Source organism: Bacillus sp. JJ1566 (genome assembly GCF_036962685.1).
Lineage (GTDB): Bacteria > Bacillota > Bacilli > Bacillales > Bacillaceae_L > Ferdinandcohnia.
This window is the reverse complement of record NZ_JBALOP010000001.1, coordinates 38,442-96,112: the sequence shown is the minus strand read 5'-3', so window position 1 is coordinate 96,112 and position 57,671 is coordinate 38,442. Positions and strand designations below refer to the sequence as shown.

52 protein-coding genes and 1 riboswitch (1 of these 53 only partly in view) are annotated in these 57,671 nt (G+C 40.5%); of the genes, 38 read left to right on the top strand and 14 right to left on the bottom strand.

Annotated elements, in window-relative coordinates; genetic code table 11:
* A protein-coding gene (locus V7112_RS00455; RefSeq protein WP_335413765.1) for a DUF423 domain-containing protein crosses the window boundary here: on the top strand, positions 1–2 show a 2-nt sliver of it. 370 nt of this gene lie to the left of the window's left edge; just 2 of its 372 coding nucleotides fall inside the window; its start codon lies off the left edge, out of view; its stop codon straddles the left edge of the window (only 2 of its three bases are visible, at positions 1–2).
* A 244-nt stretch (positions 3–246) separates the two neighbouring features.
* Here the strand turns inward: V7112_RS00455 and V7112_RS00450 are convergent, their stop codons facing one another.
* The 4 genes from V7112_RS00450 to hemQ all read right to left on the bottom strand — a co-directional run bounded on the left by V7112_RS00450 (position 247) and on the right by hemQ (position 3,561).
* Positions 247–1,206: an NAD(P)-dependent alcohol dehydrogenase gene (locus V7112_RS00450; protein WP_335413762.1), complete on the bottom strand. Its 960-nt coding sequence runs from the start codon at positions 1,204–1,206 to the stop codon at positions 247–249.
* Between the two features lie 222 nt (positions 1,207–1,428).
* The gene (gerQ, locus tag V7112_RS00445; RefSeq protein WP_438823845.1) at positions 1,429–1,911 is read right to left on the bottom strand and encodes a spore coat protein GerQ; all 483 of its coding nucleotides are present in this window, start codon (positions 1,909–1,911) and stop codon (positions 1,429–1,431) included.
* 73 nt (positions 1,912–1,984) lie between these two features.
* Positions 1,985–2,407 carry a cell wall hydrolase gene (locus tag V7112_RS00440; protein ID WP_335413755.1) on the bottom strand — a complete coding sequence of 141 codons (423 nt, stop codon included), beginning with the start codon at positions 2,405–2,407 and terminating at the stop codon, positions 1,985–1,987.
* A 401-nt stretch (positions 2,408–2,808) separates the two neighbouring features.
* Positions 2,809–3,561, bottom strand: coding sequence for a hydrogen peroxide-dependent heme synthase (hemQ, locus tag V7112_RS00435; protein WP_335413752.1), 753 nt, complete (start codon positions 3,559–3,561; stop codon positions 2,809–2,811).
* Positions 3,562–3,854: 293 nt separating this feature from the next.
* Between hemQ and pta the strand changes: the two genes are divergently transcribed.
* On the top strand, positions 3,855–4,826 hold the full coding sequence (gene pta, locus V7112_RS00430; RefSeq protein ID WP_335413749.1) for a phosphate acetyltransferase: 972 nt from the start codon (positions 3,855–3,857) through the stop codon (positions 4,824–4,826).
* A 537-nt stretch (positions 4,827–5,363) separates the two neighbouring features.
* Here pta and V7112_RS00425 read toward each other — a convergent pair.
* Positions 5,364–5,792 (bottom strand): MarR family winged helix-turn-helix transcriptional regulator, encoded by a 429-nt coding sequence (locus V7112_RS00425; RefSeq protein ID WP_335413746.1) that lies wholly within the window; start codon positions 5,790–5,792, stop codon positions 5,364–5,366.
* A gap of 213 nt (positions 5,793–6,005) precedes the next feature.
* On the opposite strand from V7112_RS00425, the gene V7112_RS00420 reads away from it, so the two are divergent.
* The 12 genes from V7112_RS00420 (at position 6,006) to V7112_RS00365 (ending at position 20,311) form a co-directional block, all read left to right on the top strand.
* Positions 6,006–6,545 carry a CarD family transcriptional regulator gene (locus V7112_RS00420; RefSeq protein WP_335413743.1) on the top strand — a complete coding sequence of 180 codons (540 nt, stop codon included), beginning with the start codon at positions 6,006–6,008 and terminating at the stop codon, positions 6,543–6,545.
* An 86-nt stretch (positions 6,546–6,631) separates the two neighbouring features.
* Positions 6,632–7,459: a lipoate--protein ligase family protein gene (locus V7112_RS00415; protein WP_335413740.1), complete on the top strand. Its 828-nt coding sequence runs from the start codon at positions 6,632–6,634 to the stop codon at positions 7,457–7,459.
* A 287-nt stretch (positions 7,460–7,746) separates the two neighbouring features.
* Positions 7,747–7,901, top strand: a riboswitch (SAM riboswitch).
* Positions 7,902–8,059: 158 nt separating this feature from the next.
* Positions 8,060–9,133, top strand: a complete 1,074-nt coding sequence (locus V7112_RS00410) for a sugar ABC transporter substrate-binding protein (protein WP_335413737.1) — start codon at positions 8,060–8,062, stop codon at positions 9,131–9,133.
* A gap of 46 nt (positions 9,134–9,179) precedes the next feature.
* Positions 9,180–10,712 carry a sugar ABC transporter ATP-binding protein gene (locus V7112_RS00405; protein ID WP_335413735.1) on the top strand — a complete coding sequence of 511 codons (1,533 nt, stop codon included), beginning with the start codon at positions 9,180–9,182 and terminating at the stop codon, positions 10,710–10,712.
* Positions 10,681–11,703: an ABC transporter permease gene (locus V7112_RS00400; protein WP_335413732.1), complete on the top strand. Its 1,023-nt coding sequence runs from the start codon at positions 10,681–10,683 to the stop codon at positions 11,701–11,703. Before V7112_RS00405 ends, V7112_RS00400 begins: the two co-directional genes overlap by 32 nt.
* Entirely contained in the window at positions 11,693–12,076 is a 384-nt protein-coding gene (locus V7112_RS00395; protein ID WP_335413729.1) for a VOC family protein, read from the top strand. Before V7112_RS00400 ends, V7112_RS00395 begins: the two co-directional genes overlap by 11 nt.
* A gap of 217 nt (positions 12,077–12,293) precedes the next feature.
* Complete coding sequence (locus V7112_RS00390) at positions 12,294–13,982, top strand: PrpR N-terminal domain-containing protein (RefSeq protein WP_335413726.1); 1,689 nt, start codon at positions 12,294–12,296, stop codon at positions 13,980–13,982.
* Between the two features lie 152 nt (positions 13,983–14,134).
* Positions 14,135–15,106: a 2-keto-3-deoxygluconate permease gene (locus V7112_RS00385; protein WP_335413723.1), complete on the top strand. Its 972-nt coding sequence runs from the start codon at positions 14,135–14,137 to the stop codon at positions 15,104–15,106.
* A gap of 104 nt (positions 15,107–15,210) precedes the next feature.
* Positions 15,211–16,503 carry a four-carbon acid sugar kinase family protein gene (locus tag V7112_RS00380; protein ID WP_335413721.1) on the top strand — a complete coding sequence of 431 codons (1,293 nt, stop codon included), beginning with the start codon at positions 15,211–15,213 and terminating at the stop codon, positions 16,501–16,503.
* On the top strand, positions 16,503–17,498 hold the full coding sequence (gene pdxA, locus V7112_RS00375) for a 4-hydroxythreonine-4-phosphate dehydrogenase PdxA (protein WP_335413995.1): 996 nt from the start codon (positions 16,503–16,505) through the stop codon (positions 17,496–17,498). Before V7112_RS00380 ends, pdxA begins: the two co-directional genes overlap by 1 nt.
* Before the next feature lie 200 nt (positions 17,499–17,698).
* Positions 17,699–18,718 (top strand): ABC transporter permease subunit, encoded by a 1,020-nt coding sequence (locus V7112_RS00370; RefSeq protein WP_335413718.1) that lies wholly within the window; start codon positions 17,699–17,701, stop codon positions 18,716–18,718.
* Between the two features lie 15 nt (positions 18,719–18,733).
* Positions 18,734–20,311 carry an ABC transporter permease subunit gene (locus V7112_RS00365; RefSeq protein ID WP_335413714.1) on the top strand — a complete coding sequence of 526 codons (1,578 nt, stop codon included), beginning with the start codon at positions 18,734–18,736 and terminating at the stop codon, positions 20,309–20,311.
* A 99-nt stretch (positions 20,312–20,410) separates the two neighbouring features.
* On the opposite strand, the gene V7112_RS00360 is transcribed toward V7112_RS00365, so the two are convergent.
* Positions 20,411–21,103 carry an RsfA family transcriptional regulator gene (locus tag V7112_RS00360; RefSeq protein ID WP_335413712.1) on the bottom strand — a complete coding sequence of 231 codons (693 nt, stop codon included), beginning with the start codon at positions 21,101–21,103 and terminating at the stop codon, positions 20,411–20,413.
* Positions 21,104–21,513: 410 nt separating this feature from the next.
* Between V7112_RS00360 and V7112_RS00355 the strand changes: the two genes are divergently transcribed.
* The 3 genes from V7112_RS00355 to V7112_RS00345 all read left to right on the top strand — a co-directional run bounded on the left by V7112_RS00355 (position 21,514) and on the right by V7112_RS00345 (position 23,901).
* Positions 21,514–21,741, top strand: coding sequence for a DUF1450 domain-containing protein (locus V7112_RS00355; protein ID WP_335413710.1), 228 nt, complete (start codon positions 21,514–21,516; stop codon positions 21,739–21,741).
* A gap of 311 nt (positions 21,742–22,052) precedes the next feature.
* Entirely contained in the window at positions 22,053–23,351 is a 1,299-nt protein-coding gene (locus tag V7112_RS00350; RefSeq protein ID WP_335413707.1) for an HD domain-containing protein, read from the top strand.
* A gap of 43 nt (positions 23,352–23,394) precedes the next feature.
* Entirely contained in the window at positions 23,395–23,901 is a 507-nt protein-coding gene (locus tag V7112_RS00345) for a YwgA family protein (protein WP_335413705.1), read from the top strand.
* A gap of 183 nt (positions 23,902–24,084) precedes the next feature.
* Here V7112_RS00345 and V7112_RS00340 read toward each other — a convergent pair whose 3' ends face one another.
* The 3 genes from V7112_RS00340 to V7112_RS00330 all read right to left on the bottom strand — a co-directional run bounded on the left by V7112_RS00340 (position 24,085) and on the right by V7112_RS00330 (position 26,737).
* Positions 24,085–24,702 carry an Ltp family lipoprotein gene (locus V7112_RS00340; protein ID WP_335413992.1) on the bottom strand — a complete coding sequence of 206 codons (618 nt, stop codon included), beginning with the start codon at positions 24,700–24,702 and terminating at the stop codon, positions 24,085–24,087.
* 238 nt (positions 24,703–24,940) lie between these two features.
* A complete protein-coding gene (locus tag V7112_RS00335) occupies positions 24,941–26,242 on the bottom strand; it encodes an NCS2 family permease (RefSeq protein ID WP_335413701.1) in 1,302 nt (433 codons plus the stop codon).
* Positions 26,243–26,323: 81 nt separating this feature from the next.
* Positions 26,324–26,737: a hypothetical protein gene (locus V7112_RS00330; protein WP_335413699.1), complete on the bottom strand. Its 414-nt coding sequence runs from the start codon at positions 26,735–26,737 to the stop codon at positions 26,324–26,326.
* A 111-nt stretch (positions 26,738–26,848) separates the two neighbouring features.
* Here V7112_RS00330 and V7112_RS00325 point away from each other — a divergent pair, with 111 nt between their 5' ends.
* Complete coding sequence (locus V7112_RS00325) at positions 26,849–27,241, top strand: hypothetical protein (RefSeq protein ID WP_335413696.1); 393 nt, start codon at positions 26,849–26,851, stop codon at positions 27,239–27,241.
* A gap of 171 nt (positions 27,242–27,412) precedes the next feature.
* Positions 27,413–27,970 (top strand): DUF4256 domain-containing protein, encoded by a 558-nt coding sequence (locus tag V7112_RS00320; protein ID WP_438823839.1) that lies wholly within the window; start codon positions 27,413–27,415, stop codon positions 27,968–27,970.
* Between the two features lie 34 nt (positions 27,971–28,004).
* Here the strand turns inward: V7112_RS00320 and V7112_RS00315 are convergent, their stop codons facing one another.
* Both V7112_RS00315 and V7112_RS00310 read right to left on the bottom strand, forming a co-directional pair.
* Positions 28,005–28,607 (bottom strand): LysE family translocator, encoded by a 603-nt coding sequence (locus V7112_RS00315; RefSeq protein ID WP_438823844.1) that lies wholly within the window; start codon positions 28,605–28,607, stop codon positions 28,005–28,007.
* A 156-nt stretch (positions 28,608–28,763) separates the two neighbouring features.
* Positions 28,764–28,952, bottom strand: a complete 189-nt coding sequence (locus V7112_RS00310) for a 2-hydroxymuconate tautomerase (RefSeq protein ID WP_335394167.1) — start codon at positions 28,950–28,952, stop codon at positions 28,764–28,766.
* Between the two features lie 245 nt (positions 28,953–29,197).
* Between V7112_RS00310 and V7112_RS00305 the strand changes: the two genes are divergently transcribed.
* Both V7112_RS00305 and V7112_RS00300 read left to right on the top strand, forming a co-directional pair.
* Positions 29,198–29,878, top strand: a complete 681-nt coding sequence (locus V7112_RS00305) for a site-2 protease family protein (RefSeq protein ID WP_335413688.1) — start codon at positions 29,198–29,200, stop codon at positions 29,876–29,878.
* 57 nt (positions 29,879–29,935) lie between these two features.
* The gene (locus V7112_RS00300) at positions 29,936–30,448 is read left to right on the top strand and encodes a YwhD family protein (protein WP_335413685.1); all 513 of its coding nucleotides are present in this window, start codon (positions 29,936–29,938) and stop codon (positions 30,446–30,448) included.
* A 410-nt stretch (positions 30,449–30,858) separates the two neighbouring features.
* On the opposite strand, the gene V7112_RS00295 is transcribed toward V7112_RS00300, so the two are convergent.
* Positions 30,859–32,928, bottom strand: coding sequence for a transglycosylase domain-containing protein (locus tag V7112_RS00295; RefSeq protein WP_335413682.1), 2,070 nt, complete (start codon positions 32,926–32,928; stop codon positions 30,859–30,861).
* A 489-nt stretch (positions 32,929–33,417) separates the two neighbouring features.
* Between V7112_RS00295 and speE the strand changes: the two genes are divergently transcribed.
* The 8 genes from speE to V7112_RS00255 all read left to right on the top strand — a co-directional run bounded on the left by speE (position 33,418) and on the right by V7112_RS00255 (position 40,465).
* A complete protein-coding gene (gene speE / locus V7112_RS00290) occupies positions 33,418–34,245 on the top strand; it encodes a spermidine synthase (protein WP_335413679.1) in 828 nt (275 codons plus the stop codon).
* A gap of 13 nt (positions 34,246–34,258) precedes the next feature.
* Positions 34,259–35,134: an agmatinase gene (gene speB / locus V7112_RS00285; protein WP_335413675.1), complete on the top strand. Its 876-nt coding sequence runs from the start codon at positions 34,259–34,261 to the stop codon at positions 35,132–35,134.
* Positions 35,135–35,271: 137 nt separating this feature from the next.
* Entirely contained in the window at positions 35,272–37,167 is a 1,896-nt protein-coding gene (locus V7112_RS00280; protein WP_335413671.1) for a heavy metal translocating P-type ATPase, read from the top strand.
* A gap of 76 nt (positions 37,168–37,243) precedes the next feature.
* Complete coding sequence (locus V7112_RS00275; protein WP_335413669.1) at positions 37,244–37,453, top strand: heavy-metal-associated domain-containing protein; 210 nt, start codon at positions 37,244–37,246, stop codon at positions 37,451–37,453.
* A gap of 157 nt (positions 37,454–37,610) precedes the next feature.
* Complete coding sequence (locus V7112_RS00270; protein WP_335413667.1) at positions 37,611–37,988, top strand: cytochrome-c oxidase; 378 nt, start codon at positions 37,611–37,613, stop codon at positions 37,986–37,988.
* 117 nt (positions 37,989–38,105) lie between these two features.
* Positions 38,106–38,537 carry a DUF1934 domain-containing protein gene (locus V7112_RS00265; protein ID WP_335413666.1) on the top strand — a complete coding sequence of 144 codons (432 nt, stop codon included), beginning with the start codon at positions 38,106–38,108 and terminating at the stop codon, positions 38,535–38,537.
* Positions 38,538–40,208, top strand: coding sequence for an arginine--tRNA ligase (argS, locus tag V7112_RS00260; RefSeq protein WP_335413663.1), 1,671 nt, complete (start codon positions 38,538–38,540; stop codon positions 40,206–40,208).
* A 77-nt stretch (positions 40,209–40,285) separates the two neighbouring features.
* Complete coding sequence (locus V7112_RS00255; RefSeq protein ID WP_335413660.1) at positions 40,286–40,465, top strand: XapX domain-containing protein; 180 nt, start codon at positions 40,286–40,288, stop codon at positions 40,463–40,465.
* A 157-nt stretch (positions 40,466–40,622) separates the two neighbouring features.
* On the opposite strand, the gene cls is transcribed toward V7112_RS00255, so the two are convergent.
* Positions 40,623–41,828 (bottom strand): cardiolipin synthase, encoded by a 1,206-nt coding sequence (gene cls / locus V7112_RS00250; RefSeq protein ID WP_335413657.1) that lies wholly within the window; start codon positions 41,826–41,828, stop codon positions 40,623–40,625.
* 168 nt (positions 41,829–41,996) lie between these two features.
* Between cls and V7112_RS00245 the strand changes: the two genes are divergently transcribed.
* The 9 genes from V7112_RS00245 (at position 41,997) to V7112_RS00205 (ending at position 56,542) form a co-directional block, all read left to right on the top strand.
* The gene (locus V7112_RS00245) at positions 41,997–44,117 is read left to right on the top strand and encodes a (Fe-S)-binding protein (RefSeq protein WP_335413654.1); all 2,121 of its coding nucleotides are present in this window, start codon (positions 41,997–41,999) and stop codon (positions 44,115–44,117) included.
* Positions 44,118–44,597: 480 nt separating this feature from the next.
* Positions 44,598–45,776: an acetyl-CoA C-acetyltransferase gene (locus V7112_RS00240; RefSeq protein ID WP_335413651.1), complete on the top strand. Its 1,179-nt coding sequence runs from the start codon at positions 44,598–44,600 to the stop codon at positions 45,774–45,776.
* A 28-nt stretch (positions 45,777–45,804) separates the two neighbouring features.
* Positions 45,805–46,659, top strand: coding sequence for a 3-hydroxybutyryl-CoA dehydrogenase (locus V7112_RS00235; protein ID WP_335413648.1), 855 nt, complete (start codon positions 45,805–45,807; stop codon positions 46,657–46,659).
* Between the two features lie 67 nt (positions 46,660–46,726).
* Positions 46,727–47,860 carry an acyl-CoA dehydrogenase gene (locus V7112_RS00230; protein ID WP_335413645.1) on the top strand — a complete coding sequence of 378 codons (1,134 nt, stop codon included), beginning with the start codon at positions 46,727–46,729 and terminating at the stop codon, positions 47,858–47,860.
* 272 nt (positions 47,861–48,132) lie between these two features.
* The gene (locus tag V7112_RS00225; RefSeq protein ID WP_335413641.1) at positions 48,133–49,272 is read left to right on the top strand and encodes an acyl-CoA dehydrogenase; all 1,140 of its coding nucleotides are present in this window, start codon (positions 48,133–48,135) and stop codon (positions 49,270–49,272) included.
* Between the two features lie 64 nt (positions 49,273–49,336).
* Positions 49,337–49,957 (top strand): TetR/AcrR family transcriptional regulator, encoded by a 621-nt coding sequence (locus V7112_RS00220; RefSeq protein WP_335413639.1) that lies wholly within the window; start codon positions 49,337–49,339, stop codon positions 49,955–49,957.
* Between the two features lie 266 nt (positions 49,958–50,223).
* Positions 50,224–53,484 carry a fused isobutyryl-CoA mutase/GTPase IcmF gene (icmF, locus tag V7112_RS00215; RefSeq protein WP_335413637.1) on the top strand — a complete coding sequence of 1,087 codons (3,261 nt, stop codon included), beginning with the start codon at positions 50,224–50,226 and terminating at the stop codon, positions 53,482–53,484.
* A gap of 383 nt (positions 53,485–53,867) precedes the next feature.
* Complete coding sequence (rpoE, locus tag V7112_RS00210; RefSeq protein WP_335413635.1) at positions 53,868–54,428, top strand: DNA-directed RNA polymerase subunit delta; 561 nt, start codon at positions 53,868–53,870, stop codon at positions 54,426–54,428.
* Positions 54,429–54,934: 506 nt separating this feature from the next.
* Positions 54,935–56,542, top strand: coding sequence for a CTP synthase (locus V7112_RS00205; protein ID WP_335413632.1), 1,608 nt, complete (start codon positions 54,935–54,937; stop codon positions 56,540–56,542).
* 343 nt (positions 56,543–56,885) lie between these two features.
* Here the strand turns inward: V7112_RS00205 and V7112_RS00200 are convergent, their stop codons facing one another.
* On the bottom strand, positions 56,886–57,419 hold the full coding sequence (locus V7112_RS00200) for a DUF2529 domain-containing protein (protein WP_335413630.1): 534 nt from the start codon (positions 57,417–57,419) through the stop codon (positions 56,886–56,888).
* Between the last annotated feature and the right edge of the window lie 252 nt (positions 57,420–57,671).

The following is a 57,671-nucleotide window of genomic DNA, read 5'->3' as shown; positions in this document are numbered from 1 at the left end:
AAGGCGAGCATAAGACAAGCCCAACCTTCTGAGGATAATGGCTTATGAACTCGATCTGACGGCGCTTGGAGCTAGACACTAATGCAAACAGGAGCCTCCACCGACACTAACAGGCCCCCCTAATCTATCTTTTGCGCAAAAAGAGTGAATCTCAATTGCACCGCCAAATGCGGTGCTCTTTACATATACAAATAGCTCAGTGGCATTCATTGAGTGTAATAGTAATTGGTTATTAGAATAACTGTATTACCCCATTTTTATGGTAAGAACAATCTTCCCCTTTGTACGTCCACTTTCAATGTGCTGGTGAGCCTCTACAATCTGTTCTAAAGGATAGCATTTCTCAATAACGGGTCTTAATTTTTCTTCCTCAACAAGACTTCTTAAGAAATCTAGATCTCTATCGTTTGGTTTCGCAAGATGAGCCTTCGCTTTCTTGCGGCCTATTAATGAACTTATCATCAATTGAACAGGGTGGTATTTAGGGTAAAATAGGTGTTCTGTAATATAAATACCCTTCTCGGTTAAAGATCGTAAACAACTGTAAAAGGTCCGCTTACCAACTGCATCGAGAATAACATCATACTTATTTCCATTGTCAGCGAAATCTTCCTTGGTGTAATCAATAACGTAATCTGCTCCAAGTTCCTTAACCCAATCAAGATTGGAGGTGCTACAAACAGCAGTTACCTCGGCCCCAAAGTATTTTGCAAGTTGAACAGCAAAGTGCCCTACCCCGCCTGACGCACCATATATTAAGACTCTTTGTCCTTGTTTTACCTGTGCTACATCTCGCAATGCTTGTAGCGCAGTTTGGCCCGCACACGGTATAGCAGCTGCCTCCTCAAAAGTTACGTTTTTCGGCATATGACTTAGGGAATTCTCACGTGGAGAGACATATTCAGAATGGGATCCGAAACAACTCCCGAAAACATGATCACCCACCTTAAATCTGTGTACGTTTTTACCGACTGCTTCAATCTTACCCGCAACATCTATGCCCAGTACGGAATTTTTGGGTTTTGTTAGTCCATTATCTAACCTTGTAGGCAAATAGCCCTTTCGGTACAAATAGTCTAAAGCATTGACCGACGCGCTGTGTACTCTAATCAGCACTCTATCATCTTCCTTGATGGATGGCTGTTCGACATCCTTTATCTCCATTACTTCAGGGGGACCATAGGTCGTATAAATAGCTGCCCTCACCTGTATTACCTCCTAAAAAAAATCTTTTTATTCTTGGGTTAGAACTTGGCAACTCATGTTAATCGATGCTCTTTCATAAATAAAAGCCCTAATGGGAATAAAGCAAATATATCAACAAAAAATGCCTATCAAATTACCATGCAATTTGATAGACATTTAACTTGCATTTTTAATGTTTGCGAAAGGATACAAGAACCCGTTACGCTTACACCCCTTTGTTAATTATCTTGGTGGGTAATTTACTAGGCCTTGGCCTCCACCTCCACCAAATGGATATTGGTACTCGATTTCTTCTTCAAATGTAATATATTGTAAGTAGACCATTAACAATAGGTAGCGCATGCCTGTTTGTGGGTCGCTCAAAATAATATGGTCACGACCTGCAGCTTCAATAAGTCCTTTAAATACCTTTTGTTGGTTCGTGCTATCAAAGCCCATGTATACAGTCGCAAGCTTTCCTTTGTTCAGGCGAAGAATGTTTTCGATATAGGATTCTTCAAGCGGAAGCATACCCGGTACATTTTGCGTGATACCACCCGTTTGAGGGAAGGTTGGCGGAACGAAAGTTGGTGTTTGTGGTACCTGAAAGCCCCCTTGTTGTTGCTGATACGGATTGGTCATGCCGAATTGGCGTGGATCATAGTAGCCTCCAAACTGTTCAAAGCTTTGAGGGTTATACCCATACGCTGCATATGGATTTTGCATTTGTTGATTGTCATTACTCAATGTAAGCCCTCCTCAGAATATGTTTTAATCTCTCTCTAAAAGGTGAATTGCTTTAAAATACGTCAGGGCAATCCTCCTGTGTAGGTTGGTAGAAGCAGTGTGCTTTAAACCTTCCTACGTTCCATTGGTTATACCATTGTGCTGGACAGTTTCCTGATGGTTCAAAAAACCACAAAGAAAACCTGGCAGGGTGAAATCTTTCCCCTTTTAGTACCCTTCGTGCAAGTGCAATTTCAGTTGGTCGAGCGGCCTGATAAAAATACCCCTTTTGGGTTGCTTCAAAGCCTCCAGGGCTTTGAAAGACCATTTTTCGAATGGTGTTAATGTCTTTAAAATCCAGACAACGTGATCTTGCACGGTTTACCCCAACATTCCCTACTAATAGCATGCCTTGCTTGCCTTCGCCTTCAGCCTCAGCACGCAACAGCCTTGCTAACAGCTTTACATCTGCCTCCGTGTGCGCAACTACTGCCATCTTTTCACCTCACTAACAAAAGAAGACAATGTTAAAAAGTCTCTTTACTAACTTATTGTTGAGGTGAAAAATGGGTTCCTACTTTTTGATTCATTTTTGGGATATTTCATTAGACTTATGGTGGATGTGTTTTGTAGATTCATCATTGCATTGTATGAGCGAGGAAAAAGGATTATGAGTATCGATGAAAAAAAAGAGAGGATTACCTCTCTTTTTTGTTGTCTAGTTTCAGGCGCCATCGGCTCGAGGCATAAGCCAATCGCTTTGGAAGGTAAAAGGCACCTTCTGTCAGAGCTTGTCTTATGCTTGACTTGCACAGGAAGTGCTGACATCGACGTTTGCCACAGGACGTGGCGGTAGTTAGTCGATGTTCCTCAGTCAGGCGCCTTGCACTTTTCTTTTTAGTTAATATGTAAAAATTGTGGAACTTTTTCTTCAGTTAAAATGTTTCCTACGAAGAATGCTCCGAATTCACCGTAACGTGCACTTACTTCGTCAAAGCGCATTTCATAAACGAGCTTTTTGAATTGAAGGACGTCGTCGGAGAATAGGGTTACGCCCCATTCGTAATCATCAAAGCCCACAGAGCCACTGATGATTTGTTTTACGATTCCAGCATATTGGCGGCCAATCATACCATGGCTTCGCATAAGATCTTTGCGCTCTTCCATTGAAAGCATGTACCAGTTGTCATTGCCCTCACGGCGTTTGTCCATCGGATAGAAGCACACATATTTGTTCTTTGGTAGGATAGGATATAAGCGTCCGCGTACATAAGGATTTTGGTATGGATCCTCATTACTTTCGCCTGCCAGATAGTTACTTAATTCAACAACAGATACATAAGAATAAGTAGGAATCGTGTATTCAGCTAGCTTTGTTTTGTTGAATTCGTTTTCGATTTCATTCAATTCTTCCATCGTTGGACGAAGAGTCATCATCATGAAATCAGCTTTTTGACCAACAATTGTGTATAATGCATGACTTCCTTGATTTTCACTTTGTGTCTTATTCCATTTCTCCACTAAACCAAGAAATTCATGAATTGCTGCTTGGCGCTCGTCACTTGAAAGAGTCTTCCAAGATGTCCAATCAATAGAACGGAAATCATGTAGGCAATACCAGCCATCAAGCGTTTGTGCTGCTTCAGCCATTACTATCACTCCTTGTATATTCGCATAATATGTATTCAACCATTACTATATCATAGTTTCCCCTATCCCCATCGTAGTAAACTCAGAACAATTTTGTGAACAATAGTGGGAGTGAGTAATTTGTCAGGTTGTTGGGAAAATTGAAGATAGTGTCATAATACTGTCACAGGATTTCTGAGGCATTTTGGTTTTCAATTTGTGAAAAAAGCCGTATCCTTATGGTTGGCAGTTTTGCAGGGGTCATGATGCCCAATTTACATAAAATGCATGAGATTAGGCTAGGAGGAATCAGAGTGAGCGATTTATTTACTCAATTAAAAGAAAAAGTATCTGGGAAAAACATGAAAATTGTGTTTCCAGAAGGACTAGATGAGCGAATTTTAAAAGCAGTTAGCCGTTTGGCAAGTGAAAAGGTGCTTGTACCTGTCGTAATTGGTGAAAAAGCTGCAGTTGAAAATAAAGCAAATGAGCTTGGTGTTTCTCTTGAAGGTGTGGAAATCTATGATGCTAATACTTTCCCGGAGTTCGAACAGCTTGTAGCTTCATTTGTTGAAAGACGTAAGGGTAAAGCAACTGAAGAGGATGCACGTAAAATCCTTAAAGACGAAAATTACTTTGGGACGATGCTTGTGTACACTGGTAAGGCACACGGGCTAGTAAGTGGTGCGGCACATTCCACTGCTGACACTGTTCGCCCTGCTCTTCAAATCATAAAAACAAAGCAAGGTGTAAAAAAGACATCTGGTGTGTTTATCATGGTTCGTGAAGATGAGAAATATGTTTTTGCTGATTGTGCAATTAATATTAATCCAGACAGCCAGGACTTAGCGGAAATCGCAATTGAGAGTGCGAATACGGCGGATATGTTCGATATCGAGCCAAGAGTGGCAATGCTAAGCTTCTCAACGAAGGGATCTGCAAAGTCTCCTGAAACGGAAAAGGTAGTAGACGCAGTTAAAATTGCAAAAGAAATGAATCCTGCCTTGGTATTGGACGGAGAATTCCAATTTGATGCAGCATTTGTTCCATCTGTAGCAAAGAAAAAAGCTCCAGATTCCATAATCAAGGGTGACGCAAACGTATTTGTTTTCCCAAGCCTTGAAGCGGGTAATATCGGATACAAAATCGCACAACGCCTTGGAAACTTTGAAGCGGTTGGACCGATTTTACAGGGCTTAAATCAGCCTGTAAACGACCTTTCACGCGGATGTAATGAAGAAGATGTATATAAACTTGCTTTAATTACAGCAGCACAAGCTTTATAGGAATGAGAAATGGCCATGTCGTGGGACATGGCCATTTTTGGGGAGTATTTTGCTTGTGGCAGTATTTTTGGAGTTAGTGATAGTATTTCTAAAATAGCGGCAGTATTTTAGAATTAGTGGCAGTAAATTGTCAATGAACGGGATTTTGACATTATTTACGACTCGATTTCCCTATCATAGAGTTGATGAAGAGGACTATGCCGGAAGTCTTGGCTCAATTTCCCTTTCATAGAGCTGATGAAGAGGACTATGCCAGAAATCTTGGGTCGATATCCCTTTCATAGAGGAGATGAAGAGGACTATGCCAGAAGTCTTGGCTCGATATCCCTTTCATAGAGCTGATGAAGAGGACTATGCCAGAAGTCTTGGCTCGATATCCCTTTCATAGAGTTGATGAAGAGGACTATGCCGGAAATCTTGGCTCGATATCCTTTTCATAGAGCTGATGAAGAGGAAGTTGCCTTAAATCTTGGCTCATTTTCCTTTTCATAACTTTTTTAATGATGGTCGCCGTGCCTTGTCCCTAAAATCCAATAATCATATTCCCCAATCCATTTTTAATATGTTTTTAAGAAGCTCAACCTGTTTTTCCCCCATTTTTTCAGTGAGTTGCTTTTCAATTTTCGCTTTAAGTGCCTCATTTTTCTCATAGCATTCTTCCCCAAGTGGTGTTAGTTCTATCCATTTTACCTTTTTATTGTTTTCAACATCCATCACGTTGACTAGCCCTTTTGCTTTCAAATTTTTTATAAATTTATGGGTAGCCTGCCGTGTAATGTCTACATTCTTTGATACGTACGCGATGGTTGGTTTCTTTTTATATATTCTCGACATAATGTACCATTCTGAATTTGAAATGGCGATGTCACTGGTCTCATTCCATGATTTTTCTGCAATACCTCGAAGTTGTCCATGCCTCTCACTTATAAGGTCAATTAAATCTAAATGTTGAAGTACAGGATCCATTTTTTCCACTCCCGTTTTTATAATCGCCACTACTATACAAAAAATTATCAGCATTGTCAACCAAGTTGACAAATTTGAAAAAGCTTGATGTGTAAAATAAAGAACTGTCCAGAATGCATGTTCAAATGTCAACCAAGTTGACATTTTGTGAAAAATGGAGTATGATTAGTATAGTCAACCAAGTTGACAATCCATTGGATAGGGGCATGGTACATGTTTAACATTGGGGATCTGGTGATTTATTCAAATATGGGAATTTGTCGCATAGACGATATATGTGAGAAAACATATGCTGGGATTACTCGAAATTATTATATAATGAGCCCAATCGAGGATAGTACTTTGACAATCCAAAACCCAGTAGATAATAAAAGCAATAAAATGCAGGGCATCATTGGTAAGAGTGAGTCAGAGGAGATTTTAGACTCATTTAAGCTTCCGGGAATTCAGTGGATTGACAATGCGTCGGATCGTCATAAATCTTATTCTAATATAGCTTCAACTGGGGATAGAAAAGAAATTTCAAGTATTTTAAATACATTAATGAGTAAAAAATATGAATTTGAAATGATTGATAAGAAATTATCTGAACATGACCGTAGACTTCTTCTTCATATTCAAAAAATACTCTTTAAAGAATTAGCGATTGCGTTAGAGACATCGGTTAAGGCTATCGAAAAAAATATTAATCAAATGATCGCCTACAAAATGAGTAAAACCTCACATTACGAGGTAGCAAATTTCGTAAACTAAAGGTAAAATAGTGATGTTGGACATGATAAAACCAGGCTATGCCTGGTTTTTTTAAGGTTTATTTGCAATTAAAAGGAGTATGCCGTATGACCGAAAGTCTTTTACATCAGCCGAGCTGGCGGATTATTGATCAATCTAGTCTAGGCTATCAATTTGATGCATTACAATCGTTTGCGATAGATGATACACTTTGTGCGTTTGTAGGAAAAGGAGAGTCACCAGCTACAGCAAGGGCTTGGGTTCACCATCAGACCATTGTGCTAGGGATTCAAGATACGAAGTTGCCTTTCCTTGAGGAAGGGATCGAGCTCCTAAAATCAATGGGCTATCGTGTAATCGTACGAAATTCGGGTGGACTAGCGGTGGTGCTTGATGAAGGAGTATTAAACATTTCGCTTATTTTTCCTGAAACGGAAAAAGGGATTGATATTAACCGTGGCTACGATACGATGCTTGAGTTGATTCAAAAAATGTTTGAAGGCTATGAAGTGGATATTGTGGCCCGGGAAGTTGTCGGTTCATATTGTCCTGGAAGCTATGATTTAAGTATAGATGGGAAAAAATTTGCGGGGATATCTCAGCGCCGCCTTCGTAACGGGGTGGCTGTACAAATATATCTAGGTGTGACCGGAAGCGGGTCGGAGCGTGCAGAAATCATTCGCCAATTTTACGAGGTGGGGCTGCAGGGTGCGGAGACGAAATTTGTCTATCCGGATGTGAAGCCAGAAACGATGGCCTCTTTGGCAGAATTGATAGACCCAAACATCACGGTACAAACCGTCATGCTGCTACTGCTTCAAACACTAAAAAGTGAAAGCGAGCATATCTTTGCTTCACAGCTAACAACAGAAGAAATGCCATTATTTGAACAAAACTTTTTGCGAGTGCTTAATCGCAATGAGAAGGCATTGTAAGGGACCAGGGGGACGGTTCTCCTGGTTCTTTTTTGTGGAAAAATGAAACGGACCCACGTAATTGTGCTATAGTCGTTGGAAATGCGCTTTAATTTTGTTAATTGCGCTATAGCGGACCGGAAATGCGTTTTAATTTTAATAATTGCGCTATAATCGGCAAGGATTGGTTTAACTAATCATTGTTTCCACTATTAAAATATTTTTTATAATAAAAATATTGAATTTTATTTTTGAGCATGATATGATTCTCGTCAAGTAAGAAAAATCGAATATGATTGCTGTATTTTCTCTTATCAAGAGTAGGCGGAGGGATTTGGCCCGATGATGCCCAGCAACCGACCGTAATACCATTGTGAAATGGGGCGAATTTTTTTCGCCGGGTATGACCCGTAAGGCACGGTGCTAATTCCAACAGAAGGATTTTCCTTCTGGTAGATAAGAGGTGCGAAGACTTTTGTATGCTTCAAGCCTCTTTCTGATAAGAAAGAGGCTTTTTATATTTTAAAAAGAAAGCCTCAAACAACAGGAGTGTGATGGCTTTCAACTTGAGTAAACAGATGTGAAAAATAAGGTTACATACAAAATAGGGGGAGAAAAACAATGAAACTTATAAAACTATTATTTACGACATTATTAATTATCGCAGTATTAGTTGGCTGTCAACCGAAAGTGGCCGACGAAACAACGAAAACAGATAGCACAGAGGTAAAGAATTCTGATCATCCATTAGCAGGCAAAAAAATTGCTTTAATTATGCAACAAAACTTAGGAACATTCTCGGCACAATATATTGACGGTGTTGAGGAACAAGTGAAAAAGTTCGCGGGAGAAACAACGGTTTTTACATCTGACGGAGACCTCGCAAAAATGGCGTCAAACGTAGATGCTGCGGTAAACCAAGGCTTTGATGCAATTTTAATCGACCATGGAACAAAGGAAGCACTTCAAAGCTCTGTACAAAAAGCGGTTGATAAAGGAATCCCGGTTGTTGTCTTTGATGCAGAAGTGGAAGTTGATGGTGTAACAGTTCTTGAGCAAGGTGACCAGCATATGGCGCAAATGACACTTGAAAAATTAGCAGAAGACGCTGGTGGCGAAGCAAATATCGTAAAAATTTGGGTAGCGGGCTTCGCGCCAATGGAAAGACGTCAAATCGCCTATCAGGAGTTTCTTGACAATAACGATGGCATCAAAGAAATTGCAACATTTGGAGCAGCAACTGCAAACACAGCTTTAGATACACAAGCACAGATGGAAGCTCTTTTAAAGCAATATCCGGAAGAAGGTCAAATTACAGCAGTTTGGGCTGCATGGGATGAATTTGCAAAGGGTGCAGTTCGTGCAATTCAACAAGCGGGACGTACAGACATCAAGGTTTATGGAATTGACATGAGTGATGAGGACTTACAAATGATTCAAGCGGATAACAGCCCATGGGTTGCGTCTGCAGCGGTTGATCCAAAAGATATCGGACGCATTCAAGTTCGCTACGCTTTCCAAAAATTAAACGGTGATGAAACACCTGAACGCGTAAAGTTAGAGCCAGTTTTCGTAACAAAGGATGCACTTCCAGCAGAACAAATCACAACAGCAGAGCTTGACCAGTATATTGAAGGCTGGGGTAAAAGCGAACAAGGCTACACAGACGAATTGAAAAAGCTAGAAGCTAACTGAGTAAAAAAGAGGGCCTTCAAGGTCCTCTGTAAAGGAGGATATGTAGATGCCTTTACTCGAAATGAAGGAAATGACAAAAAGCTTTGGAAAAGTGACGGCGCTCGAGCAGGCTTCCTTTGAGTTAGAAAAGGGCGAGGTCCACGCCTTGCTTGGAGCAAATGGAGCTGGTAAAAGCACCCTGATGAAAATTTTATCGGGTGCCTACGAGCTTGATTCAGGGTTGATAACCCTCGAAGAAGAGACAATCAATATTCGAACTCCAAAGGACGCGAAAACGCAAGGCATCCATTGTGTCTACCAAGAGGTCGACACTGTGATTGTGCCACAGCTAACCGTTGCTGAGAATATTTTACTTGATACGTTTTCGACTGAAAAAGGCTTGTTCATCAACAAAAGAAAGCTTCGTGAAAAAGCAGCCTCGATCTTAAAGCTTTTGAATGTAACAGATATACCGATGACAAAGCAGGCATTGGAGCTGTCCCTAGCTGAAAAACAACTAGTGCTAATTGCAAGAGCACTTGCCCATGAGGCGAAGGTTATTATTTTTGATGAGCCTACAGCTCCTTTATCGATTGAGGAAACAAAGCATCTTTTTGACATTGTAAAAACACTGAAGGAAAAGGGAGTCGGCTGTATTTTTATCTCACATCGACTTCCTGAAGTGTTTGAAATCTGTGATCGGTTAACGATTATGCGAGATGGTAAGACGATCGCCACTTTTGCCACAAAAGAGGTTACACAGAAAACAGTTGTCGAAACGATGCTTGGAAACTCCTATACTGAACAATCCGTGAAACGGAAGGCAGTAAGGGGTGACCTACTTTTAGAAGTGAACGGTCTCGATGATGGAGAAAAGCTGAATGATGTATCGTTTACTGTTTCTGAGGGAGAAATTGTTGGGGTTGTCGGATTGGTTGGAGCGGGAAAAACGGAGCTTGCAAAGACTTTGTTTGGTCTTCGCCCATACGAACAGGGCGAGGTGAAAGTAAAGGGCAGATCGCATCACTTTACTCATTCACAACAGGCAATTGAAGCTGGGCTTGCGCTTATTTCAGAGGAGCGTCGTAAGGAAGGATTGTTTATACACGAGTCTATCTCTACGAATCTATCCTTTGCCAATTTGAAGAAATTCTCACCGTTTTTAGTAATGAATCGCAAGGCTGAAATAAGCCATGCCAGTTCCATCATAGACCTACTTGGAATCAAGGCGAATGACACGGAAACCCTGGCTGAGCATTTAAGCGGAGGAAACCAGCAAAAGGTTGCGATTGGTAAATGGGTGTCACGAAATGCGAACCTCTATTTGTTTGATGAGCCGACAAAAGGAGTGGATGTCGGTGCAAAGCAGGATATTTTCCAGCTTATCAATTCCCTCGCCGATGAGGGGAAAGGGATCCTCTATTTTTCCTCTGAGATTGATGAAATCATCCGGATTTCGGATCGAATTCTTGTCATGTATGACGGGAAAATTGTGAAAGAACTTTCGGGAGAAGAGGCTACACAGGATAAAATTCTCTTGTATGCTAGCGGCGGAAAGGAAGACGTACATGAAAGGAAATATCATCAGCCTCCTGTTTAAATACGGGGCAATTTTATTAATGGGCTTTATCTTAATCTATTTTAGTACTGTAAACAATGCATTTTTTTCATATGGAAATCTATCTGATATCTTAAGGTCGATTTCAATTGTAACGCTTCTTGCGTTAGGGGTGACGTTCACACTTGTAGTGGACGGCTTTGACCTATCAGTTGGATCGACAATGTCATTGTCGGTCGTGATCACGGCTTCATTGATGGTTTGGTATGAACTGCCGCTTTCGGTGGTACTACTTTTACCACTTTTAATTGGGGTTGCAGTAGGTCTTGTAAATACCTTTTTAATCGTAAAAATAGGGATACCGGATTTACTGGCGACACTTGGGATGATGTACATTGTTTCTGGCCTTCACCGGACCTATACGGAAGGCTACTCTATCTACAATCATATGCCATTAATAAGTGGCGGAACGGCACCTGGTGAATTTAGCTCCGCCTTTTTATGGATTGGGCAAGGGAAGATGCTAGGACTGCCTGTTCCGGTTTGGATTATGCTCGTTTTTGTGCTTCTTGCCTATGTGATTTTGAACCATACGAGATGGGGACGGATTTTATACATGACAGGCGGAAATGCAGAGGCTGCTAGATTGTCAGGGATTAACACGAATAAGGTAAAGTTGATTGCGTACACCGTATCAGGTGTATTCGCGTCGATGGCGGGGATTTTGTTTGCGGCCCGCGTTGGGTCAGGGCAAATCGATGCTGGTGCTTCGTTGCTAATGGAATCTGTTGCAGCTGTGTTTGTCGGATTTTCCGTACTTGGTGCCGGAAAGCCAAATGCACTTGGAACCTTCTTTGGCGCAGCGCTCATCGGGGTTCTTTTAAATGGACTGACCATGCTAAATCTTCCATACTATGCATTTGAAATTGTAAAAGGCTCCGTCCTTGTCTTGGCCCTTGCTGTAACCTACATCGGAGTGAAATATCGACCAAAAGTGATTCGGAAAAGGAGAGAGCAAAATCATGCCGCTTAAAAAACTAGAACATGTTGGAATCCAAGTAAAAGATTTAGATACAACGATCGAGTTTTATACAAGAGTACTAGGCTTGGAGTTACTAGAAAAGCAGGATCATGTGGACCCGAACTTAAAGTTAGCTTTCTTAGGTTTTAGCGATTCTGACGAAACGGTTATTGAGTTGATTTCAGGCTATAATCCAAACCTTCCAACTGAAGGAAAGGTTCACCATATCGCGTTCACTGTTGAAAATATTGAAGAGGAAATTGCAAGACTGAAGGAGCATGGCGTGACATTTGTCGATGAAAGCATCACGACACTTCCGAGCGGGGCAAAATACGTATTCTTTACCGGACCAGATGGGGAATGGATTGAGTTATTTCAAAAATAAATGTGAAATCACATAGGAGTACCACCCTAGTTCAAGCAAAACCAAGGGGGTGCTTCTTTTTTGTATTCATCAAAATTTTGCTAGTGAAATCAGGAGCTTTTAATTTCTATCTGGTATATGAACTCATTGTTCAAAAATGGTAATATAAATGGTGTAACAGTACTCTTTTCTAAAATAAATGATTTGCAAATTTAGAAGACAGGATTGAATTGTAAAGATGAACATGAACATTAAAATACATATTGTGGCACCCTATGAAGCGATGATTCCTGTTATTCAAGAATGCACCTCCCTTTTTCCTACATTTGAAATTCAATATTCAATAGGTGACTTAAAGGAAGGAGTTAAGCAGGCGATTCAAGCGGAGACAAATGGGGCTGAGATTATTATTAGTAGAGGTGGGACGGCGCAATTAATTAAGAAAAACGTCCGTGTCCCAGTGTTGGACATGCAGCTTTCTGGGTATGACATGATACGGTCGCTTTCTTTGGCTACGAATTTGGAGAGTAAGACAGCGATTGTCGGCTTCTCGAATATCACCTCTGGGGCTCAGTCCATTATCGATTTATTGGATCTTCCTTTAAAAGTGTTCACGATTTCCGACTCTGACGAGGTAGCACCCTTAATCTTAGAGCTTAAGAACTCCGGCTATCAGCAAATTGTAGGTGATGTGATTACAGTTAAAACCTCAAATGCCTATGGACTTAAAGGATTATTAATTCAATCTGGTAAAGAGTCTATTATCAATGCATTAGAGGATGCGAAACTTGTTTATGGTTATTTACATGACAAAAATAATCTCATGAAAGTCATGGAGCGATTTATAGTAAAAGACCTCCAAAATTTGATGATTTTGAACGATGAAAATGAGATTATCTATGAGCATTGGAATGATTTTCGCTCCAACCCATTAACTGAGGATGATTTATATATATTGAATACCGACCTTGAAATTAATCAGCAGAAGGTAACAAGGAGTTTTATGGACCAGGATAATTTGGTTGATGTAACGGGTCACTGTATTCTAGTCAACGAGCATTCGTATAAGGTTATCGTTATTGAAAAAAACACAGTTTCTCTTGAACAAAAGGGTCTTTCTATTGAAGCTGATATGACAAGTGAACCAATTGCAGCAGTGTCGGATGCAAGTAGGAATATACTTATTCATATCGAAGCTCTCTATAAAAATAACCAAATCATCCTTTTGCAGGGTAGAAAAGGAACAAGTAAGGACTTTATTACCCGATATATTCATCAAAACTGTTCGGATGAAGGTTTGCTCCTTACAATCAATTTTAAAGAGTTTGATTACCACTACCTAGAAAAATTGCCGCTAACAAATATTCGTACAATTAGACTTATGTATCCTGAATATATTGATGAATATCAAGGAATATCAGATTTTATAAAGAAATGCCTATCACATCAAATACGTATTTTTATCCTTACAGAAAGTATGCTACCAGCTGATCTCATTCAAGACGTAAAGATGAATAAGATTATTATGCCTGATTTATCTGAAAGGAAAGAGGATATTCGCATCCTCACTCAATACTTTATCGCTTATTACAATCAAAAATACGGAACGACAGCAGTTAAAATCAACAGTGAGGCGATACAGTTTTTAGAGAACTATACCTTCCCTAATAATATTGATGATTTAAAAAATCTCATTAAACAGGTTGCTTTGAATGAAAAGGACTATGTCATTCAAAAAGAAACAATTGAAAGAGTAGCTACAAATGAGCAACTCCCCGTTGATGCCATTTTTCAAAAAGGGACATTAAAGGAAATGGAAAAGGAAATCATTAAATGGGTTTTGAAAGCAGAGAATAATAATCAAACAAGAGCAGCGGAACGGCTTGGAATTAATCGGGCAACCCTATGGCGTAAGCTTAAAGAGTAATCTTTAGGTTTACGCTTTTTTCTTTTGTGGAGTGTTGCATTTTTAAACAATTATTAACTATTAAAATTTATTTTGATAAAAGTGTTGCTTTTATAAACGATTTATTTTATATTACTACTGTAAACGCTTTTAAAAACAAGGGGGAAAACAACGTGAAGATTAAAGCAACTTTAGATAAAATTCCTGGAGGAATGATGGTTGTTCCGTTATTGCTAGCAGCAACGATCAATACCTTCTTTCCTAATATGTTAAGAATTGGTGGCTTTACGGAATCATTATTCGTTACAGGAGCAAACACATTGATTGCACTTTTCCTATTTATTGCTGGTGCACAAATCAGTGTGAAAAACGTAGGGGTATCACTTGGTAAAGGTGCAACATTACTTGGATTAAAATGGGTAGTTGGAGCAGCTTTTGGTTTAGTCGGATACTTATTAGCCGATAGTAATGGATTATTCATAGGAATGGCTCCGCTTGCAATTATTGCCGCTATGACAAATAGTAATGGTGGAATGTATATGGCTCTTGTTGGCCAATACGGAAAAGAAGATGACAAGGCAGCCTACTCACTATTAGCTTTAAATGATGGACCATTCTTAACAATGGTTGCGTTGTCGATTTTTGGAACAATGGGATTCGTTGATGGAATGTTCTCAATTCAATCATTTGTTGCAGTACTACTTCCTATCGTTATTGGTATGGTTTTAGGTAATTTAGATCCTGAAATGAAGGAATTTTTAACAAAAGGCAGTGATATGTTAATCCCGTTCTTCGCTTTTGCGCTAGGTATGGGTATTAACTTCACAGCGATTATTGAAGGTGGATTAAGTGGTATTTTACTAGGGGTAATTACAGTTATTTTCACTGGTGGTGCTGGTTACCTAGTATTTAAATGGATCGGCTGGAATCCACTTGTTGGTGCTTCAGAAGGTACAACAGCAGGTAACGCAGTTGCAACTCCAGCAGCTATCGTTGCTGCTAATGCATCCTTTGCGCAATATGCAGAGCTTGCAACAGTTCAAATTGCAGCAAGTGTTGTAACAACAGCTATTTTACTACCAATTGTTATGGGATTCTTAGCAAAACGTTTAGAGAATAAAGGTCAGTTAGCTAAATATAATTAAGAGATTGTTTTAAATAGAGTAAAAAGTCTATTGTAAAGAGTTTTATAGTCAAAAAGTAAAGAAGAGAGACGAATAGGCTCTCTTCTTTTTAGGAGGAGTACACAATGAAGTTAGCAATCATAGCAGACGATTTAACGGGTGCTAATGATAGTGGGGTTCAATTGGCACAGCATGGTCTTAAAACCTCCGTATTGTTTGACATAGATAAAGAATCTATTCATGCTTATGAAGCAATTGTATTTGATACAGATAGCCGTTCTATTGAGCGTGAAGAAGCCTATCAAAAGGTAAAAGAGGCGACTCAATTTTTAAAGGATGCAGGCTTTTCTTATATATTTAAAAAGGTTGACTCAACGATGAGAGGAAATATCGGGGCTGAAATTGATGCCGTGTATGATGTCATGCAACCAGATTTCATGATGATAGCGCCAGGATATCCTAAAAACAATCGTACTATTCTACAATCCACTCACTATTTAAACGGGATTCCGCTTGGAGATACAGAAATTGCAAAGGATCCGAAGACACCTGTCACTCAATCCTTTTTACCTGATCTTTTAAAAGGGCAAACAAAGCAAAAAATTGGTACGATTACAATCGATGATTTAGAAAAAGGTTTAACATGGATCCAAGAAAAATTAGATGCCTATTTTCAACAAAAAATCGCGTATATAATAGTGGATTCAACAGATGAACGTCACCTAGAACTAATTTTAGATTTTACGAAAAATCTCCGTTATCAGTTCTCTTGGGTAGGTTCGGCTGGAATCGCGAATTATCTTCCTGCTTATTATGACATGCCCAAAAGAGATCTAGAATTGGTTATTCCCCAAAACAATGGACCGATACTTACTGTAGTTGGTAGTGTAAACAAAAATTCAAGAGCACAACTACAGGTACTGATGGAAAAGACAAATGTGTATCCAATTGCGTTTGAATCATTTAAGTCAGTTTCAAATGATGACGAGCGTGAAGGAGAAATAAGAAGAGTCTATAATCTAGCGATGGAAAAAGCACAGCTAGGATTAGATGTTGTTATTTATTCCACAGGTGAAGTAAACGATATCGAAAAAGCGTGGAATATTGGTGAAGCGAAAGGTTTAACACATACCCAGATTAGCAATGAAATTGTGAAGGCAATCGGCTCTGTATGTTCAGTCCTTTTGGAAAAAGGATATTTTAAAGGGGTCTCGATGACAGGCGGAGACACAGCTAAACAAATCTGCTACTTATGGGATGTAAAAGGCTTTGAATTATTAGATGAATTGGAAATTGGCGTTCCAATTTCGAAGTTTTTTGGACATGATAATTTATATGTTATTACAAAGGCTGGCGGGTTCGGTACGCCAGAAGTATTTATCAATGCCATCAACAAATTAAAGGGGGACCTATCATGATGAAGCCAGTGATTGGAATTACAATGGGAGACGCAGCGGGAATTGGACCGGAAATTATTGTTAAGGCCCTATCCCATGAAGAAGTTTATCAAAATTGCCGTCCAATCGTATTAGGAGATGCAAAAATCTTAGAGCGAGTAAAGCCAATCGTTCATTCAAACGCGAAGATTAATCGCATCAATGACCCTGCTGAAGCTAAATATGAGTTGGGCACGATAGACGTCATAGATTTAGACATTATACCTGAGGATTTACCATTTGGAGAGGTGTCTCCAGTTGCTGGAGATGCAGCTTTTCAATATCTTGCAAAAGCGGTTGAGCTTGCAAAAGATAAAAAAATTGATTCAATTTGTACAGCACCATTGAATAAAGAGGCATTACACAAAGGTGGCCATATGTACCCAGGACATACAGAAATATTGGCAGATTTAACAGGTACAGAGGATTTTTCAATGATGCTAACAACACCGAATCTGAAAGTCATTCATTTAACTACCCATATAGGTTTAATTGATGCAATTAAGAGCATTAATCCAGAGAGAACCTACAAAGTAGTAAAATTAGCACATGAGACTCTTTCACGAGCAGGACTCGATAACCCAAGAATCGCTGTTTGTGGAATTAATCCACATGCTGGAGAAAATGGCTTATTTGGATATGGAGAAGAAGAGGAAAAATTACAACCAGGTATTGAACGAGCGCAAGCGGAAGGAATAAATGTAACTGGACCACTACCGGCTGATACTCTTTTCTTTAGAGCGGGAAGAGGGGATTTCGACATCGTGGTTGCGTGTTATCATGACCAAGGTCATGCTCCAATTAAAGTGATGGGTATTGAAAGTGGCGTTAACATTACGGTTGGACTAAAAGGTGGAATCATCCGTACTTCAGTTGACCACGGCACCGCTTTTGATATTGCAGGAAAAAACATTGCGGATGAGCAAAGTATGATTGCTGCTATCAACTCAGCCATTGAACTAGCTCCGAAAAGATAATACTGAATCATGACTAAAGCTAGGAAGTTCATTTCCTAGCTTTTTTTATTTGTAATCCATGTGACCGCCGTTACGTGAAACTTCTTATCGTTTTCCCTCGTCTTAATTTATAGGTATTTTCTGAAAATAACATTTATGGTAGGCTTTAGGTATGTATTCCTATTTTTTACAATTGGTAATCTGGTAAAGGAGGGATTTGGTTGCTTAAGAGATTAAGAGTCTTTAGTGGGCGTGATCTGATTTCGATTCTCTATTTTGGGCTTGTAGTGCTTGGGATTGCTTATTTTTTAGGAGAAAAGGATGTTTCGAAATTTTTCTCAATGATAAAAACGATGCTACCTGTTTCCGAGAGTTGGGCAACGATCAAGCAATTGATCAGCAATGTCCAGACTGAGGGAAGTCTTGGGGTAACGAAAAATATGGAGCCGTATGAAGAAATCGTCCTTGAGTATTTTCCGAGAAGTTTATCGGTGATTGCGACAGCCTTTGTGTTAGCGATTACTTTAGGAATGGCAAAGGGGATTTTTGATTATCGGAATCGCTATACATACTTGAATTTTTTAGGAACAGGGGTAACCTCTATCTTCAATTCTTTACCAGATTTTTTCATGATTATTGTACTTCAATGGGTGATTTTGATTCACTTTAATTTTATTGATTTTTTTGGTCATGACCAGTGGTTTAACTTCATATTACCGGGAATTCTAGTATCACTTTATCCGATGATGTATTTTGCTAGAATTACGTTTACAGCTCTTGTTAAAGAAGATGGAGAGATGTATATCCAATATGCTCGTGCAAAGGGGCTTTCACACAGGTTTGTCATCCTTCAGCATATTCTGAAAAAATGCTTCCGTGCGATCCTGCAACATGTTGGCGTTGTCATGACATATGTCGTTTCAAATCTATTAATTGTTGAGTGGCTAATGGAATATAAGGGTGCGGCTTGGCGAATGATGGTGTCAATCAAACGGCTGGATTCAAGTAAACCCGAGAATCGGCCATTTATTGACTTTCCGGAAATAGGGCTAATCGTAGAGATTTCATTCTGCTTTGTCGTGCTCCTATTAATCACCCAAATCGTATCTGTTATTTGGCAAGTCAAATATGAGGTTGAGAAGCGGAATATTTGGACTCAAATCACTAAAGTTATTTTTCGATACGCAATTATTTGGTTCTTTGTGCTTTTTATACTCTCGTACTTAAAGCCAGGATATTAGGGAGGAGGGGTAATAATGAAAAATTGGTCGCTTTGGACAGGTTTAGTTCTTTTCGGTTTGATGCTATTTTTAAGCTTTGTTGGACCACATTTGCCATTTGTTGAGCATACTCCTCCCGAGCATAGAATGAGATTTTATGATGGTGGCGAATTGGGAAGAGCGCCTTTTCCACCTTCTAAAGAAGATCTGTTTGGGACAGATCGTGAAGCCAGAGATATTTTAAGCTTAATTATCCTTGGCGCAAAGGACACGCTCAAAATTATTGTGCTAATTACATTATTTCGGTACATCATAGCGATTCCGATGGCCTTTTTGGCTTCCTCGAAAAAAGGAATAGCCTATATGGTATCCAACGGTTGGTACTCATTGTTTGGAAGCATCCCAACGATTTTTGCAGCGATTTTACTCTTAGAAATTTTCCCGGTGACTGGCCTTGAAAACGGTGTGTATTGGAAGGTCCTTTTAATTGCACTTATCGAAGTCGGACGAGTTAGCTATATTTTTGCCCATGAAATTTATGAGGTATCTCAAAAAGAGTTTGTCCAAGCGAGCGTGACCGTGGGAAGTACACCATTTCAATTATCGGTGATGCACTATTTGCCATCTGTTTCCCAAAGTCTAGTTGTAAACTTTTTTAACGATTTAGCACGGGTAACTTTACTATTGGGGCAGCTTGCATTGTTCCAGTACTTTATTGAGCATACGATTAACTATATTCCTGGTGGTGGGGCATTCCATGATGAATCAGGTTATTATTCTGCGACTGGATTGTTTGATTGGCCAGGTTTATTGTCATCAGCCAGATATGAGGTTATGAAGGCTATCTGGATCCCGTTGTTCCCGGCACTCGCGTTAACATTGCTTCTGTTAACATTCCAGTTGTTAAGTGAGGGGTTCAGAAAGTTGTTTGAAAGGCAGACATCGAGTGAGAAACGTAGTGTGGTGAGTCGTTTGGCTGAAAGAGTAGGCGAGGCATTTGTTGCTAGTAAACTGGTGGGTGTTGTGACACTTTCCGTTTTTGTAACGATAGTTGCATCGTTTATAGTGCCAGATGCCATGGAAAAAACGACTGAAGCTGATGCACCAACTGAGGAAGTGGTCGAGGAAGAGGTAGAGGAGGTCAACGAAGATGACCCGTTTGGTGATGGGATGTATACCTACTACAATAAAAAACTTGAGGCAACGACTATTGCGACTACAACAAAAGGTGGGTATTACGATAAGCTAGATTTTCTCGAGTCCCAGATGGAGAAAAAAACGGATCGGGATTATGAGACGGAAACATTAACATTGAAGTGTAGGACAATAGGAACGGGAAGATGCGAGAAACCTCTCATCACATTTAAAGAACCAGCTTCAACAGTGGAGGAAGCCTTTCAGTTAATCGTTGAACATCTACCAACTGATGCGGAAGTAAAAAATACAGTGGACAAAAAAGAAAATGAATACATTTATAATGTATCAAGTTCAAACTTAAAGAATAGCTTTCATTGGCTACATAATGATCCTAGGTTGGGTGAGTTAGCAGTGATCTTACACATGACACCAGAAAAAACAATTGAAAAAGCAGAAATTGAGATTGGCTACCGATAAAAGTAGAAAACCCCTAAACTGTCATGTAAAAACAGACAGTCAGGGGTTTTTAAATGAAACGCGATAGCGCGCTGTAAGACTCGAAAATCCTGGTTTTGCTTACTCCGCTAACTTCTCCAAATTACCATTACGGTCCATTTTAAAGGAAGTGGCAGGACGTTCTTCGTCTTCAAATAAGACGAGTTTTCGTGCGCGGTTCATGATCTTCATTAATGTTTCGTAGTCCTCTTGAATGTTCACTGCGCTTTGTTCGAGTTGGGTAATTTTCTTTTCGAGTTCTTCATTTTTACGAAGTATCGCATTCTTTTCATTTTTCAATCTCTCATTCTCAGATTTCAGTCCTTCAATTCCGAGACTTGTGTTGCCCATTGATTGAAGGTAGGAAATCACGGAATCGATTGTCAATGTTGGTCTAGCAGAAGAATATTGTGGCATTTTAACTTCCTGACGAACACTGGTAGATTCAGATGGAAATAGCGGAAACTCGTCCGCAAATTCTTCGAGACTTGGAGTAGGTGGTGTATACAAAAGCTGTTTCTTCACAGGTTGGGTTTTACCAAGTGCACGCTGGCGTTGTTTACGGTGTTTTTTCGCAAGCTGCAGGTCCTTCTCAAAACTATGGCGGACAACTGCGTTCCAACGGAATCCGCATGCAGCTGAAGTGCGATTTAATTTATCACCCACCTCTTCAAATGCGTTTAATTGTGTACTTCCTTCTCTAACATGTTTCAGAACAGTTTCAGCTAATAAAAGATCATTTTCCTCTGTCCAAGCGTCTTGTCTTTCCTTCATATTTTTTCATCTCCCAAAATATATGTTTATAATTGCGTTAGGTTATTACATATATTGGTCAATAGATTCAAACTTTATACCTCATCCATAACAGGATAGTAGACTTATTAACTTTATTTGCATAATGCTAAATAAAGTTAAGACTCCGTCGGATGCCACAGATTTTCAAAGGAAACTTTTCGAGGCAAGCTCGAAAAAAATCTGGGCGCAAATACGCAAGGCGTATTTGATCCTAAAAAAATTTCAAAATCGCAATCTCTTACTTGTGGAGAATTTTTGAAACTTCGTCCGTTTCCTTGCAAATACCTAACTGGAAGAGTAAAATACCGTGTAGTGTTTATAAAAGTATGATGACCGATCAAATAAATTGAACGACCTAGAAATTACAAGATGAAGGGATTGTACGCAAGATGGCAAACGAGTTTCGCATTTGTGATGATTGCCAGGCAACCAATATTCAAACCTTAGTGCCACGTCTAAAACAAGTTGATGGAGAAGCAACAATTGACATTCGCTGCCAATCCTACTGTGGCCCGGGGAGAAAAAAATCATTCGCATTTGTTAACAATCGCCCTGTTTCAGCTCCAACTGAGGACGAATTAATCGAAAAGATTGAAAAGAAGCTGAAAAAGGACTAATATCGCCTTTCTCTCCTATGAGAATAGGTGATTTTTTATTGTTAAGGGGAATGGCATTCGGTGTCTAGCTACAGGCGCCATCGGCTCGAGGTCTTAAGCCAATCGCTTAAGAAGGTAAAAGGCACCTTCTGTCAGCGCTCATCTTAAGCTTGTCGCCGATTAGCGGGCGCCTTTCGCTTTTCTTTTATGTCGAAAAATTTTCCAACCGTTGATATAACTTGGTTTAAGACGATTTATGATGAATTTTAGGTTTTTTTGTCAAAGATAAATATATATAATAGTAGCATGCCAGTATGGAAGAGGTTGAATACATGACATATTCCAATGGGAAATTAAGTGAAGAAAAGGTTTTTAAAGACCCTGTACATAGCTATGTGCACGTTCAGGATCGAGTGATTTGGGAGCTTGTTGCAACATCGGAGTTTCAAAGACTACGACGAATTCGCCAATTAGGGACAACCTATTTTACCTTTCACGGGGCGGAGCATAGTCGTTTCAACCATTCTCTAGGTGTATATGAAATTGTCCGAAGAATTATCGATGATGTGTTTCGGGAACGACCATTGTTAAATGAAGAGGAACGTCTATTAGCCTTAAGTGCAGCACTTCTCCATGACCTTGGCCACGGACCGTTTTCACATTCATTTGAAAAAGTATTCCATTATGATCATGAGGAATTTACTCAGGCAATCATCGTGGGGGACACGGAGGTCAATCGAGTCCTTAAGCAGGTTGGGGAGGATTTTCCGAAAAAAGTGGCCGAAGTGATTGCAAAAACGTATAAAAATAAATTAGTTGTGAGTCTCATCTCCAGTCAAATCGATGCAGACCGTATGGATTATTTATTGCGTGACGCGTATTATACCGGCGTTAGCTATGGAAACTTTGACATGGAGCGGATCTTGCGTGTGATGAGGCCACAGGAAGACCAGGTAGTCTTTAAAAGCAGTGGGATGCATGCGGTTGAAGATTACATTATGAGTCGATACCAAATGTATTGGCAGATCTATTTCCATCCAGTTACACGGAGTTCAGAGGTTATATTAACGAAAATTCTCCATCGCGCAAAACAGCTATACAAGGAAAACTACGAATTTAAAACGGCCCCTGTCCATTTTGTTTCCATTTTTGAAGATACGCTAACACTAAAGGATTATGTGAGGCTTGATGAAGGGGTTTTTTCCTTCTATTTTCAAGTTTGGCAGGATGAGGATGATGCGATTTTAAGTGATCTATGCCGTCGTTTTCTTAATCGCAATCTGTTTAAATATGTGGAGTTTGATCCAAGTACTCAAATGATGAAGATGATGGAATTACGATCACTTTTTGAGGATGCAGGGATTGATCCGACTTATTATTTAGTAGTCGATTCATCATCTGATTTACCGTATGATTTTTATCGGCCGGGTGAGGAAGAGGAACGACTTCCAATTAACCTATTGATGCCAAATGGCGAGATTCGCGAATTATCGAGGCAGTCTGAAGTAGTAGATGCCATTTCCGGTAAAAGGCGAACTGACCATAAGCTCTATTTTCCACAAGATCTGATTGAAAAACTACCAGACGATAGTAAAGTGAAACAGAAAATTAAAGATGCTTTAGACATATAGAGGTATTTAAATTGGTCAATTTTGGTGAGGAGATGAAGGGGTTTTGTTAACAGAACATGCAAAAGTAATGAAGGCATTTGCTGCTGCAGGGGAAATTACAGGTCGAAAAAAACTGCAAAAAATGATTTATATAGCGAAAAAGATTGATTATCCATTCTACGAAAAGTACAATTTCCACTTTTATGGACCGTACTCTGAGGAGTTAACTTTACGCGTAGAGGAGCTTTGCAACCTAGGGTTTTTAGATGAGGTCAAAGAGAAAAAGGGTGGCTATTATCAGTATCGATACTCATTAACTGAAAAAGGTGAGCAGTTTTTAGGCCACTATCAGTTGGACATGCCACCATTAGAAGACTGCATGCACGCTTTAAATAACCAGTCCGCACGCTTTTTGGAACTTGTATCAACCGTTCTATACTTTGATGGACTTGAAAAAGACGAGGTCAAGGAAAAAGTATTTACCTTAAAAGCGAAGCAGCGCTATACAGATGAAGAGGTAGAAGAGGCTTATCAATATATTGATTCTCTTCGAAATATAGTAAAACATTAAAAGGAAACTCGGCAGCTTTGAACTAACGGTTCAAAGGGAGAAAATCACCATTAGCAGGATTTTTTGATATTAATTCAAAAGATTTGTAGTTGAAAATGTATCTTTTAATCATGTTAATATTTCCGATGTATATGAGATAAAACGAACACTAAAAAGCAGAGGAAATGTCCTCTGCTTGAATTTTTATAGCCCTATTTGGTCAGCTGCATATGTCGAATCCTCTTGGCTGTGCCCCTCATACATTAATTGTTCAATTAAACCTTGCCTCGACATTGGCATTGTGTCGTTGTAATTTTTTGCATGTCTTACCGCTTGTTCTCTCCAATCTACATCAATATGATCAACTGCAAATGTAGCATCCTCAGTGGAATATCCTTCATATTCTAATTGATCAATAAGCCCTGTCTTTGAGAATGGCATTGTTGAAATATAGTTTTCAGCATGACGAATCGCATTTTTTTGTGAAACTGTTAATTGAGGTTCTTCTTTCACTTCTTCTTTAGGTTTTTCCGGTTCCACTTTTACTGGTTCTTCTTTCTTTTCAGCTTCAGGTACTACTTCCTTTTCCTTTGGTTCTTCTTGTTCAACTTCGTCTGTTACTTCTGTTTCAGTAATTGGGGATTCTGCTTGTTCAGTTTCAGTTGGCTCATCGCTAAATGATAAGGCAGCGATTAACAATACAAAAAATACACCTGATATTATAAAGTTTTTCTTGGTTTTCCTAGACTTCCTTACTGCCCCAATAATACCTAAGATAAGAAATACAATCATTCCTACAATACTAATTAAGCCGATAAACATAGCCAATTCAATCATCTCCATTTCCTCGATATCGCCTGGAACGATTTCTTGCTTTTATTATTGTCATCTACACCTAATCCATTCGTTTATTCCTACTTTGCCTTCGGAAAACAATGAAGTGGTTATTGTTTACAAACAAAAAACGCTTAGAAAAATTCTAAACGTTTTTGATTGCTAATTGCAGTATGTTCTTTGATATGTTATTTACTAATTCTCCCTATCGACCGAACTACCTGGTTTAGTGCGGTAAATACGCAAGCTGGTAGAAAAACAGTACGGCAAATAGATAAACAAGTGGGTGAACTTCTCTCCATTTCCCTTTGACAACCTTCATAAGCGGGTACGAGATAAAGCCTAAAGCAATCCCTGTTGCGATGCTGGAAGTAAGCGGCATGCTAAGGATGATTAAAAATGCAGGGAAGGCCTCATCAATCTCATTCCATCTGATATCCTTAATACTACCCATCATGAGGGATCCCACAATTATTAAGGTAGGTGCAGTAATAGCGGCAATTCCAGAAACAGCACCCACTAATGGCCCGAAAAAGGCAGCTAGAATAAACAGAATTGCCACCGTAACCGAGGTTAAACCCGTTCTTCCACCTGCAGCAACCCCTGTGGATGATTCAATATATGCACTGGTAGGGCTTGTCCCAAACATGGCTCCAACGGTCGTACCTACTGAATCGGCAAGCAGGGCTTGTCTAGCACGAGGCATGACATTCCCCTTCATAAGCCCAGCCTGCTCAGCAACTCCAATCATCGTTCCTGTTGTATCAAAAATGGTAACGAGTAAAAAGGAGAAGACAACTGCGTATAGCCCGTACTGAATCACATCGCCTATTGCAGCAAATGGATTTGAGATTATTAATCCTTCAGGAAGAGTCGGCGCATTTACGAATCCTTCTTTAAATTCAAGTTGTCCAGTGAAGTAAGCAATAAGGGCAGTGATGATCATTCCAAAAAATAAGGCACCATTTATGTTACGTGACATAAGAACCAGGGTAATCGCTAATCCAGCTAGTGCTAAAAGGACCGGTGGTGAATGTAAATCACCTAGGGTCACTAAATTTGTTGGGTGTGCTGTAATAATTCCGGTAAGCCGCAGGCCAATAAATGCAATAAATAAGCCAATTCCTGCGGTGATTCCATGCTTAAGATTTGGTGGAATTGCTTCAATTAACTTTTCCCGAAACGGCGTTAACGATAAAATCACAAAAATGATACCAGCCACAAAGACAGCGGCAAATGCGGTTTGGTAAGTGATATTTTCATTTGCTCCAACAACCGAATATGCAAAAAAGGCATTTAAGCCCATTCCTGGTGCGATTGCAATAGGATAATTTGCAAATAGTGCCATCCAAAGTGTTCCAACAACCGTTGCGATAATCGTTGCTAAAAATACCTGCTCAAACGGAACACCAGCATCGGATAAGATTACGGGGTTTACGACAACAACATACACCATTGTTAAAAAGGTCGTAATCCCTGCAAGAACTTCCTTTCTTACACTTGTATTAAGCTCTGATAATTTAAACATAGTCTGTGTACCTCCAAAAGGCGAACAATTTAAAAATCCTTTTCTATAATATTCGTTCCTGATGTAGACTGCAAGACATATTTATTTAAAGTTCAATAACGTCAGGAGTTTTACCGTGTCACCTTCAAATGTTAAAAAATATGGTTTGTTTTCATCGTCAAACATCATAAAATATGGTTTTTCGTGATCGGTAAAAATAATTGTCACTTCATCAACAAGGTCATCAAACCATCGGTTTCTCACCATTATATTTGGTTCTAAAGGGATTCTTATCATAGAGCCTGTTTTCGGAATCGGATTGTATTTAGCATACACACCCGTTATATCTTTAAGAAAATTCTCAGCCTCATGTTGTATATCTGTGTTTAACTGTAAATGTTTTATAACAATGTCCTGATTTATATCGTATATTTGTATTTGCTGATTAGTTTCGGCCATCACATTTATTGAGATTAGTTGAAAAATAAGGATATGTAGCAAAACATTTTTTAACATTTGAACCACCTCAGGAAGTATTGTTCCCAATAAATAAGATGGTAATGTTTTTAGAAAAATGAAACTTTTCCTGATAATTATTCGTAAATAGTAATAAATAGGGGGGGGCGTGTGAGATTGCTTCAAAGAATTGATAAAGCTTATTGGGTAGTACTATTGATAATCAGCATCATCATCGGTGTTATATTTGGATTTATAGGTCCTAACTTCATTCACCACTTTTTCTTCAAACACGGTGACACCTTTTTGGTTTTAACGCCTTTCATTTCAAGTATCTTGATGTTTATTGCTGTAGGCTTTTTTATTTTGTTTTGTATTGGTATGATAGTTGAAAATAAAGGATGGAATTATATCGGGATATTATTTTTGGTATGCTCGATTGGAATGGGTTATTACGCTGGTTTTGGAAACTATACGCTTATCTCAAATAATGAGATTATATTTATCGAATCAATGTCCGAAAGTATAACAAATGGGATCAAATTAAAGAGGCAGTCTATATAAACGAAACCCAGGAACCCGTTAAAAGGATACATTTATTTTTCGAAAATGGTAATGAAGGAATACTAGAAATTAATAAACGATACGTTCAAGAACTCAATAAAATACAACAGAAGTTTATTCAGAATGATATTCAATTCTATTAATGAGTAAAATAATTAGGAGGAAATGAATGTGATTAAAGAGTTGCCGCAAGTTCAGCGTGAAGAATTATTCAAAGTATTGAAGGCCCGGTTTGAAAAAAACATGCATCGCCACAAAGGGCTAAAATGGGAAAAAGTCGAAGCAAAGCTGGAGGCGAACCCTGATAAACTATGGTCGCTCAATGAAATGGAAAGAACCTGCGGTGAACCAGATGTTGTGGGGCACGATGAAAAGAAGGAAGAATACATATTTGCTGATTGTTCAGCAGAAAGCCCTAAAGGTCGCAGAAGTGTTTGTTATGACCGTGAAGCATTAGAATCCAGGAAAAAACATAAGCCGGAAAATAGTGCGATCGATATGGCAACTGACATGGGTATTGAAATGTTAACGGAAGAGCAATATCGGACGCTGCAGGAGCTTGACCAATTTGATTTGAAAACATCAAGTTGGGTGCAAACACCGGCTACAATTAGAAAGCTTGCCGGGGCCATCTTTTGTGATCGTCGTTATGACACTGTCTTTACGTATCATAATGGGGCAGATTCTTACTATGCTGCTAGAGGGTTCCGAGGTTCAATAAGGGTTTAAAAAAGGAGGATTGTCAATCAATCCTCCTTTAGAATTAATGAGCTTTTTCTAGGGCTAGTTTTATTCCAAAGCCGATCAGAATAGTACCTGTGATTCCTTCAATCATATTTTGAGCTTTCGGTTTTTTCATAAACGTACTAATTTGATTAATTAAATAGACATAAAGGAAAAACCATATGGCTGTCAATACAGTATAGGTGAACCCCATTAAAAGAAACGGTAGAAAGGTATTGCTTCCAGAATCCACGAATTGAGGTAAAAAGGTTAAGAAGAAGACAGCAACTTTTGGATTTAGAAGATTGGTTAGGAAGCCTTGCTTAAAGCAAGTAGTGTTTTCAAACTTGCTTACTGTATTCATCTCCACGCTTGCGGCTACTTCCTTTTTCCGCAACGACCATAATGTCTTTACTCCCAGATAAATTAGATAAATAGCACCAACGTATTTAAAGATAGAAAATAATACTGCTGACTTTACAATGATGGCTGATAGTCCAAATACAGCAGCAGAAGTGTGGATAAGCAGGGCGCAACAGGTCCCAAAAGCTGTTTTAAGCCCCCCGGCTTTCCCAACAGTAAGAGTGTTTTTTGTAGCAATAGCAGTATCGGGGCCAGGCAAAATAATGAGTAAAATACACATAAACACAAACAGATAAAAGTTTTCCACTTTATGTATCCCCTCGGCTTCTTATGAATTCTTTTACTGTATTATATAAAAATGTTGTTATGAATTGAACATAAATTTTTTAGATTAAAGCAAAACCCGCAGTTCATTCACCACGGGTTACAACAATTTTTATTCTTGGTCACTCAAACGTTTACCGGCTACAGCATAATGATTTTTTGTCATTTCTTCAATGAAGACAACGATTTTCTCTTCAGAAGCTCCAGTTGTTTCAGATACAGCTGCTGTTACTTTTTCAACGAGCGCCTTTTTTTGTTCTTCAGTACGTCCTTCTAGCATTTTAACTGTTACGTATGGCACAATTAATCTCTCCAATCTGTGTTTTCTAAAGCATTAAAGGAAGTCAAAAAAGTCGGATGAATATGACACATCGAATTTCTGCGTTGGCTTGCTTCTCCGTTCCTCACGTATTAACTGCATACGCTCCGGTACTCAAAGCTGCACCGCCTTGAAATTCTTGGTCCTCTTCATCCTCCTTTTTGAACAATGGTTTAAATGTATTGTATACTGAAAATAGTAACTTTTCTAGAAAAAGGAGAAATTTGGTGGAACAATTAAGTAGGTTTTTAGCATTTGATTTATCTTTAATACCATATGTGGTGATTACATTACTAGTTGCTTTTACGGTGCATGAATTTGCGCATGCCTATGTGGCTTACAAGTTTGGCGATGACACGGCAAAACGGCAGGGGAGATTAACGTTAAACCCAATTGCACATTTAGATCCATTTGGGACGATTCTGATTTTCCTTGCGGGGTTTGGTTGGGCGCGTCCTGTGCCGGTGAATCGGTTTCATTTTAAAAAGCCAAGGCTTGCAGGAATCCTTGTTTCGGTTGCAGGCCCCTTAAGTAACCTGGTCGTTGCAGCACTAGCATTGCTTATTTATATTATTCTTATTCGGGTAGGCGTGTTTGCGGTCATTCCAGAGGCCGTAGGGGAAAGTTTTGAAACGTTCTTTAATCTATTTGTCCGGTTAAACCTTGTGTTGTTCATATTCAACCTACTGCCGTTTCCGCCGCTTGATGGCTATCGTATCATTGAGGACCTTGTGCCAGCGCGGATTCGTCCGAGATTGACACAGTATGAGGGCCTTGGAATTGTGCTCTTTTTAGTATTAGTCATTACGCCGCTTGGGGATCGGTTTTTATATCCGTTACTATATGGTGGAGTCTACGCCGTCACGGATATCTTGGTTGCGATTTTCCGGCCAATCCTTCAATTATAATATTAGGCACTCATATGATAAAATAGTTGGTAATGAGTAAAAGGGAAAGGTGGATGTATGGTGGATCAACAAAAGAAAAAGGTTGCTTTTAATATCATTAAAAATGATCCAACAGATGGTCACAAAGGATATGGGATTGGGGCACTTAGTCTCGAAAATATTTCGCCTGTATTCATTGATATAGACGATGAAGATGTTTTCGTTGATGTTGGAGCGATGCATGCGAGAAGCGTTGTTGAAAAAGGGATTAAGTTTTTGCCGAATCAAGAAGATGTTCCTAACGGAAAGCCATTTTGGCTGGTCTGGGTAACAATTGACCGCAAGGAAGTGGGACCTTATTACGCAGGTGTAACGGCTTGTTACATGACAGTTGACCGTTCGATTCGCCGCGGCTACAAATCGTTACCAGAGCATGTAAACAAAATGGATAAATCATTAAAGCGTCATATCATGGTTGATTTAATGGATGACAAATCAAAAAAGCTGTTGTCTAACTTTTTAATTAACCACAACAAAGAAATGTGGGATAACTCTGGTAATGAGTTAAAAGAGGGGCTAAAGGTAGAATAAGGCTTTTGTAATTGTGACATTTCGGTGAACAAACGCATTAAAGCTTGAGCTTTTTTAATAAAATAAAGTACACTAAATTTACAATGTACACACATTGAAACTAGGACATAGAAACCCCCAGGACCTACACAGCCTGGGGGTTTCGTTTTTTGTTTTCTAGCTATGAACCGAACCAATTGTGCTTATATCTGTATGGTAGTACAACAATATTGGACACCAATCGCTTAAAATGACTGATGAAGACCATTATGAGCGATAATCACATTCGAAAAGTCCTTCATTGGCGTTATGAAGACCATAATGAGAGAAAACCACGCTTGAAAAGTCCTTCATAAGCCACTAACATAGCTCCCCCTGGGACGAGGGACCTGTCCCTCTGTCCCAGCGGACAAAGAACCCGGTTCCGACCATTAAAACCAATCAAACATTCGCTTAAAGAAGCCTTTCTTCTCTTTTTCTTCGTCTTTCTTAGGTTTTTCCTTGTTCACATCATCTACATTCTTTGAACAATATTCCGTTGGCTCTGTACCTTTTTTATAAAAGGTCAGCCTGGAAACAGGGCAATCCTTTGTTGGAAGCAAGCCGGTATCAGGATTTACATACACCCCGACAACACCCTCTGTCGGTTTAAATGGGGTTGGCGCTATATCCTGATGGGCTTCCTCCATGAACCCGGCCCAAATATTTTTTGCAATTTGCTTTTCCGCAACGATCGTAAGTTGTTCGTTTTCATCATATCCAGTCCAAATACCAGCAACAAGCTGTGGAGAGTATCCAATCATCCAGCTATCCGTATCAGTTGAACCTGATTTCCCAGCGTAAAAGCGGGTCAATTTATCGCTAATATTTGTTCCTGTTACAGCCGTATAATCATTTAATTTATCGTCAAACATTCCTGTCATTAGCTGTGTTGTCACAAATGCGAGGTCCTCATCAAGTACCTTTTTAGGTTTGGGTGTGTTTTCATAGATAACCTCACCCTTGTAATTTTCAACTCTAGTGATAAAAATCGGCTTATGACGAGTTCCCCCGTTATCAAGGGTAGCGTAGGCATTAACCATTTCAAGTACACTTACTCCAGAAGTTCCTAACGCAAGGGAAGGCACATCCTTCAGCTTGCTTGTGACCCCAAGCCTTTTCGCAGTCTCCACCAGTTCACCGTCTCCAAGGAAGAGGTGCGTCTTCACTGCGTAGACATTATCCGATAAGGCAATTGCCTGAGCTAATGTAATTGAGTCATTGGCATAATAATTTTTATAATTTCGCGGTGTATATGTTGAGCGATTGTTGTCATACGAAAACGTAGTGAGCTCGCTACGAATTTGTGTTGACGGTGTATAGCCTTTTTCAAGTGCTGCGTAATATAAAAATGGTTTAAACGTTGATCCAGGTTGACGTTTCGCCTGTGTCGCTCGATTAAATGGACTTTCCTCGAAATCTCGCCCGCCAATTAATGCCCGCACTTCACCATTTTTCGGATCCATTGCAACAAATCCAAGCTGAATCTTGGAATCTTCTTTAATAAAATTTTCGGCTTTTTCTTCAGCCATTTTTTGCAGGTCTGAGTTTAATGTCGTGTAGACACGTAAGCCGCTTGTTTCAATCATGTTTTGGTCAAGCTTCAATTTTGAGTGAAGCTCCTTTTTTACGATATCCTGGAAATATGGCGCAATATCCTCTCGCCCAACGGCCTTATTGCCGGTAAAGGTTAGTTTCTCTTTATGTGCTTGTTCAGCTGTTTTTTTCGAAATGACACCCTTCACTACCATCGAGTTGAGGACGACGTTTTGACGCTGTTTTGCTTTTTCCTCATTTACTAATGGTGAGTAATGTGTCGGACCCTTTGGAATCCCAGCGAGCATTGAAGCTTCTGCAAGTGAAAGCTCACTCGCTCTTTTTCCGAAATAGTAATTAGCTGCAGCTTCAATTCCGTAAACGCCATGTCCATAATAGATAGTATTTAAATAACCTTCTAGAATTTCCTTTTTAGAATAATTAAGCTCCAGGCGGATTGTATAAAGGGCCTCGGTGAGTTTTCGATTCCACGTTTTTTCATGCTCTAAAAACAGGTTTCGGGCATATTGCTGGGTAATCGTGCTTGCACCTTGAACCTTTGCCATTGCTTTAATGTCGGCGATAATGGCTCCACCAATCCGTTTGTAATCAAAGCCATGATGGTCAAAAAAGTTCCTGTCCTCGATTGATACCGTCGCATCAACAACAGCCTCGGACATATCATCAAGTGATACCCAATAGCGGGTTTCACCCTGATGACGTTCTTCTCCGATTAAAGTTCCATCCTCGGCGTAGAATAAGGTCGAGAGAGGAACCGCAAGAGGAGGTGCCCCTTGTGTTTTTGCATAGGAAAGTACGCCTAAAATACCGACTGTCACAAGGGCACAGCCGATTAAGCCTATGAAAAGACATGCACGTAAAATTTTGAGCGCAGTTTTTAACCGATCATTTGTAATAAGCTCCACTAAGGTTCACCTCTCTCTTTTTCTCTTTATAAATCCGTCTATCTCAGGCATATATCAATCAGTATGAAAAGATTTCCTTTGTTTTAAACATTTATTTGCTAAAAAGTGAAAAAATTTCTTGCATTTTCGCTGGATTCATCTATACTTTTTTGAGTTGAGATAGAAAAGCGGAGGCGACTTGATTAGAAACGAGAAAACTGGCCGACTAAGACGCCACGTCCTGTGGCGAAGTCGGCACTAGCACTTCCTGTGTGTCGGAGACTTCGACTAAGAAGCGGTCTTTGCTTCTGTAGGAGGAGTTGAAGTTTCTCGAGTTTCTAGTCGCCACAGCTAGACAGCGGAAGTATGCGACTTGGTATCGACGCCAAGGCAAATCCATCAACATTGCCTGAACTCAAAACACGGCAAAAACATCAATTTTTTTGAAGGAATTGGGAACGATAAAGGGATAGAATCCCTGAATTTTTCAATCGAAAGGATGTTATGAACATGGAATTATGGTTTACGGAGAAACAAACAAAAAGCTTTGGTATCACAGCAAAAATTAAACAAACCTTACATACAGAACAAACGGAGTTTCAAAAGCTTGATATGATCGAGACTGAGGAATTCGGCAACATGCTCGTTCTTGATGGTATGGTAATGACCACTCAAGTGGACGAGTTCGTATATCATGAAATGGTTGCGCATGTGCCGTTATTTACACACCCAAATCCTGAAAACGTACTAGTTGTCGGTGGCGGAGACGGCGGAGTAATCCGTGAAGTGCTAAAGCATCCATATGTGAAAAAAGCAACTTTAGTGGATATCGATGGAAAAGTAATTGAGTACTCAAAGAAATACTTGCCTGAAATTGCAGGCAAGCTTGAAGACCCACGTGTCGACGTGAAGGTTGGCGATGGATTTATGCATATTGCGGAAAGTGAAAATGAGTATGACGTCATCTTGGTTGACTCCACTGAACCTGTAGGTCCAGCAGTAAATCTGTTTACAAAAGGCTTTTATGCAGGAATTTCAAAGGCGTTAAAAGAAGACGGTGTATTTGTTGCGCAAACAGACAACCCTTGGTTCACACCAGACTTAATCCGTAACGTGCAGCGTGATGTGAAAGAAATTTTCACAATCACTCGCCTTTATATCGCGAACATCCCAACATACCCAAGTGGTCTTTGGACATTCACAATCGGTTCGAAAAAATATGATCCACTTGAAGTAAGTGACGATCGCTTCCATGAGTTGGAGACAAAATACTACACAAAAGAAATCCATAAAGCAGCGTTTGTGCTACCGAAGTTTGTAGCCGACTTAACGAAGTAATGGGGGATTTTCGATGAGATTTGATGAAGCTTATTCAGGAAATGTGTTTATCAAAAGCCATCCGAATTTTGAAGAGAGCGAAGCCGTCATTTATGGCATGCCAATGGACTGGACAGTTAGCTACCGTCCAGGTTCACGTTTTGGCCCTAGCCGAATTCGTGAGGTATCGATTGGACTTGAGGAATATAGTCCATATCTTGATAAAGAGCTAGATGAAGTGAAATATTATGATGCTGGCGATATTCCGCTACCATTTGGAAATCCACAGCGTAGCCTTGATATGATTGAGGATTTTGTGGATCAAGTATTGGCGGCAGGGAAATATCCACTTGGCATGGGTGGCGAGCATCTTGTATCCTGGCCGGTGATGAAGGCGGTTTATAAGAAATACCCAGATCTTGCGATTATCCATATGGATGCTCATACCGATTTGCGTGAGAACTACGAGGGAGAGGCGCTTTCTCACTCCACACCGATTCGTAAAATCGCAGAATTGATTGGACCGGAGAATGTCTTTTCATTCGGAATTCGTTCAGGAATGAAGGAAGAGTTCCAATGGGCGAAGGAAAACGGCATGCATATTTCAAAATTTGAAGTACTCGAGCCACTGAAAAAAATACTTCCGAAGCTAGCGGGTCGTCCTGTATATGTAACGATTGATATTGATGTATTGGATCCGGCACATGCACCAGGAACAGGTACAGTGGATGCGGGTGGAATTACGTCGAAGGAATTGTTAGGGGCCATTCACGAGATTGCAAAATCCGATATTCGTGTGGTTGGATCAGACTTGGTAGAGGTTGCGCCAATCTATGATGTGTCTGAACAAACTGCGAATACAGCAAGTAAGTTGATTCGTGAGATGATTTTAGGGTGGATTCAAAAATAATACAAAGGGTCATGGATTCAAAAAGAGTCCATGACCCTTTTTTTGTTGACTAAAAAGTCAATTTTGACCGAGGTCAAATTATTTATCTCAACTTCCCTTTATCATAAAGATATAGAAAGAAAGGGGAGGATATCAAAATGATCAATTTGATTAATCAACAAAAAACGAAAATAACAGCCATCTCGGGAGCCTTGCTCGTTCTCGCATTGATTTTTCATTTGACAGGATATGATCTTTTAAAATCAGCTTCACTCATCATTGTGACGATCATCGCGGGAATCCCTATCTTCATTAAAGCATTTCAAGCATTAAAAATGAAGGCATTCAGCATTGAACTGCTTGTCACAATCGCTGTTATTGGTGCTTTGTTTATCGGTGAATTTGTCGAATCGGCAGTCGTTACCTTCCTATTTTTATTCGGTGATTATTTAGAAGCAAGTACGTTGGAAAAAACACGTTCTTCGCTAAAAGACCTTGTAGAAATGGCGCCACAGGAAGCAGTTGTTGTTCGAGACGGCAGCCAAATTACGGTACCAATCGAAGATGTTCTTGTTGGGGACCGTGTTATTATCCGCTCTGGCGGAAAGGTTCCGGTCGATGGCACAATCGTTTCAGGTCAAGCTTCTTTAAATGAAGCAGCAGTGACCGGTGAATCTGTACCCGCATCAAAGAAGATAGAAGACAAAGTATTCAGTGGTACCATCGTGGATAACGGCTATATCGAAATGATTGCAGAAAAAGTTGGTGACGATACGACTTTTGCGAAAATTATTGAACTTGTGGAGGAAGCACAGGAATCTAAATCAAAAACAGAGAAATTCCTGAATAAATTCGCAAATATATACACACCAGCTGTCGTTGTTTTATCTGTTCTTGTCTATCTATTTACTAGAGATCTCCATATCGCAATTACATTCCTTGTCATTGCTTGCCCTGGTGCACTTGTGATTGGAGCCCCAGTATCGAACGTTGCTGGAATCGGAAATGGAGCGAAAAATGGTGTCTTAGTAAAAGGTGGAGAAGTCATGGATATCTTTTCAAAGGTAGACACGCTCGTTTTCGATAAAACAGGAACATTGACGAAGGGGAAACCGGAAGTAACAGATATTAAGACCTTTGGCAGCTTCGAAACAAATGAATTATTGCAGCTCGTTGCCCAAGCGGAAACCATTTCCGAGCACCATCTAGGACAAACAATTGTAAAAGAAGCAAAAGCAAGAAAACTAGCTTTAGAGATTGAACCAGAAGACGGAGAAGTCATTAAAGGAAATGGGATCCGGACAAAAGTGGCAGGTCATGTACTTGCGATTGGGAATCGGAAACTGATGGATGCAGAAGGTATTGAAGTTCCGCAAAACGTCGGGGCCTATGCAATCGATCGAGAAAAAGCGGGTAACACTGCAATCTTCGCTAGTGTCGATGGAAAAATCGCCGGAATTTTCTCGATTGCAGACCAAATTCGTGAAGATGCGCAAAGAGCACTAACCCAAATGCGAAAAAATGGGATTAAGAAGATCGTGATGTTGACTGGTGATAACAAACATACTGCTGAACTTGTCGCGTCCACTTTAGGACTGGATGAATTTCATGCAGAGTTACTACCAGAAGATAAAGTAGAATACGTGAAAAAATTAAAGGCAGAAGGTCATGTAGTGGCAATGGCAGGAGACGGGATCAACGACGCTCCAGCAATCGCAACTGCAGATATCGGACTCGCAATGGGTGAAGGTGGTACGGATATTTCGATGGAGACAGCAGATGTCGTCTTAATGGCAGATAAGCTCATGCAATTCTCACATGCTTACTCATTATCAAAAGCAACCATCCGCAACATGAAGCAAAACACTTTCTTTGCAGTTGGAATTGCCTTCGTCCTTCTAGTCGGGGTCCTCATGGGAACGGTCCACCTCGCATCTGGAATGTTCATTCATGAAGCGAGCGTCCTTCTTGTTATTCTGAACGCCATGAGATTAATGGGCTACAACCGCAAAACAATGAAGAAAGAACATGCATTACATGTAGCAACTGCCTAAATTTGACCCAGGTCAAAGAACTACATGAAAAAACATCTTACAATAATAATAGAAAAAGAAAAAAGGAGAGATTAAAATGGAAACCATTAAATTACAATTAGAACCACTTACTTGTCCATCTTGTATTAAAAAGATCGAATCAAAGGTTGGAAAAATGGAAGGTGTAGAAGAAGCAAGAGTATTATTTAACTCAAGTAAAGTAAAGACTACATTTGATTCTGGCCGAGTTACAAAAGAGCAAATCGCAGAGACCATTGAAAAACTAGGTTACCAAGTAAAACATTAAAATAAGAAACGGGCAGGCATTTGAAGCTTGCCTGTTTTATTTTTGCATGGCCAAAAACCTTATATAAAATATATTTTGCAATTGTGACAATTCTTTTGTATGTGGTGAATATACTACATTTGAACTAGGTTTTTACCTGAAAAAGGGAGGGGTTTCAATGGTTGGGGTACGCTTTTTGAAAATGGCGGCAGTGTATTTTGTCATTGGAGTTCTTATCGGGATGGGAATGTCGATGTCACACACGTACACACTTACAGGAGTCCATGTTCATATTAACTTACTCGGCTGGGCATCTATGGGGCTTGCAGGAATCGTCTACTACTTATTCCCGCAGGCGGGAGAATCAAAGCTTGGAAAGGTCCACTTTTGGCTTCATAATATCGGTTTGCCGGTCATGATGATTGGGCTCACGATGCTATTGCTCGGTAATCCGGCTGTTGAGCCTGCCATTGCGATTGGAGGTACAGTTACAACCCTCGCGATCATCCTTTTTGCCATCAATATCTTCTTGAATATCAAAGTTACAAAGCAATAATACCTCTATCAAACTCACCCCCTACTCGGCATTCGCCGAGTTTTCTTTTTTAATTTGAAATCACTTCACAAAATGCCGTATACTAGTAAAGTTAATGATTTATAGGGATGTGTGAAAATGAGTCAAGAAGGAACACCTATTGATCTCAAATTTGTAACAGAAATTAAAGATGGCCCGCGAAAAGAAAATGTTGCTTTTCATGCAAATGGTCTATACTACTTAAAGGGTAATAACACATACTTGCAATTTGATGAAAAGCAAGAAGCAGGGACGGTTAAAACGGTAATCAAAATTTCGGAAAAAGAGGTTCTCATTCTTCGTTCGGGTATTGTGAAAATGAGGCAGGTCTACCGAAAAAATGAAACCACAAATGGTTCTTTTCAAAACCAGGTCGGAAACTTTGACCTTACAGTAAAAACGAATAATATCGAATACAAATGGTATAAAAACTCTCAAAAAGGGACGTTATTCTTAGCATATGAGCTTTCACTTCACGGTGAAAAGTCAGGATTACATAAAATAACCATTACATTTAAGGAGCGAAACTAGATGAATGTTGTTGAACAAGTAAAAGAACGCTTAAAAGCGGAAATTAAAGACGCAGTTATAAAAGCTGGACTAGCTTCGGAAGAACAGATTCCTGAGGCTGTGCTAGAGCTTCCAAAGGATAAAGCGCACGGGGACTATGCGACAAATATGGCGATGCAGCTAGCGCGTGTGGCGAAAAAAGCACCACGAATGATTGCTGAAGACCTTGTGGCGAACTTCGATAAATCAAAAGCTTCAATTGAAAAAATTGAAATCGCAGGCCCAGGGTTTATCAATTTTTATATGAACAATTCCTATTTGACTGATTTAATCCCAGCGATCTTAACAGCGGGAGAGGCATACGGTGAAACGACTGTTGGAAATAGACAAAAGGTTCAGGTGGAATTTGTTTCAGCAAACCCAACTGGGGATCTACACCTTGGACATGCTCGAGGGGCTGCCGTTGGTGATTCGTTAAGTAATATTTTAGACAAAGCGGGCTATGATGTATCGCGTGAGTACTATATCAATGATGCTGGAAACCAGATTAATAACTTGGCGAAATCCGTTGAAGCTCGTTACATGCAGGCACTTGGTAAGGATGCCCAGATGCCAGAGGATGGCTACCATGGACAAGATATCGTTGGGATTGGTAAGCGACTTGCTGAGGAATTTGGCGATAAATATGTAACTGTCGATGAACAAGAACGCTTCGACTTTTTCCGTGAATATGGCTTGAAATACGAAATGGCAAAGCTTCAAAAGGATTTAGAGGAGTATCGTGTTCGTTTTGATGTATGGTATTCAGAAACGTCTCTTTACCATAATGGAAAAATTGACCGAGCTCTTGAAGCGTTGCGTAGTGCTGGTCATATTTATGAAGAGGATGGCGCTACTTGGTTCCGTTCCACTACATATGGAGACGACAAAGACCGTGTTTTAATTAAAAATGACGGGTCTTATACGTATTTAACACCAGATATTGCGTACCATCAGGACAAGCTTGAGCGTGGCTTCGAAAAATTAATCAATGTATGGGGTGCAGATCATCATGGCTATATCCCACGTATGAAGGCTGCGATTCAGGCGTTAGGCTATGAAGAGGATACGCTTGAGGTTGAAATCATTCAGCTTGTTCACCTGTTTAAAAATGGTGAAAAAATGAAGATGAGTAAGCGTACAGGTAAGGCTGTTACGATGCGTGACTTGATCGAAGAGGTTGGTCTGGATGCCGTTCGTTACTTCTTTGCAATGAGAAGCTCTGATACACATCTTGATTTTGACCTTGATTTAGCAGTGTCCCAATCAAATGAGAATCCTGTGTATTATGCGCAGTATGCACATGCTCGTATTTGCAGCATGCTTCGTTCCGGTGATGAAATGAATATTGCATTAGACGGTAATTATGCGCTAGAGAACATCAACTCTGAAAAAGAAATAGATCTATTGAAGAAGCTTGGTGAGTTCCCTGCTGCTGTAACGGAAGCAGCAGAAAAGCGAATTCCACATCGCATCACAAATTATATTAATGAATTAGCAGCTGCTCTTCATAGTTTTTACAATGCAGAAAAAGTGCTTGATCAAGACAATCTTGAAAAAACAAAAGCTCGTCTTGCATTAATGAAAGCAGTCCAACTCACATTACAAAATTCATTAAAATTAATCGGTGTATCTGCACCTGAAAAAATGTAATCTCTTTGTTTTGGCCCTCTCTTGAGTAGAGGGCCTTTTTGTCGGGAATAATGATAAAAAAGGGGAGGATTCTGCAAATGAAAGAGGTTATCTTAGCACTACTTACGGGAATAATTGTCGGATTTTTATTTGCTGTATTAAAATTGCCAATCCCAGCGCCACCAGCACTTGCAGGGGTTACTGGCATAGTTGGTGTTTACTTAGGATTTAAATTATTCCAATGGATTGTGCCACTCATTCAGTTTGGACCAAAATAAAAGGCACCCGTGCTGCGGGTGCTCTTATTTGTTAGTGGTAGTATTTTTCAGATAGTGACAGTAAATTTGGGATAGTGACAGTATTTTTTGGTTAGTGACAGTAAATCTGGAATAGTGACAGTATTTCCGAAATAGTGATAGTATTCCACGCCCATCCCTATAAAAAGTGTGAAATCCAGGTTGCTATTTTAATTTTGTACTTTTTCTCCGACTTCAATTCGTTGATACGGTCACGTGTAAGCTGATTTGATGTCGTAAAATCTTCCTCCACGACCTTTTTAATTTCTTTAATTACTTCCTTGTCATGGATATAACAATTGATTTCATAATTCGAATACAGGCTTCTTTTATCAAAATTGGCGGTACCGATGTCGCAGAGCGTGTCATCGATACAAATCACCTTTGCGTGGTAAAAACCCCTCGTATACATATTGAACTGAATGCCAACCTTTGAAAGCTCGTCTATAAATGGAATGGCGGCTTCTTTTACAAAAGGATGATCCGGTTTTTTGGGTAAAAGGACACGAATCTTTACATTGCGTTTTGCAGCGGCAATCAATTCCTGTTTGAGTCGATCGCTTAGCACAAAATAAGGAGATCCAATGATGATCTCTTTTTTGGCCTGCTTGATCATACCGACAAAATCGTCCTCAAGATAGGCGCCATTTCTTGCAATGAACCTTGCTTGTGACTTTCCTTTAGGAAGCGGTGGAAAGTATGCAATGCGATTTTCAATGGATTCCTCTGTCGAATTATACCAATCCTCCAAAAACTGTGTCTGCAAGTCTGCGACCCCTTCACCAGTCAGCTTCAAATGATAATCTCGCCAAAAACCAAATTTCGGGTCCTCGCCGAGATATTCTTTTCCGATATTGAAGCCGCCCATATACCCCGTTTTTCCATCAATGACCGTAATCTTCCGGTGGTTACGTTGATTGAGTTTGTAAAAATAATAGGGAAAGTTAGGTTTATTGCTGTAGGCGAACGAAACGCCTGAACGGGTTAGGTCTTTTTCCATTTCCTTCGTGACATTGTGGGCGCCAACCCAATCCAAAAGCAATCGTACTTTGACACCTTGCTCCGCTTTTTTCTTTAAAAGGGAAACAAAATCCTTGCTGATGTCATCGTCCTTCAAAATATAAAATTCGACATGGACATGTTCGGATGCATTTTGAATGTCTTTAAAAAGGTCTGAGAAAAGTGTTTCCCCTGTGTCATAAAGGGAAATATCACTGTTACGCAATGGAAACTCATCGTTCACTTGTTTTTTTAAGTGACTTTTTCTTCCGAGACTGTAATCAAGGCGGAGTAACAGTAATAGAATAATGGTAATTAGGACGATCCAAATTAAAATCCTTAGCAAATTTACCCCTCCTATAACGGCGTCCACTTAGTTTACGCGAAAATTAGAATGATTATTTGAGATTTCAAAAGAAAAATGTTGACTGAATGCTCATTCATTATATAATTGAGATATGAACTATATAGTCAGAAAATTAATTAAAGTACAACTTAAGGAAGGAGTTTAAACATGGATATCCTCTTGGTTATTAATCTTGTTGCGTTTCTATCTGTAACCGCTTACGCCATTTATCTTTTTGTTTACCTTATTAAGACAAGAGTTGCCTATATCAAGCTTGGCAAAAAAGTTGAGTTTGACGGGAAAGTAAAGGAGCGCCTTGAGCGGATTTGGATTAACGTATTCGGCCAGAAGAAGCTTTTAAAGGATAAAAAGAGTGGAGCCATTCACGTCATGTTCTTCTACGGATTTCTTCTTGTCCAATTTGGCGCGATTGATTTTATTTGGAAGGGCTTAAAGCCGGGCTCTCATCTTCCACTGGGACCATTATATCCAGGCTTTACGTTTTTCCAAGAAATCGTTACATTTATGATTTTAGTTGCCGTCGTATGGGCATTCCACCGCCGTTATGTGGAAAAGCTTGTTCGTCTAAAAAGAGGATTTAAATCAGGACTTGTTCTTTTATTTATTGGTGGCTTGATGCTATCCGTTTTACTTGGAAACGGTGCAGGAATCGTTTGGCATGGTCATGAACCATCATGGAGCGAGCCAATTGCGTCCGTGATTTCACTTGCTTTAGGTGGGCTAAATAAAACAGCTGCAATTGTCCTATTTTATATCTCATGGTGGATTCACTTAATCTTCCTGTTAAGCTTCCTCGTCTACGTGCCGCAATCCAAGCATGCTCACTTAATAGCTGGACCGGCAAATGTTTATTTGAGCAGACAAACTAGCCCAGGAAAGCTTGAAAAAATTGATTTTGAGGATGAAACACAAGAAACCTTTGGTGTTGGGAAAATTGAAGACTTCAAGCAAACACAATTAGTCGATCTCTATGCATGTGTAGAATGTGGTCGCTGTACAAATATGTGTCCGGCAACAGGTACTGGAAAAATGCTCTCACCAATGGATTTAATCGTGAAATTACGTGATCACCTAACTGAAACAGGTGCGGTCGTAACATCACGTGTACCATGGGTACCAGCTGTTGCATTCAATCATACAAAGGGAAATCAGTTAGCACTTGCGTCCGCTAGCCAGGGTGTAAATGAAACAGCAGCAACGACTGATTTAGCTTATAGCCCAAGCTTAATTGGTGACGTCATCACAGAAGAAGAAATTTGGGCATGTACAACTTGTCGAAATTGTGAAGACCAATGTCCGGTTATGAACGAGCATGTCGATAAAATCATTGATTTACGTCGTTATTTAGTACTTACTGAAGGAAAAATGGATGCAGATGCACAGCGTGCGATGACGAATATTGAGCGTCAAGGAAATCCATGGGGCCTTAACCGAAAGGAAAAAGAAAACTGGCGTGAAGTCCGTGACGATGTTCATGTCCCAACTGTTAAAGAAATGAAAAAAGCAGGCGAAGAGTTCGAATACCTTTTCTGGGTCGGTTCTATGGGGGCATTTGATAACCGTAGCCAAAAAATCGCGCTTTCTTTTGCGAAGCTGATGAATGAAGCAGGAGTGAAGTTTGCGATCTTAGGAAACAAGGAGAAAAACTCTGGTGACACACCACGCCGTCTTGGAAACGAATTTTTATTTCAGGAGCTTGCGACAAACAATATTGCCGAATTTGAAAAGGCAGAAGTAAAGAAGATTGTCACAATCGACCCACACGCCTACAATATTTTCAAAAATGAATACCCAGATCTGGGTCTTGAAGGTGTCGAGGTCTTCCACCATACAGAGCTATTGTATGACCTTGTGAAAGAGGGAAGATTAGTTCCGAAGCATGCGGTGAACGAAGTGATTACTTGGCATGATTCCTGTTATTTAGGACGCTACAATGACGTCTATGACCCACCTCGTGAAATTTTAAAACAAATTCCAGGTGTGCAGCTCGTTGAAATGGAACGTAACCGTGAAAATGGAATGTGCTGTGGAGCTGGTGGCGGTCTGATGTGGATGGAAGAGGATACAGGAACTCGCATAAATGTAGCGAGAACGGAGCAAGCGATTGCGGTTAGTCCAACGACAATTGGTTCTGGATGTCCGTACTGCTTAACAATGCTAAGTGATGGTACGAAGGCGAAGGAAGTCGAGGACCAAATCGGCACATATGATATTGCTGAAATTCTTGAAAAATCAGTTGTTGGCGAACAACAAGAAATTGCATCTTAATGGAAATTTATGATTTATCTTCCACTATTGATGTTGTAAAATAGGAATATAGGAAACATTGGATTTTTATTAATAGTATAAGAGAAATAGAGGTGTACATAGGTACGCCTCCTTCTTTCAGGTAGTCCTGAGCGAGCGTTCAGTCGACAAAATGTAAGCGGTTACTGATGTTTTGGCGAATCGTGCCCGATTCGGGGTAGCCACAAGGAAAAGGGTAACGCAAACGCGGGAATCGTTCCCGATTCGGGGTAGCCGCAATGAAAAGGGTAACGCAAACATGGGAATCGTACCCGATTCGGAGTAGCCGCAATGAAAAGGGTAACGCAAACATGAGAATCGTACCCGATTCGGGGCGGCTGCAAGAAAAAGGGTAACGCAAACGTGGGAATCGTACCCGATTCGGGATAACTGCAAGAAAAAGGGTAACGCAAACGCGCAAATCGTACCCGATTCATTAGAAAAAATCAAGGAGGTTGAAACATGAGAAAAACTGTTATTGTCAGTGGTGTTCGTACTCCGTTTGGAAAATTAGGGGGAAGTCTTAGTTCATTAACAGCATCTGAGCTTGGTGGAATTGCCATCAAGGAGGCTTTACAGCGAGCAGGGATCGAAGGCGAAAATGTGGACGAAGTCATCTTTGGAAATGTTTTGCAGGGTGGGCAAGGTCAAATTCCTTCACGTCAGGCAGCTAGAAACGCGGGAATTCCGTGGGAAGTAAAAACGGAAACCATCAATAAAGTGTGTGCATCAGGACTTCGGAGTGTCACACTTGCCGATCAAATCATTCGTGCTGGTGACGAAGAAGTGATTGTTGCCGGTGGCATGGAATCAATGAGCAATGCGCCTTACTTTTTACCAAAAGCACGCTCCGGACTACGAATGGGAGATGCAAGCTTAAAGGACTTAATGGTCCATGATGGCTTAACATGTAGCTTCCAGGGTGTTCATATGGGTACCTACGGTAATGAGGTTGCTTCAGAACTGGACATTACACGTGAGGAACAAGATAAATGGGCGCTTCGCAGTCATCAACGTGTGATTGCCGCGATTGAATCAGGTAAATTAGCTGAGGAAATTGTCTCAGTAGAAGTAAAAGGGCGCAAAGGCGCAGTAACGATTGTTGACCAAGACGAAGCACCACGGGCTGATACAACAATTGAAAAGCTAGCAAAGCTTAAGTCAGTATTTAATGCAGACGGTACAATAACAGCCGGGAACGCGCCAGGTGTTAATGACGGGGCGGCAGCGCTTGTTCTTATGAGTGACGAGCGAGCAAAGCAAGAAGGAAAAGAGCCTCTTGCAACGATTCTTGCCCATGCAGCAATTTCCGTTGAAGCGAAGGATTTCCCGAAAACTCCTGGACTCGTCATCAATGAATTATTAAAGAAAACAGATAAAACAGTCGATGAAATTGATTTGTTTGAAATTAATGAAGCTTTTGCGGCAGTGGCATTAACAAGCGGAAAAATTGCCAATCTTGACCCTGAAAAAGTCAATGTTAACGGTGGGGCAGTAGCACTTGGTCATCCAATCGGAGCAAGCGGGGCAAGAATTATCATTACACTCATTCACGAATTAAAACGTCGTGGCGGTGGCATCGGGATTGCAGCTATCTGTAGTGGCGGTGGCCAGGGCGACGCAATCATGGTTCAAGTATAAATTTCGGTAATCATAGGAGGTATGTTTGATGAAGGTTCAAAAAGTGATGGTTATTGGTGCCGGGCAAATGGGCTCAGGGATTGCACAGGTTTGCGCAATGGCCGGCTATGATGTAAAGCTCCACGATTTAAAGCAGGAATACCTAGACCGCGGGTTTGGGACGATTGCGAAAAATCTTACCCGCCAAGTAGATAAGGGTCGAATGAGTGAAGAAGAAAAGACAGCGACATTAGGCAGACTTACACCATCACTTGATCTACACAATGCAAGTGATGTTGACCTCGTCATTGAGGCAGCCGTCGAAAACATGGACATCAAAACAAAGCTTTTCTTTCAACTAGACGAAATTGCACCTCAGAATGCTATTTTAGCAACAAATACTTCCTCTCTCCCAATTACTGAAATTGCGGCGGCCACAAAACGCCCGGAAAAAGTGATTGGCATGCATTTTATGAATCCTGTTCCAGTTATGAAATTAGTAGAAATAATTCGCGGCTTAGCAACAGCTGATGAGGTTTACCAAGTCATTGAGGATATGACAAAAACATTAAACAAGGTTCCTGTAGAAGTGAATGACTTCCCAGGCTTTGTGTCAAACCGCATTTTAATGCCGATGATCAATGAAGCGATTTACACGCTTTACGAAGGTGTGGCCACAAAAGAAGCGATTGACGAAGTAATGAAGCTTGGAATGAATCATCCGATGGGACCGTTGACACTGGCGGATTTTATCGGACTTGATACTTGTCTTTATATTATGGAAACCCTTCACGAAGGCTTTGGCGATGACAAATACAGACCATGCCCATTGCTTCGTAAATACGTGAAAGCAGGTTGGTTAGGTAAAAAATCAGGTCGAGGATTCTATACTTACGAAGGATAGGGGTGAGAATGAAGTGACAACTCTTACAAACCCACATCATCTAGATCCCACTTTGGAGGGAAGCAGCATGAATTTTCATTTTACAGAAGAACAAGATATGATGCGAAAAATGGTCCGCGATTTTGCGAAACAAGAGATCGCCCCATTTGTAGATCGCATGGAAAATGGAGAGTTTCCAAGAGAAATCCTGTCAAAAATGGGGTCACTTGGACTCATGGGAATTACAACCCCTGAAAAATATGGCGGTGCCGGGATGGATTTCACATCCTATATCATTGCAATTAATGAGCTTTCTAAGGTGAGTGCGACAATCGGGGTCATTTTATCCGTTCATACCTCTGTCGGTACACACCCCATTTTATATTTCGGAACAGAGAAGCAAAAGCAGAAATACATTCCAAAGCTTGCGAGCGGGGAATATCTTGGGGCTTTTTGTCTCACAGAACCCAGCGCTGGCTCAGATGCCGCAAGCTTGAAAACAAGGGCTGTGAAGCAGGGTGACCATTATCGATTGAATGGTTCAAAGGTCTTCGTCACAAATGGTGGGGAAGCGGATGTGTATATTGTGTTTGCACGTACAAATCCTGCTGAATCTGGCAGCAAGGGAATCACAGCATTTATTGTTGAAAAAAATACCTCGGGCTTTGAGTTCGGTAAAGATGAGCATAAAATGGGCCTTCTTGGTTCTCGAACCCTTCAAATCACACTTGAAGATGTGATGGTACCAGCTGAAAATATTTTAGGTGCTGAAGGTGAGGGCTTTAAGGTCGCAATGGCCAATTTAACTATCGGTCGAATCGGCATTGCTGCTCAGGCTCTAGGAATTGCTGAGGCGGCTGTAGAACACGCGGTGGAATACGCAAAAGAACGACACCAATTTGGCAAACCAATCGCTTCTTTACAAGGTGTTGGCTTTAAGCTTGCAGATATGGCGACAGCTGTAGAAGCGGCAAGACTTCTTGTCTACCGCGCAGCATTTTTGCGTGAACAAGGCTTGCCTTGTGACAAAGAATCCTCGATGGCAAAGCTGTTTGCATCGAAAACCGCGATGGAGGTTACTACGGAAGCGATTCAGGTCTATGGCGGCTATGGATACACAAAGGATTATCCGGTTGAACGGTTCTTCCGGGATGCGAAAATTACAGAGATATACGAGGGCACCAGCGAAATCCAAAGGATTGTTATCAGTAAGCATTTGTAATGGGGCATTTGCTGTGAATGGCGCAAAAATATCTGGTTGAAGACGCAAATCCTAGTTGGATGACGCAAATACCTGGTTGAAGGCGCAAATAAATGGTCGACGACGCAAATCCGTAATGGATGACGCAAATATCTGGCAGACGACTCAAATATCTGTCGGACGATGCAAATCCGTGATAGAACGACGCAAATACCCATTCCTTGACACATAAATGTCCTTAACGAAACATCAAACACAAAAACTAACATTCTATTGAAGTGGAGGTCCTATCAATGTACTTTAAATTATCAGAAGAGCATGAAATGATTCGTAAAATGGTTCGTGATTTTGCCAAAAATGAAGTAGCACCAACTGCGGCGGAGCGTGATGAAGAAGAACGCTTTGATCGTGAAATTTTCGATAAAATGGCGGAGCTCGGCTTAACCGGGATTCCGTGGCCAGAGGAGTATGGCGGCATTGGCAGTGACTATTTAGCATATTGTATCGCGGTTGAGGAGCTATCAAGAGTTTGTGCATCAACAGGTGTAACACTTTCTGCCCATACATCACTTGCAGGCTGGCCCATTTACAAGTTTGGTAGTGAGGAGCAAAAGCAAAAATATTTACGTCCAATGGCACAGGGTGAAAAAATCGGTGCTTACGGTTTAACAGAACCAGGTTCAGGATCTGATGCAGGTGGAATGAGAACGACTGCTAGATTAGAAGGCGACCATTATGTCTTAAACGGCTCTAAAATCTTCATCACAAATGGTGGGATTGCCGACATTTACGTTGTGTTTGCATTAACAGATCCATCCTCTAAGCATAAAGGAACGAGCGCGTTTATCATCGAAAGCGACTTCCCTGGTTTCTCGGTAGGGAAAAAGGAAAAGAAGATGGGAATTCGTTCATCACCGACGACTGAAATTATGTTCGAAGAGTGCCGCGTCCCTAAGGAAAACTTACTTGGCGAAGAGGGAGAAGGCTTTAAGATTGCAATGATGACGCTTGACGGTGGCCGTAACGGGATTGCTGCACAAGCGGTTGGAATTGCTCAAGGAGCACTAGATGCTGCAACAGAATATGCAAAGGAACGTGTCCAGTTCGGCAAACCAATTGCGGCCCAACAGGGCGTTGGCTTCAAGCTTGCGGATATGGCAACAAGTGTCGAGGCGGCTCGTCTCTTAACCTATCAAGCCGCATGGCTAGAATCAGAGGGACTCCCATATGGGAAAGAATCGGCAATGTCGAAGTTATTTGCAGGGGATACTGCGATGAAGGTGACAACGGAAGCCGTGCAAGTCTTTGGCGGGTACGGTTATACAAAGGATTACCCAGTGGAGCGCTATATGCGCGATGCAAAAATCACCCAAATCTATGAAGGCACCCAAGAAATCCAGCGCCTCGTAATCTCTCGAATGCTAACAAAATAGTGGGTCAAGGGGACAGGTCCCTGTCCCAACAGGCGCCATGTACTTTTCTTAGGGGGTGACTGAAGTGCGAAGGAATGATGTGCCGGCTTCGGTGAAGGATGAGCGGCTTATTAAGAAACGACGGGATCAGATGATTAAGGGAGCGGTGACTCTTTTTAAGGAAAAAGGGTTTCATCGCTCGACAACAAGGGAGATTGCAAAAGCGGCCGGGTTTAGCATCGGTACGCTTTATGAATATATTCGTAAGAAAGAGGATGTTCTCTATTTGGTTGTCGACAGCATTTATGACCAGGTTCAGGAACGTCTCCAGCAAGCAATTAACACGAAAGAAGGCAGTATTGAAAGCCTAAAACTTGCAATTCATAACTATTTCCTCGTTATGGATGAAATGCAGGATGAGGTTCTTGTTCTTTATCAGGAGGCGAAATCTCTTTCGAAGGATGCTCTTCCATATGTGCTGAATAAGGAAGTAGAAATGGTCGGCATGTTTGAAAAAGCAATTGAGGACTGTATCGCAAAAGGAGAACTTCAATTGCCGAAGAAGCAAATTGAGCTTGTTGCTCATAATATTTTTGTGCAAGGACAGATGTGGGGCTTTCGTCGCTGGGCGATGCGCAAGCTTTTCACACTTGAGGAATATATTGAAATGCAAACAGAGCTTTTATTAAAGGGAATCGAAAAATAGAGTTACTGTCTAGCTCCAGGCGCCATCGGCTCGAGGTCACAAGCCAATCGCTTCTGAAGGCAAAAGAGCGCCTTCTGTCAGCGCTTGTCTTGTGCTTGACTTGCACAGGACAAGAAAGGCTTCGGGAGCATAATCATCGCACGAAGAAAATGCATAGCATCGAGGATGTGCTGACATCGACGTTCGCCACAGGACGTGGCGGTAGTAAGTCGATGTTCCTTAATCCGGGCGCCTTACGCTATTCTAATAGGACTGGGGGAATAGGAATGAGTACAGTGGAAGTGTATCGTCCAAAGCACCATGTACGGTTTGTGACGGCTTCAAGTTTATTCGATGGTCATGATGCATCGATTAATATTATGCGCCGCATTCTGCAGGCGAGTGGAGCTGAGGTCATTCACCTTGGGCATAATCGCTCAGTAGAGGAAGTGGTCAACGCGGCAATCCATGAGGATGCACAAGGGATTGCAATTTCTTCCTATCAGGGTGGACATGTGGAATATTTTAAATATATGTATGATCTTCTTAAGGAACGAGGGTCTTCCCATATCCGCATTTATGGCGGTGGTGGTGGTGTGATCATTCCTCGTGAAATGAAGGAGCTGCATGAATACGGAATTGCTGGCATTTTTTCACCAGAGGACGGCCGTCTCTTGGGGCTTCAAGGAATGATCAACAAGATGCTGCAAGAATGCGACTTTCCAACAAGTGCTGAGCTAACAGATGAGCTTGAGCTTCTTCAAACAGGGGATTACAAAACAGTCGCAAAGCTGATAACGATTGCTGAAAATCAAATTGGTAACACAAATGAAACAGCAGCTGCAGCTGAAACGGTCATTCAAAAAATAAAGGAACTTGATAAAAAGGTCCCCGTTGTTGGGATTACAGGTACTGGTGGAGCAGGAAAAAGCTCACTCACGGACGAACTCATTCGCCGTTTTATCAATGAGTTAGACGATAAAAAGGTAGCGATTCTATCTGTTGATCCAACTAAACAAAAAACAGGTGGGGCCTTACTGGGTGACCGAATCCGGATGAATGCGATTTTTAACCCGAGAGTTTATATGCGAAGCCTGGCAACAAGGGGTTCAAAATCTGAACTTTCACTTGCGATTAAAGATGCCATCGCAGTTGTAAAAGCAGCGGGCTTTGATTTAATCATCGTTGAAACAAGCGGAATCGGGCAGGGCGATGCCGAAATTACTGAAGTTTGTGACGTATCCATGTATGTCATGACAAGTGAATTCGGTGCACCTTCACAGCTTGAAAAAATCGACATGATTGACTATGCTGACCTCATTGTTATTAATAAATTCGAGCGCAAGGGCTCAGAGGATGCGAAGCGTCAGGTGCAAAAGCAGTACCAGCGCAGCCATCTTTTGTTTGAAAAAGACTATGAAGAAATGCCAGTGTTCGGCACGATTGCCAGTCAATTTAATGACCCCGGAACGAACGCCCTTTTTGCAAACCTAATTGAAAAAATAAACGAAAAAATGGGCACGAGTTGGGAAACATCATTCGAAAAAACAGCGGATGTTCAAAAACAAAATGTGATTATCCCGAATGACCGCCGCTATTATTTGCGCGAGATTTCAGATACAGTTCGGAGCTATCATAAAAAGGCAGCTGAGCAAGTAGAAATTGCTCGAAAGATATTCCAAATTTCCGGCACGATTGAAAGTGTGAAGGAGCTTGGAAACACGGACGTCGTTACAACCCTAGAAACCTTAAAAACCAAATACGAGGCAAAGCTTTCGGATGAATCAAAAAAAATCCTTGCAAACTGGGAAGCCACAAAGGAAACCTACAAGGGTGAGAGATTCATCGCAAAAATCCGTGATAAGGAAATCATCACGATTTTAAAGACAAAGAGCCTTTCTGGTTTATCGATTCCGAAGATTTCACTACCTGGCTTTAAGGACTTTGGGGAAATTTTACGATGGGTATATAAAGAAAATGTTCCAGGTGCATTTCCATATACAGCAGGTGTATTTCCGTTCAAACGTGAAGGGGAGGATCCAAAGCGTCAGTTTGCGGGCGAAGGGACTCCTGACCGAACGAATCGACGGTTTCATTATTTGTCCAAGGATGATGATGCGAAACGTTTAAGTACAGCGTTTGACTCCGTAACCTTATACGGTGAGGACCCCGCCTATCGTCCAGATATTTATGGGAAAGTCGGCGAAAGTGGTGTCAGTGTTTGTACGCTTGATGATATGAAAAAGTTGTACAATGGCTTTGACCTATGTGCGCCTTCAACATCAGTTTCAATGACCATCAATGGTCCAGCACCAATCATTCTCGCAATGTTTATGAATACGGCGATTCACCAGCAGGTTGAAAAGCGCGAGCAGGAGCTTGGCCGTATATTAACAGTGGAGGAATTCCAAGAGGTCCGTAAGAGAACGCTCCAAACGGTTCGTGGAACGGTTCAGGCGGATATTTTAAAAGAAGACCAAGGTCAAAACACTTGCATTTTTTCAACAGAATTTGCGCTTCGAATGATGGGGGATATCCAAGAATATTTCATTGATAACAAAGTGCGTAACTATTATTCTGTATCGATTTCAGGCTATCATATAGCAGAAGCGGGTGCGAATCCTATTTCCCAGCTTGCATTTACGTTATCAAATGGGTTCACGTATGTGGAGTACTACCTTAGCCGTGGCATGAATATCGATGATTTTGCGCCAAATCTTTCCTTCTTTTTCAGTAATGGTTTGGATCCGGAATATACGGTGATTGGCCGCGTGGCACGCCGCATTTGGGCAACAGTGATGAGAGAGAAGTATGGGGCAAATGAGCGTAGTCAAAAATTGAAATACCATGTTCAAACATCAGGTCGCTCCCTGCACGCCCAGGAAATTGATTTTAATGATATTCGTACGACCTTACAGGCACTTATGGCTCTACATGATAACTGTAATTCACTCCATACAAATGCGTATGATGAGGCGATTACAACACCGACAGAGGAATCTGTTAGACGTGCCATGGCGATTCAAATGATTATTACGAAAGAGCATGGCTTAACGAAAAATGAAAATCCGCTACAAGGCTCCTTTATTATCGAGGAACTCACAGATTTAGTTGAGGAAGCGGTACTCCAGGAATTTGACCGACTCAATGACCGTGGAGGGGTTCTCGGCGCGATGGAAACTCAGTATCAGCGTGGCAAGATTCAAGATGAGTCTATGTATTATGAAATGAAAAAGCATACGGGAGAGCTTCCAATAATTGGGGTGAACACGTACCTGAATCCAAACCCACCAACAGAAGAGGATTTAAACAATATCGAGCTTGCCCGAGCAACAAAGGAAGAAAAAGAACTTCAGATTAATAATTTAAAGGAATTCCAAGAACGAAATAAGGATAAAGTAGAAGAAGCACTAAAGAAACTAAAGCAGGTTGCGATTGATAATGGGAATATTTTTGCGGAATTAATGGAAACGGTACAGGTCGCAAGTCTTGGTCAAATCACACAGGCACTTTATGAAGTGGGCGGACAATACCGTAGAAATATGTAGAAAAAGAGCGAGGCTGAACTCATAACTTTATTCAGCAAAGCCTCGATCTTTTTTTAAAATATGGGAAATAAATGAAAAGTATACAATGAGTGAAGGACTTAAGTATGTGCTGAATAAAGTTATAGCCTCCGGCGGATGCCTCAGATTTTTCAAAGGAAGTTTTTCGAGCAAGCTCGAAAAAAATCTGGGCGCAAATACGCCGAGGCGTATTTGATTTAGTTGGTTCAGCCTTAAAAAATGAATACACTGGCATAAAGTGGTTGATTTTGTTTATAATGAATGATATGTATTTTACAGTACTCTTTTTATTTTTTTATGAGAAGTATTTCAACAACATGTTTTTATCAGAATTCTAGTTACATACATAGAAAGGGAGTGCCTTGATGAGTCTTAATCAATACTCACCAGAGCAAATAAAAGAAATGTCAATGCTTGAGGTAGCGTATGAGATTTTCTTAGGGAGAAAAGATGCGATTACATTTAACGAGCTAGTTGACGAAATAGCAAAAATATTAGAGCTTTCAGAAGAAGAGCTTCGCTCAAAAATTTCTCAGTTTTATACAGACATCAATATCGATGGTCGTTTTATTACATTAGGTGATAATCGTTGGGGGCTTCGTACATGGTATCCGTACGAGCAAATCGATGAAGAGGTTACTCATACTGAAAAACCAAAGAAGAAGAAAAAGAGCAAGAAGAAAAAGGACGAAGATGACGATCTTATCGGCTTCGATGACCTTGACGAAGATGACCTTGATTTCGACGAAGATTTCGATGAAGAAGACGAAGATGTCGATGACATTGAAGACGAAGAGGAAGATGAGGACTTCGATGACATTGAAGACGATGAAGACTTCGAGGATGACGATGAAGAGCTTCTCGATGATGAGGAATATGAATTAGAAGACGAAGAAGAAGAGTTAGAAGAAGAGGAAGAAGACTAATATTTGTTGTAACTAAATTCCACTTAAACTTCATATTGACTTTTCATTCTTAACTCGGTAGAATACTTTTTGGGCTCTAAAAAAAGAGTATCTACGAAACCATATTACAAGTTTCGCTCCCTTACATATTTGTAAGCGGAGCTTTTTTATTTTTATAGGGTGAGAAAAAAGACAAACCCCAGATCGAATCGAAAAGCGTAAGCGCCTTGAAAGTGGAGCATCGACTAAATACTGCCACGTCCTGTGGTAAACGTCGATGTCAGCACTTCCTCGAAAATGGAATGCATTTTCTTCGTGCATGATTCTGCTGTTGAAGCCTTCCTTGTTCTGTGCAAGTCCGACAAGCATAAGAAAATCCAGAAAGAAGGACGCTCTTTATCCTTATTGCCGGATTGGCATATGACCTCGAGGGGCAAGCGCTGAACTAGACAGGAAAGATTCCTTTATACAATTTTATAAATTTGAGCAAACTTTAACTAACTACATGAATGGGGGAAAAAAGAAAGATGACGAAATATATTTTTGTAACAGGTGGGGTTGTATCGTCCCTAGGAAAAGGGATTGTTGCCGCATCTTTAGGCCGTTTATTGAAAAACCGTGGAATGAAAGTAACGATTCAAAAATTCGATCCATATATCAATGTGGACCCAGGAACCATGAGTCCATACCAGCATGGCGAAGTGTTCGTTACCGATGACGGCGCTGAAACTGACCTTGATTTAGGGCACTACGAACGTTTTATTGACATTAATCTAAATAAATACAGCAACGTAACGACAGGTAAAATCTATTCAACTGTATTAAAGAAAGAGCGTCGCGGTGATTATTTAGGTGCAACTGTGCAGGTTATTCCGCATATTACAAACGAAATCAAGGAAAGAGTTTTCCGTGCTGGCCATGAGACAAATGCAGACGTCGTCATCACTGAAATCGGTGGTACAGTTGGAGACATCGAGTCACTACCTTTCCTAGAAGCTGTTCGTCAAATTAAAAGTGACGTGGGCTCCCGCAATGTGATGTATGTGCATTGTACGCTTGTTCCATACATTAAAGCTGCCGGAGAAATGAAGACAAAACCAACCCAGCACAGTGTGAAAGAGCTTCGCAGCCTTGGAATTCAGCCAAATATCATTGTTCTTCGTACAGAAATGCCGATTTCAGAAGATATGAAGGATAAAATTGCGCTATTTTGTGACATTGATTCAAAAGCAGTTTTTGAGAGCCGTGATGCGGAAACCTTATATTCAATCCCGTTATCTCTTCAACAACAGGGCATTGATCAAATCGCGTGCGAGCATCTTCAGCTAGATTGCAAAGAAGCAGACATGACAGATTGGATCAATCTCGTTGAGAAAGTGACACACCTTACAAAAACAACCAATATTGCATTGGTCGGAAAATATGTAGAGCTTCAAGATGCGTATCTTTCTGTAGCTGAAGCTTTAAAACATGCCGGCTATGCATTTGATTCTGATATCAATATTAACTGGGTTAATTCAGAAGAAGTTACAGATGAAAATGTGGCTGAATTACTGGGTGGCTCAGATGGAATTCTTGTTCCTGGTGGCTTCGGTGACCGCGGTGTTGACGGAAAAATTGTGGCTCTTAAATATGCGAGAGAGACTAAAACTCCATTGCTTGGAATTTGCCTTGGTATGCAGCTAGCATCTGTTGAGTTTGCACGAAATGTACTAGGTTTAGATGGTGCACATTCTGCTGAGCTTAATCCAGATACTCCTCATCCAATCATTGACCTGTTACCAGAGCAAAAGGATGTTGAGGATTTAGGCGGAACACTACGTCTTGGACTTTTCCCTTGTAAAATTGAAGAGGGAACAAAGGCATACGAAGCATACAATGATGAAGTGGTCTATGAGCGTCACCGCCATCGTTATGAATTTAACAACCATTATCGTCAAGCAATGGAAGAGGCAGGCTTTGTCTTCTCAGGAACAAGCCCAGATGGACGTCTTGTGGAAATTATCGAGTTGAAAGACCACCCATGGTTTGTGGCTTCACAATTCCACCCAGAATTTAAATCAAGACCAAACCGTCCACAACCATTGTTTAGAGAATTTATTCGAGCATCATTAACAAACGCTGAAAAAATGTAACATAAATTGAGTAATGAAAAATGGCGAGTTCAATTCGAACTCGCCTTTTTTTATCGGGCTTGGGCGGATGAAGTGGATTCAGTCCGGGAATCTTAAGGGAAATGCTCTTCATGAGGGCTATGAAGATGATTTGGTCCAAGAATACGATGGGAAATGCTCTTCATGCGGGCTATGAAGACCATTCAGATCGAAAATTAGCATAGTTATGTTCTTCATCGGGGCTATGAAGACCATTCGAACCGAAAGTAAGCTTCGCTTAGGTCTTCATCAGGGTTATGAAGACCATTCTGATCAAGACTAAGCCCCGTTTAGTCCTTCATCAAAGGAATTTATAAAATTTTCCCTAATCAAATTCCTCGACCATTTCTTTGATTGTAAATTTAAGTCCGAAATAGGCATATAAGGCAGTCATCACGCTTGGAAAACCGAAGCGGTTCCCGAAATCGTCTGGGATGAGTGGTTTTTGTAGCTTGCTATCAATATGAATATTGACCATTTGGTTTAATGTGCGTTTATCTTCCGTTTTTACAATCGCAGAAATCGCCACGGTCTGAATTCCTTTGTCACGTAGTTCTTCTGCAAGCTTAATGGCCTCTTCATCAGTTGAAAATCGAGTGATTAACAAAACAGAGTCGACATCCTCAACCTCATTCATTTTTCCATCAGTAAATAAAGGCTTAGCCGACTTTAGCGGTTCAGCGCCAAACAAAGCCTCAGTTACCACGGCAGCCATTTCACCGAAGCCATGTATTAAAATGGTACCATCGCTAATTACAGACTGAGCAAGAATTCTTGCGCCATCCTCCATATTCATTTCCTCTTGTTCCATAATTCGGTTAAACTGTCCTTGAAGCTGTGTAGTAAACATCTTTAACATAAATGTAAAATTCCTTTCTAATCTTATTACTCATTTTCCATATATTATTATTATAACGTTATACGAAAAAAATAAGAAATCATGTCGAATTATGTTGATGAAAATTGTTTCGGTCTTTGAAATAAAGTTTTCTACGTAAAAAGAAGGAAATTTGTTGCTCTTGGTAGAATTAAAAATGAATAACGATATAATAATATTCGAAAAAACGAACGTATTAAAACGGTCGTTAAAAACAAAGTAAATAATCCTATT

Bases quoted from the DNA above. Each gene is read 5' to 3' on its own strand.
- V7112_RS00255 (WP_335413660.1), top strand. From the start codon at position 40,286: ATGAAAGAGGTTATCTTAGCACTACTTACGGGAATAATTGTCGGATTT.
- argS (WP_335413663.1), top strand. From the start codon at position 38,538: ATGAATGTTGTTGAACAAGTAAAAGAACGCTTAAAAGCGGAAATTAAA.
- V7112_RS00390 (WP_335413726.1), top strand. From the start codon at position 12,294: ATGAACATGAACATTAAAATACATATTGTGGCACCCTATGAAGCGATG.
- V7112_RS00300 (WP_335413685.1), top strand. From the start codon at position 29,936: ATGGTGGATCAACAAAAGAAAAAGGTTGCTTTTAATATCATTAAAAAT.
- V7112_RS00225 (WP_335413641.1), top strand. From the start codon at position 48,133: ATGTACTTTAAATTATCAGAAGAGCATGAAATGATTCGTAAAATGGTT.
- V7112_RS00340 (WP_335413992.1), bottom strand. From the start codon at position 24,702: ATGTTTATCGGCTTAATTAGTATTGTAGGAATGATTGTATTTCTTATC.
- V7112_RS00235 (WP_335413648.1), top strand. From the start codon at position 45,805: ATGAAGGTTCAAAAAGTGATGGTTATTGGTGCCGGGCAAATGGGCTCA.
- V7112_RS00280 (WP_335413671.1), top strand. From the start codon at position 35,272: ATGATCAATTTGATTAATCAACAAAAAACGAAAATAACAGCCATCTCG.
- V7112_RS00205 (WP_335413632.1), top strand. From the start codon at position 54,935: ATGACGAAATATATTTTTGTAACAGGTGGGGTTGTATCGTCCCTAGGA.
- pdxA (WP_335413995.1), top strand. From the start codon at position 16,503: ATGAAGCCAGTGATTGGAATTACAATGGGAGACGCAGCGGGAATTGGA.
- V7112_RS00425 (WP_335413746.1), bottom strand. From the start codon at position 5,792: ATGGATCCTGTACTTCAACATTTAGATTTAATTGACCTTATAAGTGAG.
- V7112_RS00395 (WP_335413729.1), top strand. From the start codon at position 11,693: ATGCCGCTTAAAAAACTAGAACATGTTGGAATCCAAGTAAAAGATTTA.
- hemQ (WP_335413752.1), bottom strand. From the start codon at position 3,561: ATGGCTGAAGCAGCACAAACGCTTGATGGCTGGTATTGCCTACATGAT.
- V7112_RS00270 (WP_335413667.1), top strand. From the start codon at position 37,611: ATGGTTGGGGTACGCTTTTTGAAAATGGCGGCAGTGTATTTTGTCATT.
- V7112_RS00410 (WP_335413737.1), top strand. From the start codon at position 8,060: ATGAAACTTATAAAACTATTATTTACGACATTATTAATTATCGCAGTA.
- V7112_RS00415 (WP_335413740.1), top strand. From the start codon at position 6,632: ATGACCGAAAGTCTTTTACATCAGCCGAGCTGGCGGATTATTGATCAA.
- V7112_RS00365 (WP_335413714.1), top strand. From the start codon at position 18,734: ATGAAAAATTGGTCGCTTTGGACAGGTTTAGTTCTTTTCGGTTTGATG.
- V7112_RS00440 (WP_335413755.1), bottom strand. From the start codon at position 2,407: ATGGCAGTAGTTGCGCACACGGAGGCAGATGTAAAGCTGTTAGCAAGG.
- icmF (WP_335413637.1), top strand. From the start codon at position 50,224: ATGAGTACAGTGGAAGTGTATCGTCCAAAGCACCATGTACGGTTTGTG.
- V7112_RS00330 (WP_335413699.1), bottom strand. From the start codon at position 26,737: ATGTTAAAAAATGTTTTGCTACATATCCTTATTTTTCAACTAATCTCA.
- V7112_RS00245 (WP_335413654.1), top strand. From the start codon at position 41,997: ATGGATATCCTCTTGGTTATTAATCTTGTTGCGTTTCTATCTGTAACC.
- V7112_RS00355 (WP_335413710.1), top strand. From the start codon at position 21,514: ATGGCAAACGAGTTTCGCATTTGTGATGATTGCCAGGCAACCAATATT.
- rpoE (WP_335413635.1), top strand. From the start codon at position 53,868: ATGAGTCTTAATCAATACTCACCAGAGCAAATAAAAGAAATGTCAATG.
- V7112_RS00420 (WP_335413743.1), top strand. From the start codon at position 6,006: ATGTTTAACATTGGGGATCTGGTGATTTATTCAAATATGGGAATTTGT.
- V7112_RS00230 (WP_335413645.1), top strand. From the start codon at position 46,727: ATGAATTTTCATTTTACAGAAGAACAAGATATGATGCGAAAAATGGTC.
- V7112_RS00200 (WP_335413630.1), bottom strand. From the start codon at position 57,419: ATGTTAAAGATGTTTACTACACAGCTTCAAGGACAGTTTAACCGAATT.
- V7112_RS00335 (WP_335413701.1), bottom strand. From the start codon at position 26,242: ATGTTTAAATTATCAGAGCTTAATACAAGTGTAAGAAAGGAAGTTCTT.
- speB (WP_335413675.1), top strand. From the start codon at position 34,259: ATGAGATTTGATGAAGCTTATTCAGGAAATGTGTTTATCAAAAGCCAT.
- V7112_RS00275 (WP_335413669.1), top strand. From the start codon at position 37,244: ATGGAAACCATTAAATTACAATTAGAACCACTTACTTGTCCATCTTGT.
- V7112_RS00350 (WP_335413707.1), top strand. From the start codon at position 22,053: ATGACATATTCCAATGGGAAATTAAGTGAAGAAAAGGTTTTTAAAGAC.
- V7112_RS00360 (WP_335413712.1), bottom strand. From the start codon at position 21,103: ATGAAGGAAAGACAAGACGCTTGGACAGAGGAAAATGATCTTTTATTA.
- V7112_RS00400 (WP_335413732.1), top strand. From the start codon at position 10,681: ATGAAAGGAAATATCATCAGCCTCCTGTTTAAATACGGGGCAATTTTA.
- V7112_RS00405 (WP_335413735.1), top strand. From the start codon at position 9,180: ATGCCTTTACTCGAAATGAAGGAAATGACAAAAAGCTTTGGAAAAGTG.
- V7112_RS00380 (WP_335413721.1), top strand. From the start codon at position 15,211: ATGAAGTTAGCAATCATAGCAGACGATTTAACGGGTGCTAATGATAGT.
- V7112_RS00315 (WP_438823844.1), bottom strand. From the start codon at position 28,607: ATGTGTATTTTACTCATTATTTTGCCTGGCCCCGATACTGCTATTGCT.
- V7112_RS00240 (WP_335413651.1), top strand. From the start codon at position 44,598: ATGAGAAAAACTGTTATTGTCAGTGGTGTTCGTACTCCGTTTGGAAAA.
- gerQ (WP_438823845.1), bottom strand. From the start codon at position 1,911: ATGCAAAATCCATATGCAGCGTATGGGTATAACCCTCAAAGCTTTGAA.
- V7112_RS00265 (WP_335413666.1), top strand. From the start codon at position 38,106: ATGAGTCAAGAAGGAACACCTATTGATCTCAAATTTGTAACAGAAATT.
- speE (WP_335413679.1), top strand. From the start codon at position 33,418: ATGGAATTATGGTTTACGGAGAAACAAACAAAAAGCTTTGGTATCACA.